This is a genomic window from Tenacibaculum sediminilitoris, assembly GCF_964513795.1.
Taxonomy (GTDB): Bacteria; Bacteroidota; Bacteroidia; order Flavobacteriales; family Flavobacteriaceae; genus Polaribacter; species Polaribacter sediminilitoris.
Genome location: NZ_CAZEQR010000003.1, coordinates 57,672 through 110,884, shown reverse-complemented (window position 1 = coordinate 110,884; position 53,213 = coordinate 57,672). Strand labels below are relative to the sequence as shown.

Here is a 53,213-nt window from a genome sequence, read left to right as displayed (position 1 = left end):
ACAGTACTCCTACCTTGAATACCATAGACTTTTTGTACCTGCTTATAGGTGTAGTTGCCTTTTTCTACCTCGGCTACTAAGGCTAATTTAAAGCCTAAATTGTAATCGCGTTGGGTGCGCTTAACCCGCTTGTTTACTCCTTTACTCATAATAAGTCGATTTTGTGTCAACTTATTTCAGGACGGGACACAGAATAGAAAAAAGACCCTTAAAAAAGCCTACTTGGGAATCTGTGAATGCTTCTGTAAAAATAGTTGGAGAAGATATTCCTCTTTTACAACATAGCACCAATAGAAATATGATTGCTTTAAATTCTTACAGTACACCTAAAGAGGGAGTTAATGCAGAGGTTGTTTACGTTAAAAACTTAAAAAAGTTGAAAGAGTTAGATGTTAAAGGGAAAATTGTTTTTGCTGAAACAAGCCCTCATAGAATATTTAATCAAGCTATTGTAAAAAGTGGTGCTTTGGGTCTTATAACCTATAGCAACCCAAAATACTTACAACCTCAGAAAAATACTACTTCTATTCAATTTAGAACTATCCCATTAAATAAAGAGGTTAAATCTTGGGCAATTGCCATGTCTTACAAGGCTAAAGAAGAATTAAAGGCAGCATTGTTAAAAGGAAAAGTTTTTCTAGATGTACATATTGAAACTAATATTTATCCATCAGAAGAGTTAACAATTGTTGCCGATATAAAAGGGGATAAGTATCCTAAAGAGCGTTTGGTTTTTAGTGCTCATATACAAGAACCTGGAGCAAACGATAATGCTACAGGTGTTGGAGTTGCTTTAGAGATGGCCACACTTACTGCAGAGCTTATTAAAAACAACATATTTGTACCTAACAGAACTTTAACTTTTTTATGGGGAGATGAAATTATTTCAACAAACAGGTATGTGAAAGAAGATACGATAAGAGCAAAAAATATTAAATGGGGAATTTCTCTAGACATGGTAGGGGAAGACACCAATAAAACAGGAGGGACTTTTTTAATTGAAAAAATGCCCGATCCTAGTGCGATTTGGACAAGAGGTAACGATAAACACACTGAATGGGGAGGGCAAAAAATGAAGCTTGAAGAAATGACTCCGCATTATTTAAATGATTTTTTAATTGATAAATTTAAAGAACAAGGAAAAAGAACAAATTGGGTAGTGAATACAAATCCGTTTGAAGGAGGAAGTGATCATGTACCTTTTTTAAAGAGAAACATTCCTAGTGTTTTGTTTTGGCACTTTACTGACCAATTTTATCATACAGATAACGATCGAATAGATAAAGTGTCTCAAAAAACGCTAAAAAACGTAGAAGTATCTTCGTTAGCTTCTGCTTATACTTTACTAAATGCGAACGATACCACGGCTAAATCAATATTACTAAATATTGAAAAAGTAGCTATATCAAGGCTTCAAGAAGAAAAGAAACAAAGTGAAATAGCATTAAAAAAAGGCGATTCATTATCAACACAACTATCAATTATTTCAGCATGGAAAGATTGGTATATCAACTCAACCAAAACAACGTTAGATATAGTAAAAGATTCAACAAATCATCAAGAGTATATAAAAGAGACATCTAAAAAAATAGATTCTTTATCTTCTAAAATTACAGAAGAGCTAAAGCTTATTAAAAAGAATTAGTCTTTAACTTCTGAAAATACTTTGTAGCTTCTTTTTTTACTTTTGGTGCTAAGATTAAGGTTGAAATTACTGTTGGAATTGCCATCAAAGCATAGGCACTATCAATTAAGTTAATTACAAAGTCTAATTTGATGATAGAAGCGACTGCAATCGTAAAAATATAAATGTAGTTGTAATTTTTTCCAATTTTTGTATTGGTTAAAAAGCTCAAACAACTCAATCCGTAAAAAGAGTAGGTAAACAGTGTTGAAAAAGCGAAAATTAATACACATATGGTTAAAATAACGCTTCCTATATTGTGAGGAAGTACAGCATCAAACGCAGCTAATGTCATTGAAATTCCGTTGCCTTCAAAACCTTTCCAAACTCCCGAAGCCAAAATAGCTAGTGCAGTCAAAGAACAAACTAACAAGGTGTCAATAGCTGGTCCTAACATGGCTACCAATCCTTCACGAATAGGCTCTTTTGTTTTCGCTGTTCCGTGCATCATTGGGGCAGTACCCAAACCAGCTTCGTTAGAAAAAGCAGCTCGTTTTACTCCTGTAATAATCAGAGCTCCTAAAGCACCTCCTAAAACGGATTTTCCTGTAAAGGCATCTTCAAAAATTAAGGAAAAAATCGCAGGAACCTGTTCTAGCCTTAAAAGCAAAATAGTTAAAACAGTAAGAAGATACACTACAACCATTACAGGAACTAATTTTCCAGCAACATTACCAATTCGTTTAATTCCTCCAAAAATCACCATAGATACAATAATGGCAGTGGTGATACCTAATAATAATTTAGCTGTAAAATGGTTGGTTTCATGTACTTGAAAAACATCAATTATAGTTTGTGTTAATTGGTTCGCTTGAAAAGCAGGTAACGTTCCTATCAATCCTGCAGCAGAGAAGAATAAGGCTAATGGTTTCCATTTCTTTCCCAATCCTTCTGTAATTACATACATCGGGCCACCTTTTACATTTCCATTTTCATCTGTTCCACGATACATTATGGATAAGCTACAGGTAAAAAATTTAGTCGCCATACCTACAAAAGCACTCACCCACATCCAAAAAATAGCCCCAGGACCTCCCGTTGCAATAGCAATGGCAACTCCACTAATGTTTCCCATTCCTACTGTAGCGGCAATAGCAGATGATAAAGCTTCATAGTGAGATAAATCTCCTGGAGAATCAGCTTTGTCATATTTTCCTCTTAAAATAGCAACGGCATGTCCGATATACCTAAAAGGAATTAGCCCTGAATATATAAATAGGTACAGACCTCCACCAATAAGTAGTATTAATAAAGGAATTCCCCATACCCAAGAAGAAAATTGAGTAACTAAGTCTTGAATGCTTGCAAACATAAAGTGATATTTTAAGCGAAAGTACTAAAAGTGAAAGCAAAAGAAAGAACGATAGCTGTGAATTAACAACTATCGTTCTTTTGTGAATTTTATATGTAATTTATTTACTTACAAACGATTCCTCTTTTTCCTAAGAATTCGATATCCCTCAAAAAACCTTCTTGAATTGTTTCTGCTTGAAAAATAAAGGTTTTATCGTGTAGTCTGTTATTTTCAAAAAAAGTTACCTGAAAACGATTATCTAAATCAAATAATTCAGGTTGCATTAACTCAAATTTTTGATAACTATTTGCAGGAAGCTTGTCTATTTTTCTTCGGAAAACAGAAGTAGTTTTAGTATCTGAGAATCCTTGAGAAACAATTACCACCATTTCTAGGTCAACATCCTTCTTGTTTAGAATATATACATTCCAATCCTCTTTACCGTCAATTTCATTGGTTTCTATAACTACAGCGATTTCTACACCTGTTACTTCAGGAATTGTAATATCTTTTTTCATTTTTAAAGAGAATAATTTAAACTAAGTAGTATGTTGTTTTTGTTAAACGTACCACTTAAAAAAATGGCATTATTTTTTTTATAAGGCTTTGTAAACAAGTACGATGCTATTATACCAATAGCAGCACCCGCGGCTACATCATATATATCATGTCTGTCAGCATAAACCCTCGAGTATCCTACATAACTAGCTAATAAATAAGCAGGAACACCATATTTCCATCCATACCTTTTTTGAATAAAAGCAGCTCCAGTAAATGCTGCTGAAGTATGCCCGGAAGGAAAACTGTGAAGCCCACCGTCAGGACGCTTTTTATTTATAATTCTTTTAAGAGCATGTGTAACCACAAATGAGGTACCAAAGGCTTTTACAAATTGCCAATGAGGTTTGTCGTCTGCCTTAATTAAAAGCGTAGAACCAAAAGCAATTGCCGGAATTCCTATTTGTAGTATATCTCCAGAACTCTCAATAAAAGTTTTTTGAGAAAAAGAGGCTTTGCTGTTTAAAATTCCTAATAAAATAATTAGAATTAAACGTTTCATGGAGGTTAAATAATAGATTTAAACTGCTCTAAAAAGCGCTTATCATTTTCATAGAACATACGGATATCAGGAATTTGGTATAACAACATTGCAATACGCTCAATACCCATTCCAAAAGCATAACCGCTATATTTTGTAGGATCGATATTACAATTCTTTAATACATTTGGGTCTACCATACCACACCCCATAATTTCTAACCAACCAGTTCCTTTGGTAATTCTGTAGTCAGTTTCAGTTTCTAATCCCCAATAAATATCTACTTCAGCACTTGGTTCAGTGAAAGGGAAATAAGACGGACGTAAACGTATTTTAGATTTACCAAACATTTCTTTGGTAAAGTATAATAAGGTTTGTTTTAAATCAGCAAAAGACACATCAGTATCAATGTATAATCCTTCTACTTGATGAAAAATACAATGTGCACGAGCAGAAATATCTTCGTTTCTAAAAACACGACCTGGAGATATTGTACGAATTGGAGGTTCGTTGTTTTCCATATAACGTACTTGCACTGATGAGGTATGTGTTCTTAATAAAGTGTCAGGATTCTTGTCAATAAAGAAAGTATCCTGCATATCACGTGCTGGATGATATTCTGGTAAGTTTAAAGCAGTAAAGTTATGCCAATCATCTTCTATTTCAGGCCCTTCAGAAACGGTAAAACCAATACGATTAAAAACTTCAATAATTTTATTTTTTACTAAAGAAATTGGGTGACGTGAACCTAAGTTAATAGGCTCAGAAGGACGAGTTAAATCTCCATAAATACCTTTTTCTTCAACCGCATTTTCTATGGCTTCTTTTAAGATACTTACTTTTTCTTCAGCAGAACTTTTAAGTAAATTAATAGTTTGACCAAATTCTTTCTTTTGGTTGTTAGGTATATTTTTAAATTCAGCAAATAAATCTTTTAAAATTCCTTTGCTTCCTAAATACTTAATTCTAAATATTTCTATTTCTTCTTTCGAAGTAGTGCTAAAAGCATTTACTTCTCCAATCAATTCTTTTACTTTATCTAACATAATCTTTCCAAAAGTTAAGGTGCAAATTTACGCTTTTTTACGAAAAAATAAGTGCTTTTTAAACGGTTTGCTAAAACCTTAGTGAAATAGATAAAATAAAGGTATAAATAGAAATTAACGAATTGTAAATTAATTATATTTGCATGGTAAAATTGTTAATATTATAAAATAACAGAACAACAACTAAGTTTATGGAATCTAAGATACAAGCATTTATGGATTACGTAAAAGAACGTAATACATATGAACCAGAGTTTTTGCAAGCTGTACATGAAGTAGCAGAAACTGTAATTCCGTTTATAGAAAACAATCCAAAATATCAAGGTAAAAAATTACTAGAACGCATGGTAGAACCAGAGCGTACATTAATGTTTAGAGTACCTTGGGTTGATGATAACGGAGAAACACAAGTAAATCGTGGTTATAGAGTTGAGTTTAACTCAGCTATTGGGCCATATAAAGGAGGTTTACGTTTTCACCCATCAGTAAACTTATCAATCTTAAAATTCTTAGGGTTTGAGCAAGTTTTTAAAAACTCATTAACAACTTTACCAATGGGTGGAGGAAAAGGTGGGTCTGACTTTAACCCTAAAGGAAAATCTGATCGTGAAGTAATGGCTTTTTGTCAATCATTTATGACTGAGTTAGCACGTCATATAGGTCCTGATACTGATGTGCCTGCTGGTGATATTGGTGTAGGGGGTCGTGAGATTGGTTATATGTTTGGTCAATACAAACGTTTACGCAATGAATTTACAGGTGTTTTAACTGGTAAAGGAAGAACTTGGGGAGGGTCGTTAATACGTCCTGAAGCTACAGGTTATGGCGATGTGTATTTTGCAGAGAATATGCTTAAAACTAAAGGAGATACTTTTGAAGGAAAAACTGTAGTTGTTTCTGGTTCTGGAAATGTAGCACAATACGCAACAGAAAAAGCAACTCAATTAGGAGCTAAAGTAGTTACTATGTCTGATTCATCAGGATATATTTATGATGAAGCTGGTATTGATGCTGAAAAATTAGCTTTTGTAATGGAGCTAAAGAATGTAAAGCGTGGTCGTATAAGTGAGTATGTTAAACAATACCCATCTGCTAAATTTTTTAAAGGAGAGCGTCCATGGGGAACTAAATGTGATGTAGCTTTACCATGTGCTACTCAAAATGAGTTGAACGGTGAAGAAGCAAAAATATTAGTAGATAATGGATGTATATGTGTTGCTGAAGGAGCAAATATGCCATCTACTCCAGAAGCTATAGAGGTATTCCAAAAAGCAAAAATTTTATTTGCACCAGGTAAAGCGTCAAACGCAGGAGGTGTTGCAACATCTGGTTTAGAAATGTCTCAAAACTCGTTACGTTTATCTTGGAGTCGTGAAGAAGTAGATAGTAAATTACACGGAATAATGAATAATATCCATGAAGCTTGTGTGAAATATGGAACACAAGAAGACAGATATGTTGACTATGTTAAGGGAGCAAATGTAGCTGGTTTTGTAAAAGTAGCAGATGCAATGTTAGACCAAGGAGTAGTATAATACTATTCATAGAAATTATAAAATAGAAGCCTCATAGAAACTCTATGAGGCTTTTTAGTTTAATAAGGGAAGATCAATTTGATAAATAATTACTAATTGTTGCTCTTTTGTATAGTTAAAGGCATTTTATAGATATTGTTCTTTATCTTTAATTCGTTATTTATAAATTTATAATTTAATCTGCTTTTTACATAATGACAAATTTGTTCAGTATCGCAGTTAACATTTAAAATAACGATTTCTCCGTCTTTGTTTATTAAAAACTCTATGGTAGTTTTTACTTCATTGTCAAGAATAAAATTAGGCTTACCTAATAGCTCAACAATTTTTGTTCTAATTTGTTCTTTAGTAGGGTTTTCGTTTGTTGAAAATACTAATGAAGTACTCATTAAAGTAACGAATACAAGTACAAATAATTTTTTCATTTTTTAAGATTTTGGGTTTATTATAAGTTATAATTTCTTGTTGTAAAAGTATTGTAAATGAAGAATCTACTTGTTTTTTGTTGATTAATAAAATATTGTTTTAAGGTAAATCAAATACTAGTTTTATAGCTGATTTACATCTAGTTAATATTGACCATTTCTTTGTTTTTTAACTCTTTTTATTAATGAGTTTTTAAGTGTTAACCCTTTTTTATTAAAATTAATAAAGCTAATTATAGTTTTTCGTTCAATCTGTTAATTTGTAATGTTAGCCTTATGTTATATGCTCTATATATTTTCGTATTTTCGAGAGATAAATATGTTTACGAATGTCAACAAGTAAAAGAAGAAATAGGTATACAGTAGCTTTTTATAATGTTGAAAACCTATTTGATATAACAGATAACCCCAAAACGAATGATGATGATTTTACACCGAGCAGTAGATTGAGATGGAACAAAAAAAAATATCATCGAAAGCTAAGTAAGATTGCCTCGGTTATAAGTCAATTAGGAAGCAATCAATCTGCATATCCTCCTGCTGTTATAGGGCTTGTTGAAGTTGAAAACGCCAAAGTTGTCAAAGACTTAACTAGAAATAAAAATTTATTAAACTTTAATTATAAGTATGTACATTATGATTCACCAGATGAACGAGGAATAGATGTTGCACTTATGTATAATAACGATTTTTTTGATGTTATTTCTTCTAAAACACATAGTTTATTGCTAACAGATGATAAAGGGGAGGTAGACTATACACGTGACTTATTGGTTGTAAAAGGAGTTTTAAATAATGAAATAGTTTATGTCTTAGTTAACCATTGGCCTTCAAGAAGAGAAGGTGAGAAACAAACTGAAGATAATAGAATTAAGGCTGCAGAATTAACACGTGGTGTTATTGATGATATTAAGAAAGAAGATGATACTTCTAAGTTTATTGTTATGGGAGATTTTAATGATAATCCACATGATAAGAGTGTTGAGAAGTATTTAATGTCAAATGATTTGTATAACCCTATGAAAGAGTTGCATGAAAGAGGGTTTGGTACAACTACACATTATAAAAAATGGCATTTATTTGACCAAATTATGTTTTCAAAGGTGTTTTTCGATACAGAAAAAAGCGATCATACTTTTTTAGGAGCTAAAATATTTAAAAAAGATTGGTTAAGAATATATAAGGGAAAATATAAAGGAAGTCCATTTAGAAGCTATATAGGTCCTTTTTATAAAGGAGGTTTTTCAGACCATTTTCCTGTATATATTACTTTTGAAAAAGAGGTATAAAAATCCTGAGAAAGTTCTCAGGATTTGTATTTTGGTTTAAGTTAGGTTATTCAACAGTAACCGATTTTGCTAAATTTCTAGGTTGGTCAACATTTTTACCTAACATAACAGCTATGTGATAAGACAGTAACTGAAATGGTATTGTTGTTAATAAAGGAGAAAAAGCTTCTTCAGTATCTGGAACTTCAATAACATAATCGGCTATTTCTTTAACTGTTTCATCGCCTTCTGTAACAATCGCTACTATTTTTCCGCTCCTAGATTTAATTTCTTGAATGTTGCTCACTACCTTTTCATAATGACCTCTACTTGTTGCAATAACAAAAACAGGCATGTTTTCATCAATAAGGGCAATAGGTCCGTGTTTCATTTCTGCAGCCGGATATCCTTCAGCATGAATATATGAAATCTCCTTTAACTTTAAAGCTCCTTCTAAAGCTACAGGGAAATTAAATCCTCTACCTAAATATAAACAGTTTTTAGCGTCTTTGTAAATATTTGCTATTTCTTTTACTTGATCATCAATTTGCAACAACTTTTCAACCTGAGCAGGAATTTGTTGCATCGTTTGTAAATAAGTATTTACTACAGATGTTGATAAAGTTCCTTTAGCTTGGGCTAGTTTTAAAGCAATTAAAGAAAGTACCGTAATTTGTGTTGTAAATGCTTTGGTTGAAGCAACTCCAATTTCTGGACCAGCGTGGGTATAAGCGCCAGCATGAGTTTCTCTAGCGATAGAAGAACCAACTACATTACAAATTCCAAATACAAATGCTCCTTTAGATTTGGCTAATTTTATTGCAGCCAACGTATCTGCAGTTTCTCCAGACTGAGAAATAGCAATCACTACATCTTTAGAAGTAATAATAGGGTTACGGTATCTAAATTCTGAAGCATATTCCACTTCAACAGGAATACGAGCCATATCTTCAAAAAGATATTCTCCAACTAAACCAGCATGCCATGAAGTACCACAAGCTACAACAATAATCCTGTCTGCATTTATGAATTTAGACATATTATCATCAACACCTGCCATTTTGATAATCCCTTCGTTGGCTAACATTCTGCCTCTGTAAGTGTCTATAATAGCTTTGGGCTGTTCATAAATTTCTTTTAACATAAAGTGCTCATAACCTCCCTTTTCAATTTGATCAAGGCTTAATTGCAGCTTTTGGATGTTCGCATCAATTTCTTTATCATTATCAATTTTACGAACTTTAATTCCTTTACCTTTTTTAATAATAGCTAATTCACCATCTTCAAGATAAATAGCATTTTTTGTATATTCAATAAAAGGAGAAGCATCAGAAGCTACAAAAAACTCTTCATTATTATCTCCAATACCTATAGCAATAGGACTTCCTAGTCTAGCTACTACTAATTCATTAGGTTTAGTTTTGTCAAAAACAGCAATTGCATATGCACCAATTACGTTAGTTAAAGCTAACTGAACAGCTTTACCTAGTTTACATCCTTCAGTTTTCTTTACTTCTTCAATAAGATTGACTAAAACCTCAGTATCGGTATCACTTATAAATTCATAACCTCTTGAAATTAATTCCTTTCTAATAGTATCGTAGTTTTCAATAATACCATTATGAACGATTACGAGATCTCTAGATTGAGAAAAATGAGGGTGTGAGTTTACATCATTAGGTACACCATGAGTGGCCCAGCGTGTATGTCCAATTCCTATTTTACCTTTTTTTCTTTTCTCCTCTTTATTTGTAATTAATTCTAAGTCGGAAACCTTTCCTTTGGTTTTTGATAAATGAATAACATCTCCATCATACATCATAATTCCAGCACTATCATAACCTCTATATTCTAAACGCTTAAGCCCATTAATTACAATAGGGTAAGCATCTCTGTGTCCAATGTATCCAGTAATTCCACACATAACAATTCTTATTTTTCTTTTGAATATGATATTTTTAAAACAGCTCTTTTTGTTCCATTAGCTGTATCGTCTCCATTTAATAGAGTAACAAACCTAGGATTCCAATTATATGTACTTATAGAAGTACTAGTTACGGGTGTGTCCGTAGGGTTATACACTTTAAGTATTAAAGGGTCAACAGTAGCGTCTTCTTTACCAGATAACAAGTTAGAAATATAATCGGTAATTCTAAAAGTATATTTTTCAGGAGTGTCCTCATCTGTTTTTTCTAGAACACCTCCAAAAGTAGCAGATTCAATATATGCATCTGTTAGTTGTGTGGGTGAAAAACCTCCTGTTTTATTTTCTTTATTTTGATATAAAAATAATCTTTGAGGAATTATATCAGCATCACTATTAATAGTTTGATTTACATAAAACGTGAGTGAAGCATCGTTAATTAACCAGTTATTACTTCGTAGTTCTTGAAGCTTAGCTTCATCAAAAATGGTGATTTTAGCCATTTTTCCTGCTGTTCCTTGAACAATAAAACTGTTAGAAGGAATAGAGTTAGTTGGAGAACTCATTTTGTAACCACTATTTTTTATACCTGATAAAGGAAAGCGATATTTTTTATTTATTGTATCTGTTACCACATTAGAAGCATTGACTACAGACTTAGTGTAATGAAATTCTAAAGATGGACTAGGTGATGAAGCTAGGTTAAAAGGTACTAGGGCACCATCATTACCATAAGCTTCAATAATAAGTCCTCTAAAATAGTTATCAAAATTTTCTTTAGAAGCAAACTCAGCTCCTTCCAGCTTATCCCAAAAAAGAGTCTTCATCTTAGATACATCTAATGGAATAGCTAAGAAAGGGATAGGAATGGTGTCTCCACTAATTACGGCTTTTGTTTTTACAATTTCCTCATAGGTTTTTGAAGGATTGAATCGATCAATTCTTTGATATGAAAATAGAGTGTCTGTTTTAGACGGTTTAAATGTAAAATTAGCATCTTCGTTTAAACTCTGTATACTTTCATAACTGAAATCAGAAAAAAAAGTATTTTTTTTAGAAGGGTCATCTGGGTTTAATGTGTTAAGATACGTGTTGTTTTGTTTAACAATAACGGATGTACCTACATTAACATTTCCTAAAATAGAATCTAATCTAAATGTAGTAATTCTATTTGAATTTTTTCCTTCAGAAGTAGATATGTAAGGTAATTTTAAAATTACCTTATCTAAATTAACAATAGTATCAGTTCCAGCAGTGTTTTTTAAACCAGAAATATATCCTACCTGTGAAATAATAGAAGCCTCAATTTTTTCAGCATTTGGATTATTATAAACACCCAGCCAATATTCATTTATGCTAGTGTTTATATTGTCTGATTGAACATTATCAATATCAATAGGAGTTATTTCAATATCTAATAAAAATTCTCCTGTTTCAAATTTGTCGTTGTTAATAACGTTTGTTCCAACTTCACTAAAGTCTTTTTCACAAGACGTAACAGCTGCTAAACATAGCAAGCTAATACCAAGTACACCAATTTTTCTAATCATTATTCGCTTAATTCTAAAACGTTTTCTTTATAAAATTCTAAATATGATTCAGTTAAAGTTTCCTCTGACTGGAAATCTAGAACTTTTACATTGCTTTGATCAATAAAAGTTTCAATTTCTTCGGGTAAAATTTCGCTACCTTTTATAACAGCATCTGAATTTTCAATAGCGCTTTTTAAAATATTCATATGACTTGGTGTTTCAATTGTAGCCACTTTAGAGTCCTCAATCTTATCAAAACGAACTTTGTTAGCTAACTCTTTACTCAAATCCTCAATATCACTATTGTAAAGCGAAGTTACAATCTTGCTTTCAGCAAACAAAGGTTCTTCTTTATAAAATTCTCTTAAATATAGAGGTAACAGAGAAGCCATCCATCCATGAACATGGATAATATCTGGTGCCCAGTTTAGTTTTTTTACGGTTTCTACAACACCTTTGGCAAAGAAAATCATCCGCTCATCATTGTCATCAAACAATTTGTCATCTTCGTCAGAATATACAGCTTTACGCTTAAAGTATTCATCGTTATCAATAAAATAGACTTGCATTCTTTCTTTAGGAATTGAGGCAACTTTAATTATTAGTGGCATATCCATGTCATTAATAATTAAGTTCATTCCCGAGAGACGAATAACTTCGTGTAGTTGATGCCTACGCTCATTAATTACCCCAAATCGAGGCATGAATATACGGGTTTGAATTCCTTTAGAATGTGCATTTTTAGCAACGTTAAATGCGGTAGACGATAATTCCGTTTCAGGTAAATATGGTATTACCTCTGATGAAACATATAATATTCTCTTATCCTTCATTAAATCGATCTCTTTTATTGAGGTGCAAAAGTACGAAATTTAATGCAAAAATCGTGTTAAATTACTAATTTTGCATACATTTCAATAAATAAACAATGAAAATTTTCACGAGAAAATCTGAAGTAAAAGAGTTTTTATCAATTCAAAAAAAGAGTAAAAACTCTATCGGATTTGTTCCAACAATGGGCGCATTACACCAAGGACATTTATCATTAATAAAAAGAGCAAATAAGAAGAATGATATTACTGTAGTTAGCATTTTTGTAAATCCTACACAGTTTGATAATAAAGAAGACTTAGATAAATACCCTAAGACTTATAGGAACGATGTTGCCTTATTAGAGTCTGTTAATTGCGATGTATTGTTTTTCCCTTCTGTAGAAGAAATTTATGCTGAGAATATAACTTCAGAGAAATTTGATTTTGATGGGCTAGAGCACCAAATGGAAGGGAAATTTAGAGATGGTCATTTTAATGGCGTTGGAACCATTGTTAAAACGTTATTTGAAATTATTGAACCCGACACGGCTTATTTTGGAAAAAAAGATTTTCAGCAATTACAAATTGTCAAAAAACTAGTTGAAAAATATAAGCTACTAGTAAAAATAAAAGGAAGACCAATTTTTAGAGAAGAAGATGGGCTAGCAATGAGTTCTAGAAATGCGAGGTTAACGAAAGAACATCGAGAAGCAGCTCCATTCATTTATAAAACGCTAAAAAAGGCGAGAAAGAAATTTGGCATAAAAAATGCTAAAGAGCTAACCGAATGGGTAGAAAAACAATTCGAAGAACATCCGTTTTTGGAGTTGGAGTATTTTACCATTGCAGATGAAAAAACATTGCAAACAATAACAGAGGTTGGAGCAAATAAAAAATACCGTGCTTTCATTGCTGTTTTTGCTGGAGACATTCGCTTAATTGATAACATTCGTTTGAAAAACAATTAATTTACTTGTTATTTAGACTTAAGTTTGAGGTTAATTGTAATGTTAAAATCATCAAAAAACAATCTAGTATTCATTAAAAAACAACTATTTTTGCAGCATGTTAGTACAAGTAGTAAAATCTAAAATACACCGTGTTAAAGTAACTAATGCGGATTTAAACTATATAGGAAGCATAACCATTGATGAAGATTTAATGGATGCCGCTGGAATTATAGAAGGAGAACGTGTTCAAATTGTGAATAACAATAACGGAGAGCGTTTAGAAACTTATGCAATTCCAGGGCCAAGAAAAAGTGGTGAAATTACATTGAATGGAGCAGCAGCACGTAGAGTTCAAAAGGGTGATGTGCTTATTTTAATTGTGTATGCTTTTATGGAGTTAGAAGAAGCCAAAAAATTTAAACCACAATTAGTATTTCCTAACGAAGAAAACAACTTGCTAGAATAGTTTGAGTATATCAGTAAAGAAAATCACAAAAATACTATTACCTCTCATTTTGGGAGGTTTTTTAGTTTGGTATTCCTTATCAAAAATTTCAATTGAAACCTTAGTACAATACTTTAAAGATGCTAATTACGGATGGATAGCTTTAGGGCTGTTCTTTGGAATATTAAGTCATTTATCTCGTGCTTATCGTTGGAAATTTTTACTAGAGCCCATGGGGTATAAGCCAGATTTTGGCAATAGTACCATGGCAGTTTTAGTAGCGTATTTAGTAAATTATGCAGTGCCAAGAGCAGGGGAGGTATCTCGAGCAGCAGTAATGACAAATTATGAAAACATTCCGTTTGAAAAAGGTTTTGGAACCATTGTTGCCGAACGAATGGCAGATTTGATTATGATGCTTAGTATTATCGTAATTACCCTTTTTGTGCAGTTTGATTTTATTTATGAATTACTAACCAAAAACTTCAATCCGATAAAAAGTGGAATTTTTTTAGGAGGATTGGTGTTAGTATTTGTGGTTTTTACACGGTTTGTGAAAAAAGCACAATCAGGAATTGGATTAAAAATCAAGAATTTTGTAGTTGGGTTAATTGAAGGTATTACTAGTATTTTTAAAATGAAACACAAATGGGTTTTTATTTTTCATACGGTTTTTATTTGGTTGATGTACGTGTTGATGTTTTGGGTTACCATTCCAGCAATTAACGGATTATCAGTTCCGCTAGGAGGTGTTTTAATTGGATTTATAGCAGGAGGTTTTAGTATTGCGGCAACTAACGGTGGAATAGGTTTGTATCCTGTGGCTGTAGCTGGAGCCTTAGCTCTATTCGGAATAGCAGAAGAACCCGCAACCGCTTTTGGGTGGATTATGTGGACTACTCAAACAGCCATGATTATTGTGTTTGGTGGATTGGCGTTTTTGTTCTTACCCATCTACAATAAAAACAAATAGTTTTCTTTTCTTTGTAAGTAAATCTTACAACTCGAATGGCAAAAACCAAAACAACTTTTTTCTGTCAAAACTGTGGAGCACAACATGCGCAATGGGTAGGGCAATGTGGCTCGTGTAAACAATGGAATACTATTGTTGAAGAGGTCGTTCAAAAGGAAGAAAAAAGAAAATGGAAATCGCCTGAGAATACTCAAAAGAGAGTATCAAAACCATTACGAGTAGAAGAAATTCAACTCAACCCAGAAGAACGATTTGGTACTAAAAATCAAGAATTAGACTCCGTTTTAGGTGGCGGATTGGTTAAAGGAGCAGTAGTATTGTTAGGAGGGGAACCAGGAATTGGTAAATCTACTTTACTACTACAAATAGCTTTGCAAATACCGCAAAAAGTGCTCTATGTTTCTGGAGAAGAAAGTCAGTCGCAAATAAAAATGCGTGCTGAGCGTGTAGAAGGAAAAAATCCTAACTGTTTAATTCTTACCGAAACCAATACACAACAAATTTTTAAAAGCATAGAAGAGGTGCAGCCAGATGTACTGGTAATTGATTCTATTCAAACCTTACACACCAATTCTATTGAAGCTTCACCAGGAAGTATTTCGCAAATACGAGAAACTTCCGCAGAACTTATCAAATTTGCTAAGGAAACTGCGACTCCTGTACTGCTAATAGGACATATTAATAAAGAGGGACATATTGCAGGGCCTAAGATTTTAGAGCATATGGTGGATGTAGTATTGCAGTTCGAAGGAGATAGAAATCATACCTACCGAATTTTACGTTCACAAAAAAATCGTTTTGGTTCTACAGCTGAATTAGGAATTTATGAAATGTTATCGGACGGATTGAGAGAAGTATCCAATCCTTCAGAAATCTTAATTTCGAAAAAAGATGCCGATTTAAGTGGAACAGCCATTGCGTCAACGTTGGAAGGAATTCGCCCGTTAATGATCGAAATTCAAGCCTTGGTTTCAACGGCGGTTTATGGAACACCACAACGAACTACTACGGGGTACAACCTAAAACGTTTGCACATGATTTTAGCGGTGTTAGAAAAGCGTGCAGGTTTCAAATTAGGGGCAAAAGATGTATTTTTAAATGTTACAGGTGGAATTCATGTAGATGATCCTGCGATAGATTTAGCAGTAGTAGCAGCGATTTTATCGTCAAACCAAGATTTGGCTATCAATCCCGATGTATGTTTTGCAGCTGAAGTTGGTTTAGCAGGTGAAATTCGTCCTGTTTCTAAAATAGACCAACGTATTACAGAAGCTGAAAAGTTAGGTTATAAAACCTTTGTAACCTCAAAATACAATAAGATTACGAGCAAAAATCATTCGATAAAACTAATTTTAGTTAGTAAGATTGAAGAGGCTTTTGCTACGTTGTTTGCATAGATTAATTTTCTTCCTTTTTCTTTCCAAAAAGTCTGTTGAAAAAGCCTTTAATTCCTTTTTCTCTATAAGGAGGACAATCGATTGACGAAGAAATCTCTTCAGAAATTTTAAAAGAGGTTAGGTATTTTTTCTTGAGTTCAGGGTTGTTTTCTATTTCTTTAAGAATGTTTGCTACAATAGGCAGCGCTAAAGAAGAACCAGAACCATTCCCGCTGTTAAAGTGTATGTCATTTTTAGAAGTTCCTACCCAAGTTCCAAGAACAATATTTGGTGTATACGCCATAAACCAAGCGTTGGTGTAGTTTTGAGCAGTACCTGTTTTACTGGCTAACGGACTTTTGATTTTATACCTATTTCTTATGCTAGCTCCTGTTCCTTGTTCTACAGCTTCTTGTAAAATGGAAGTTAGGGTTTTTGTGCTTTCTTCTGTGAATACTCTTTCGAGTTTTTGTGCTTCGCTTTCATAAATGATATTTCCTTTCTTATCGGTAACCTTGCTAATCATATACAAGTCGTTCATTTCACCATTATTGGCAAAAGTACCGTAAGCTCTTGTGGCTTCAAAAAGTGATAAATCTAGTGTTCCTAAAGCAATAGAAGGAGCATCGTCAGTAATTTCTGGGAATAGTAACTTTTCACAAGTGTCAATCAACCACTCTTTTTTTAGTTTAAAGTATAGGTTTACACTAGGAATGTTCATGGATTGAATTAACGCATACCATAGAGCAACTTTTTTATCGGGAGTTGAGCTATAGTCAGCATTTTGAGGTTTCCAGTTATCGTATTTTGGATATGTTTTTTCTTCATTTTCAAAATAATCACACGGAGAAATTCCATTTTCCAGCGCTGTAGCATACAAAAACGGTTTGAATGCAGAGGCTATTTGGCGGTGCGACAGCACCATATCAAAAGGAAGTGTGTTAAAATTATTGCCTCCAATCCAACTAATCACTGCTCCGTTTTTCGGATTTGTAACCAAAACAGAAGCATTCAGCATTTTATCATAATACCAAAGACTATCAATCTTGTTTCCTGTGATGGTTTTGGTGCTATCCCAATCGAAGAGTTGAATAGTTCTTTTTTGCTTATCCTTTTCTGTGAATTGTTGTTTTTGTAACCACCTGTTTTTTAGCCTATTTGAAGCTAGCTCTTTGTCTAGTTGTTTTTGTTTATTAATAAGTTGCTCTTTTGCAGCTTTCTCTGCAATTTTTTGAATATCGTAATTCAGCGTGGTATGAATTTTTAATCCGTCTGTTTCTAAGTTATAATCGCTTTTTGAAGTTTCATTAATAGTCTTTATGAGTTCCTCAGCTTTTTTCTTTACCTGATAGGTAAAATAACGAGCAGTAGCATTTATATCGAGATTATGGTAGCTAAGCGCAATAGGTAATTTTTGTAAGCTATCCGTAACATCATTGCTTACATACGCTTCATTATTCATTAATTGAAGAACCGTATTACGACGTTTTTTAGCGTTTTCTGGATGTAATCTAGGATTGTAGTAGGTGTTGGCTTTTAACATACCTACAAGTACTGCCGATTCTTCGATTTTTAATTCCTTAACAGATTTATTAAAAAATCGGTTGGCGGCGGATTCTACGCCGAAAACATTTTCTCCAAAAGGCACCGAATTCAAATACAACAACAATATTTCATCTTTACTGTACACCTTTTCTATGCGACTCGCAATGATGAGTTCTTTAATTTTATTGATAGGCATGCTCAAAAAACCATGATACTGTCTACCGTAGAGGTTTTTAATTAATTGTTGGGTAAGGGTGCTTCCACCACCACCAGACGCATCTCGTAGTAACAAACTTCTAAAAAATACCCGTGCATAGCTTTGACCATCGTAACCGTTGTGTGAATAGAATCGTTTATCTTCTGTAGCAATGAGTGCTTCTTTTAAATGATTAGGAATTTGGGCTAGCTTTATATTGGTTCGGTTTTTAGCAAATATTTTTCCAATAATCACCTCATCTGATGAATAAATTAAAGAAGCTTCTTCATTAATAACTGACGTCAACTCTTCTTTGTTGGGTAACTTACCAAACACTTCAAAATATACTAAGGAGAATAGCAATACTACCGAAAGAAGTCCAAAAAGAATGAATCCTGTTATGGATTTCAATAAAAGGATTAATTTCTTACTTTCTTTAAGTTGAAGTTGTATTTCTTTCAATGTTTTCATGATACTACAAAACGAAGGTTGGTTGGTAAAATTGTGAGAATGTTTTAAGAAAAAGGTAGTAAAAACTAAACAAAGATTAAATAAAATCCTAGAAAATGAGTAGTTTTGCAGCTAAATTTTAAAAAAAAATCTTATGAAAAAATCACTTTTTTTATTGCTTTGTTTATCCTTTTGCTTTCAAATTAAGGCGCAATCTGTATCAAACACTTCTTTTACAACTTCTGGCGCTGGATGGTTTCAAGTTGGTAAATGGACTTCTACAGAAAGAGGATCGGCTAGGGTAGTTGTTTCTTTAAATGGAGGTAACCATGCACCCCAATCTGTGATTATTGATGCTTTTAAAAATTGGTCTACGGGACTTCAAGTTGACATAAAAGGAATTTTAAACACTTACATTCAGAAGGTACGAATAACCAACGATGCTAATTACTATTATCTTGAAGCCTATTTTAACAGAGGCATTACAGATAATGCTACCATTTATTTACATGAAATCGAAGGAAGGTCAAGTGGTTTTACGTTGAATTCAGGATTATTACCACCAAGTTCAGGGAGTGTACTTTATGAAACTGGAGATATTATAAAAAAGACGCAATTAGGAAACTCATTAGATGTAAGAAAAGATCTTTTTGTTAAAGGGAAAGTAGAAATCGTATCTTCTGGTGGAAGTTGGATATCAGGTAAAACAGGTTCAGGAGGGATTACTTCTTCAACACAATTGACTAGTAATGCATATTATTCATTAATTCGTCAAAAAACTTCAAGTGGGCATACCATTAGCATGGGAGGATTAGGAGATTCTTTTGGGTTCTTTGGGTATGATAAAGACCGAGTAGAAAACGGATATGATCACAGTATGGTGATGAACTTAAATACAGGTAATGTAGGAATAGGTATAACAAGTCCATCGACTAAATTAGAAATCCGAAATGGAACTTTGAAAGTTTCTGGAGGTTCTACATTAGGGCAAGAATCATCAAGATTTGTTGTTGATTCAGGTAATTCATATGGTCACTCATTAATGGAGCTGAGAAATATAAATGGTGTTATGTTTAAAGTTTTGGGAAATGGAAACGCTGCATTAAATGGAAAGTTTGAATCAAAAGAAATTAAGGTAACAACTACCCCGACTGCTGATTTTGTTTTTGAAGAAAGTTATAGTTTACCAACTTTAAAATCCATAGAAAAACACATAAAAGAAAAAAGACACCTACCTGAAATAGCATCCGCTAAAGAAATGAAGCAAAATGGTGTGAATATAGGTAACTTTCAAATTCAGCTATTGCAAAAAATCGAGGAATTGACACTTTATACTATTCAGCAAGAGAAGAAGATTAACAGCCAAAAAAGTAGGTTAGAACAACAAAATAGTAAATTAGTAAAACTAGAAAGTTATAAAGAGCAACTGGAACAGCAGGCAAATGAAATTGCGAAGTTAAAAAAGTTGGTAAGAAAAATAATAAAGAAGAGTAAGTTATAATCATTTTTAAATGAAAACGAAAATTAAAATTACTGTTATTGCTATAACAGGGTTTGTGCTTACGATAAAAGCACAGACAGGAGAGGTAGACAATTATTTTAACGGGAATAATTTTTATAAAGGAATTAGCTGGCAAGCTATTAAGTCTAGATTCTATAGTTACGGAGGAAATGGTTCTGAAGCCAAATGGTTATTACATAATATTCCAGAACAAGGAGGACGCTTTGTTGTTGTGGCTGGTCCAGTGGGGCAAACAGGGAATAATAATGTTGCTTTTTCCATAGAGGGTAATAAAAGTGCATTATTTACTGGTAATGTTGGAATTGGAATTACAAGCCCTGATAAACAATTAACAGTGAACAGCCAGATTAAAATTCTAAAGTCAGGGGATGCAAGAACATCTGGAGATAAAGCAGAATTAATTTTTGGAGAAAAAGATTCTGACTCCTATTCAGGAAATATTCGAATTGAAAATACAAATTCTAATCCTGGATATGTAAATCCAAAGATGGTTTTTTCTCTCCAAGATTATAATAGTAGTACTTTAGATAAAGTAATTGATAGGATGACAATTCTTCCAAATGGTAATGTAGGAATAGGTACTGCAAGCCCATCAGCTAAATTACATATTCAAAACGGAAAGCAAGCTTTAACTTTCTTGAATGGAAGTAACACTAGCGGTTACACTTTGAATATTGGAGTAAATGATGATGGAATTAACTTTACAAATAATTCGAGTATTAGAGGTTTTAATTTTCGTAATAGTAACGGGAATCTTTTAAAAATTTCACATAATGGAAACGCTGCATTAAATGGAAAGTTTGAATCAAAAGAAATTAAGGTAACAACTACCCCGACTGCTGATTTTGTTTTTGAAGAAAATTATAGTTTACCAACTTTAAAATCTATAGAAAAACACATAAAAGAAAAAAGACACCTACCTGAAATAGCATCCGCTAAAGAAATGAAGCAAAATGGTGTGAATATAGGTAACTTTCAAATTCAGCTATTGCAGAAAATTGAGGAGCTAACCTTGTATACTATTCAGCAAGAGAAGAAATTACAATCTCAAGATGAGGAAATTGAATTGTTAAAGGGGCAACAAGCAAGAATTCAAAAGCTTGAAAAAGAGAATAAAGTTTTAAAGGCTTTATTAGAAAAGGTGAATCGATTAGAGAAGTTGATTGAAGAAAAATAAAAATTATAGTACTAATAAAAACCTACTATTTTATCGTTGTTACTAATGATAAGAACAGGTTATTTGAAATTAATAATCACATGAAAAATAAACTGTTAATTTATTTATTGTTATTCCCTTTAGTGGTATTATCCCAGAGTTTTCCGAGGCCACCCAGTACTGCTCAAATCAATAATATTATGTCACAGCAACATCAGATGATGATGCAACAACAACAAATGATGCGAATGTTGCAAAGAAACTATGAAACAGATCAACAAAAGTTAGTGAAAGCTAAAGGGAAGAAAGTAAGAATTGATGATAAGATTCGTAATCTTAAAAGCGAATTGTTAACCACAAGAGAAGATCTCAGTTTATTACAAGGTTCTGACATGAAGTTGAATAAACAACAACAAAAGAGGAAGAAAAAACTGCTTAAAACTTTAGCAAAAATGAATGGTAAAATTGCTAGAAATACTGAGAGGCTGCGAAGTATTAATAGTGATATTGCCAAATTAGAAACACAAACAGAAGAAACTTCTCATGAAATCGAAAAAGAAAATAAGAAAACAAAAAACTCAAAATAATACTGGAAAAAGTAAACGTATTTGAGAAACGTAAAGCTAAAAAGCCTCACAAGTTTTGAAACCTGTGAGGCTTTTTAGTTGTTTAACAACACCCACCACCATCGTAATGATAGGTAGATTCTGAGAAAAATATATCGTCTCTTTCTAAAGCTTTTAAAGTTGCTGCTGTTTTATCACAAATAGCCAACGGTTGGTTTTTTAATAAGGTGTGTCCTGCGCCATCATCAAAATAGTCTTCATCACCAAAGTAAATGGCAGCTTTTCCTGTAAATACACATGGACCATCAGCAGGCATTGGATCTTTAATAGCTGCTACTTCAATCGATTCGATATAAATCAATTCATCCGTAGGATAATTCTTAGGGTCTAAAATTCGATAGGGTTTACGTGCTCTAATTTCAATGGTTCCAAAACCGGCATCCGTCAACATTTTAACATATTCAGCAATAGGTAAACTTCCACTTAAGCATAAGGCACGCAAACGCTCATCGTTACGTAAGGTTTCGTTCATGGGTTGCTCACACGTAGGGTCACTCATAACCAAACGTCCGTGGGGTTTTAACACGCGGTACATTTCAGCAATGGCTTTTTTCAGTTCTTCAGCTTTAAAAATGTTGAATAAACAGTTTTGAGCAGCTACATCAATAGAATTATCTTCTACAGGTAAGTGTAAAGCATCTCCTTTTCGTAAATCTACAAACTCACTTTTAAACCAAGGGTTTTGAGCTTCTGCTTCAACGAAATTTTTTTCAGAAGCTTCTAACATTTCATCTACCACATCAATTCCAATTACGCCATTTTTCTGACGTGAGAAATAAGAGAATTGCAGCAATTCCATTCCGCCACCAACACCTACATATAATATTTTAGGGTTGTTAGTTAAATCGCGTGCATGCACTGTAGAACCACATCCGTAGTTCATTTCTTGCATGATTTTCGGGATTTTTAACTCTGGTAACTCCCAAATTGGGTTTGTTGTACAGCATAAACCAACATCAGGGGTTAAGGCTGCTTCTTTATATACTTTTTTGGTGGTTTCTAAGTAACTCATTTTTTTAAGATTAAAGACTGCTAGGCTGTTAGATAAATGAATAAAGACTTGTATTGTTTGTCTTGGTTCTTGAGTCTAAGAGTCTTGCTTATCATTTGTTTTTGTCATTTCGAGCGATAGCGAGAAATCTCAAGGTTGGATGTTACTCCCATTCATAAGATTCTTTCACTATGTTTGGAATGACGTTATAATTCATTAATCAATTCTTTAAACAGCGTAATCATTTTAGGTTCAGCTTTTCCAGCAACTTCAATGATTTCGGTAATATCTACAGGTTGTAAATTTTTAGGATCGCACTCATCGGTTAATACCGAAACGGCTGCACACGGAATGTTGAGTTGTTTTGCTACGATAACTTCAGGCACCGTACTCATTCCAACCGCATCTACTTCTAAAATTTGTAACATTCTGTATTCAGCTCTGGTTTCCAATTGCGGACCTATAACACTTGCATATATTCCTTCTTTCAGGTCTATGTCGTTCGCTTTAGCAATAGCTTTCATTTGAGTGTTCAATTTTTTTGAATATGGTTCTAACATATCGGCAAAAATATTTCCAAACTCGTTTGCTCCTTTAAAGGCTAGAGGAGAGCCTCCTTGTAAATTCAAGTGATCTTCAAGCAACATCAAATCTCCTTTTTTATAAGAAAGGTTGATAGCGCCTGCAGCATTAGAAACTAACAAAGTTCTAATACCTAACGCATGCATGGTCCTAATACCGTAGGTTACTTCCCATAGGTTGTACCCTTCGTACATATGAAAACGCCCAGACATAACGACAACTTTTTTACCTGATAGGGTTCCGTAAATTAACTTTCCGGAGTGAAATTCTACCGTTGCTTGTGGGAAATGCGGAATGTCAGCATATGGTACTTCTTGTTCAATGGTTATTTCATCAACTAATTTTCCTAATCCTGTTCCTAACACAATTCCTATTTCTGGGTTGGTAATTCCTTTGTGTTGAAGAAATTCTTGTGTTTCTTGTAGTTGTTGTTTTTTCATGATTTATACTGAAAAGACCCTTCGACTGCGCTCAGGGTGACATGATGTTTATTTTAAAAATTGATTGAATGTTGGGTTGTTTTTGATGTCGTCAAAAACATCTACATCGTTTAAGGTTTCTAACAAATGTACTGATTCGTTTTGTAAATCATTTAAGGTGTCTTTTCTAACAGTTGAGGTTCCCCAGTCTTTATGTTGAAAAATGTTAGCATGTAGTTTTTTTATGCCTAATAAGTAATAACCACCATCTTCCGCAGGACCCATAACTACATCATTAGAGTTTAATTTTTGAAAAGCGTCATTGATGTGTTCGGAAGTTACATCGGGTAAATCGCTACCAATAATTACAACTTTTTCATATCCAGTAGAAAAAGCTTGTTGAAAAGCGTTGTGCATTCGTTCTCCCAAATCACTTCCTTCTTGTTGATGCTTTTGATATGTGGTAGCATCCCAAATATCATTTTCACGAATTTTCGCGGAATAATAAACGGCTTTATCACACGATAAATTTTGGGTGACTTGTTTTGTGTGTTCTAATAAGAATCTATAAATATTTAAAGCAGCTTCCTTTCCGATGGTTTTAGCTAAACGTGTTTTTACTTTACCTAATTCAGGGTTTCGAGTAAATATTAGGAGAAGGTTTCTCGACTGCTTTCGAAATGATATTTCATTGTGATTATTCATATATTTTTTCTCCTTTGTGTAGCCACTTGCTCCATTCTTTATTAAAAGCATGGATTTTTTCTGTAGGGTTGTTTTGTAGATTAACTATTGTGTTTCCTTGGTTTTTCCACTCAAAGATTCCGCCATACAGGTTAAAAATGTTGGTAAAACCTTCTTTCTGTAGCTTTTCGGCAATGTCTTCTGACCGAATTCCTAAAGAGCAATACACTACAATTTTAGTATTTTTATCTTTTGGAAGTTTTTTTAAGGTGTTTTCTAAATTGAAAAAATCATAGCCAACACAAATAGCATTTTTAAGATGACTAACTTCAAATTCTTTGGGTTCTCTAGCATCTAATAAAATAACTTCCTTTTCTTTTTGTAGTTCACTAATAGAAATATATGGAATACTTTCAGTGTTATATTTTTTTAATAACTGTTGTAAGTTCTTTTGAGAAAAAGAATTTACGGATACTAAAAATATAAGAAAGATGAGGTTTTTCATAAGAAAGATATCTCGACTGCGCTCGATATGACATTTTTATTTTCACATTAATTCACTGTTACATTAAATTACTGTACCCTGACAACTACTTCCTGCACCTGCGGTACAACCATAACAGTGTTGATTGATAATGATATTCCTGTTTTGTAACAGTTCTTCATTGTATTCAGAAATGTGTTGGGACTTACTGGCTACTTTCAAATTTAGCATTTGATTGAAATCGCAATCATATAAATATCCGTCCCAACTTACCGATAATGTATTGGTACACATTACATTTTCTACTGCCATAGGATTGTAGGCCTCTACTAACGAATACATATAGTCTTCGTAATTTTCAGAAGCAATTAAATAATCTAAAAAACGACTGATAGGTAAATTGGTAATGGCAAAAAGACTGTTGAATGTTATGTCGAAATCTTCTTGTAGAGCTTTTTTAAAATCTCTTTCAAGTCCAGTTTGATCTCCTGGTAAAAATGCTCCTGACGGGTTGTATACTAAATCTAGCTGTAAACCAGTTCCTTCAATTCCATAACCCACAGCATTTAGCATTTTTAAAGCTTCAATAGATTTATCGAAAACACCATCACCGCGTTGTTTATCGGTTTTTCCACGCGTCCAATGTGGCATGGAAGAAACTACATGTATATTGTGTTTCTTGAAGAATTCAGGTAAGTCATAATATTTTTTATTCGCTTTAATAATGGTTAAGTTAGAGCGTACAATAAAATCTTTAATCCCTGCTTTGGATGCTTCTTCAACAAACCATCGAAAATTCGGATTCATTTCAGGAGCTCCACCTGTTAAATCCAGAGTATGTGCTCCAGTTTTCCGAATCATTTCTAAACATTGTTCCATGGTTTCTATGGTCATGATTTCTTTTCGGTCAGGACCAGCATCTACATGGCAATGTGCGCAAACTTGATTACACATGTATCCTAAATTAATTTGAAGAATTTCTAATTTTTTAGGACGTAATGGAAACTGATTGGTTTCTTTGAGGTTTTTTGCAAACGTAGGCAATTCACCATTAACAAAAATTCCGTTTGATAAGATTTCAAGCTGACGTTGTGTGTTTGCTAAATCGTTATTTCTAGATTTTAAAGATTTTTTCATTATCTCCTAAAGCTGAACTTGTTTCAGCTTCTCATCATTTTTAGTATTTAATATCCTTCGACTAGTTCCTAGTGTACTTTCAATCAAAATGCATTTTGATTTCAACCAATGCTCAGGATAAGCGACCTCTAAAATTTTGCTAGAAGCAAAATAAGAGCCTGCTTACATTTCTAATTTGTTTACCTTGTTCATCATTTGAACTCCGTGTACTAAGGTTGCTCCACTTTTAATGGCAGCTCCAACATGGATTGCTTCCATCATTTCTTCTTTGGTAATTCCACGTTGTAATCCGTCTTTAGTATACGCATCGATACAGTAAGGGCATTGCTCAGTATGTGCAACAGCCAAGGCGATTAAACTTTTTTCACGAGCGGTTAAAGCGCCTTCTTCAAAAACTTTTCCGTAATAATCAAAGAACTTGTTCCCCAATTCCTCACTCCATTCAGTTATTCTACTAAACTTACGTAAGTCGGCAGGATCGTAATATGTTTTTGACATGTTTTCTTTTTTCTGTTAAAAGGTAAAAATACCAAATTGTTTTTATAAAAAGCGACAATACTATTTTCCGTTTAAGCTCCAGTCGTATTTCAAATAACTAACTTTAGCCTTAGGGTTAATTTTAGTTTTTGAGTATTTGTTTAAGAAATCAATTAAGTTTCCTTCTTTTGTAAAATCTTCTTGAAACCACTCAAATATTTTAGATAGTTGAACTTTGTTTTCTGAAATTTTATTTCTTGAAGAATCATTAATAAACCTCTTCATTAAAAGAGTAGTTTTTGATTCATAATTTTTTTCTGTAAAAGCACAATTTGGTAGTTGAGGACAAGAACCCGACGCACAATTTACAGCGACATGAATTTTAGGGTCACTATATTTTTTACGTAAAATTTCATGTTCAATTTGATTTAATGTATAGGTTTTACCACCAACTTTAGCAAATGGAATTTCCCAAGCATTTTTACCGTTCTTTTTAATATTCATAATACTTTTTAAAGGATAATTGTCTAAAATCAATTGAATAGTATACGCATTGTACGCATTTACCCAAAAGGCTTTCGTTTTTGCTACAGACCAAGATTTTTGAGGTTTGGTGCTTGTTAAGTGATTTAAATAGACTTGAAGTTGGGCTTCATCTGTTTTAAAACCTTGATAGTTTACATTCCCTTTAGTGTCTACATGTTTTTTTAGTAATGTATTATAGGTGCTAGTTTGAGCATTTGTATGTAAGAAAAAAGTTACACTAATTAATAAAAATATCTTTTGCATGATTCCGATTTTGAAGTTTAGACGTGTGTTTGAAAGATACATTACAAAGAATGTGTCAAAAAGTTTATAAACAAAAAAGCCTTAACAAATAAATGTTAAGGCTTTTGTACTGAAGGCGGGACTTGAACCCGCACGGGCATTACGGCCCATTGGATTTTAAGTCCAACGTGTCTACCAATTCCACCACTTCAGCATATGTGGTTTGTTAATGACTACTTTTAAAATGAAACCTCACTCATGCAAGTGAGGTTTCTTGGTACTGAAGGCGGGACTTGAACCCGCACGAGCATTACGGCTCATTGGATTTTAAGTCCAACGTGTCTACCAATTCCACCACTTCAGCATACTCTTTTTTAAAAAGGCTTGAGCGAAAGACGGGATTTGAACCCGCGACCCTCACCTTGGCAAGGTGATGCTCTACCCCTGAGCTACTTTCGCGTAGTCATTTTTATTTTAATGAACGTGCATTACTGCGAATGCGGGTGCAAATATAACACCATTTTTTTAATTACAAAGTAGTTTTTAATTTTTTTCAATTTTAATTCCAATAAAATTTATGGTGGTTCAATAAGAATGAAATATCTTTGCAAAAATTTTTAAAATTAGAAGTGGATTCTGTTTCATCTGTACATACTAAAACTTCCATAAAATCAATAGTTAAAGACTTTAAACAGTTAACTAAAGTTGGTTTGTCTATTAGTGTAGTTTTTACTTCTATTACAGGATATTTGTTAGGAGCAGAATCAATTAATTATACTACCATAATTTTATTAGCTTTAGGAGGGTATTTAATGGTCGGAGCATCTAATGCTTTTAATCAGGTAATAGAAAAGGATATAGATGCAGTAATGCAACGCACTAAAAATCGTCCATTACCTTCAGGAAGAATGTCAGTTACTACGGCATTGATTATTGCTGCCATTTTTACAATTGCTGGTATTGCTATTTTATATGCCATTAACCCGAAATGTGCTTTGTTTGGCGCAATTTCTATCTTTTTATATACGAGTGCATATACCCCGTTAAAAGCAGTAACACCTTTAGCTGTTTTTGTAGGAGCCATTCCTGGCGCTATTCCTTTTATGTTAGGTTGGGTGGCTGCAACAGGAAAATTTGGTATAGAAGCAGGGTTCTTGTTTATGATTCAGTTTTTTTGGCAGTTCCCACACTTCTGGGCAATAGGATGGTTACAGTTTGAAGAGTATAACAAAGCTGGGTTACATATGCTTCCTATGGATAAGAAAGATAAAGGAGCAGTTGTTCAGATTATCTTTTATACCTGTATAATGATATTAATGTCTATTGCACCCGTATTAAAAGTAACAGGAGATTTATATATATATCCATTAACAGCAGTTGTTATTTTGTTGTTAGGGTTATTAATGTTGTATTACGCAATCCAATTATATAAAACTGAAAAGAACACTGATGCAAGAAAGTTAATGTTAGCAAGTGTTTTTTATATTACAATAGTACCCATTATATATGTGGTAGATAAATTTTTACACTAATGAGTGAACAAACGTTACAAGAAGAATTAAAAGCAGCCAAGCGAAAATCAGCAAAACCAATGTTATGGGTATCCATGATTAGTATGGTGATGTTTTTTGCCGGATTAACAAGTGCTTATGTAGTTAGTATGAATCGTGAAGATTGGGTTACGTTCGATTTACCACAAGCGTTTTACATTAGTACTGTACTCATAGTATTGAGTAGTGTTACATTATTTTTCTCTCAGAAATTACTAAAAAAAGATAATATACAAGTTTCATTTATCTTATTGCTAGCTACTTTAGGATTAGGCTTAGGCTTTGTATGGTATCAATATGTAGGGTTTAACGAGTTGAAAGCAGTAGGGCTTTATTTTACAGGACCAGAAAGCACGGTATCAACATCGTTTATTATAGGAATAACATTTATGCACGTTTTGCACCTGTTAGCAGGAATAATAGTGCTTTTAGTTGTTATTTATAATCATTTTAAAAAGAAGTATTCATCAACCGATATGCTTGGGTTTGAACTCGGTGCGATCTTTTGGCATTTCGTTGATGTACTATGGATTTATCTATTTTTCTTTTTCTATTTTATTAGATGATGAAAAATGCGTAATTTTGGCGCACTGATTTAACAAAAATTAACAATATAGAGATTTATGGGAGCAAATATTGCTGTAAATTCTGACAACAAAGAGACCTGGAGCGGAGGTGGTGCTAAACCATTTGGAGCTAGTTATGGTAAAATGATGATGTGGTTTTTCATCGTATCTGATGCATTAACTTTTTCTGGCTTTTTAGCTGCATATGGTTTAACACGTTTTAAGTTTATTGACTCTTGGCCTATTGCTGATGAGGTATTTACACACTTTCCTGGTTTACACGGTGTACACGCACCAATGTACTATGTAGCATTAATGACATTTATTTTAATTGTGTCATCGGTAACTATGGTGTTAGCGGTAGATGCGGGTCATAAAATGCAACAAAAAAAGGTAGCTTGGTATATGTTTGCTACAATAGTTTTTGGTATTATTTTCGTTGGGTCACAAGCTTGGGAATGGAAAAACTTTATCAACGGTTCTTATGGTGCAGTGAAAACGACTGATAATCACATTTTACAATTTGTAAAAGACGGTCATCAAATAGCTTTAGCTGATTTTGTGCATAATGGTAGAAAAGATGAAAGAGTTCAGCATGCAAGAACCAATGGGTTATGGTTTGAAGGAGAGTCTACAATTTCTGCATATTCTGTAGTACAAGTACAGGAAGCTTTTAAAGCTGACCCTTCTTTGCTAATTAGAACGGAACAATTAAATCCTGAAACAAAGCAAAAAATAGTTTTATCAAGAGAAGAAAGTTTAGCTCAGTTAGCGAAAGCAAAAATGGTAGTAGAAGGAGCGAACTTACATGTAAATGAATATGGTAATCCTATATTTGCTGACTTCTTCTTCTTTATTACAGGTTTCCACGGTTTCCACGTATTTTCAGGAATCGTAATTAATATCATTATTTTCTTTAACGTTGTGTTAGGTACGTATGAGCGTAGAGGACATTACGAAATGGTTGAAAAAGTAGGTTTATATTGGCACTTTGTAGATTTAGTATGGGTATTTGTATTTACCTTCTTCTACTTAGTATAATTAAAAAAACAATAGAAAAAAATGGGTCACGCACACGAATCAAATACAAAAAGAATTTGGATTGTTTTAGCAATCTTAACAATAGTAACAACAGTTGAAGTAGCGTTAGGTATTATAAAACCAGCAGGGTTACATTTACACGGATGGGGAACTAGTTGGTTAAACTGGATATTCATTATCTTAACTATTGTAAAAGCATATTATATTGCTTGGGCTTTCATGCACTTAGAAGGAGAAAAACCTTGGTTTAGACGAGCAATCGTTTGGACAGCAGTTTTCTTAATATGTTATTTAGTGACATTAGTTCTTATAGAAGGTGGTTACTTATTCGATACATTAGCGCCATTAGTAAAATGGTAATCATATAAAAAACGAAAAAAAAAGGTGGTGTTATAACCACCTTTTTTTATATTTAATTTATAATAAAATGAGTAAAACAAAAAGAAATATTGTATTATTTGCATTGTTCATTGTGCCGTTATTGTTTTATATATTTTTATCATTAGGTATCAATAATTTTGCAAAATTACCTGTGCTTACAGAAAATGTTATTGATATTTCTTCAATAAACAGAAAGTATCAGTTTGATAAGAAAATTTCAATTGTAGTTTTTGTAGGAAGTAATACAAATGAGGCTAAAGGAGAGTTGTTTAATCTTAATGAAAAAATATATAAACCATTTTATGGGTTTAAAGATTATCAATTAATTGTGGTAGCTTCTAATAAGGCAAAAGAAAACGTAGAGAAACTTCGAAAAGAAATAGGGACCTATACCAATATGGTAAAATGGAATTTTATTTTTGCTAGCAATGAAGAAATAGAAGTATTGTATGATAGCTTTAAAATAAACGAATCATTAGATACTGATATGCATTCTTCAAAAGCATTTATTATTGATAAGGAAGGTGGCTTAAGAGGAAGAACAGACGATGAAGATAGCACTGACGGAAAATTATTTGGTTATAATATGAAATCGGTAGCAGAGCTCAATAATAAAATGAAAGACGATGTTAAGGTGGTCTTAGCAGAATACCGATTAGCATTAAAAAAGAACAACGCAGATAGAGAGATTTAAGGTTAGCTGAATTATGAAAAAACAGAATTATTCATACATAGGTATTTCACTAATAGTATTGCTTTTTGGTATTTACGCAGTACCTAAAATTGTGGCACACTTCCAAACTGCTAATTTACACAAGTTTAATAAAGTGCCAGACTTCGAGTTTATTAATCAAGATAGAGAAACGATTACGAATAAGAATTATGAAGGGAAAGTGTACGTAGTAGAGTTTTTTTTTGCTACTTGTCCTACAATTTGCCCTTTAATGAATGCACAAATGGTAGAAATTCAAAATGAGTTTATGGGAAACCCTAACTTTGGAATAGCTTCATTTTCTATTACTCCAGAGATTGATACACCACATCAATTGAAAGAATATGCCAAGAATAATGGAATAAATCATAAAAACTGGCATTTGTTAACAGGGAAACCTGACGATGTCGTATACGATTTATCAAATGAAGGTTTTAAGCTGTATGCAGGAAAAGGAGAGGCAAGTCATGGTGGATTTGAGCATTCAGGATTATTTGCACTAGTAGATAAAGATGGGTATATCCGTTCAAGATATGATGAACATGGAAACCCTATTATGTATTACCGAGCATTAGATGAGCATAATTTTGGGAATCAAGTTCAAGAGTTAAAAGAAGATATTAAGTTATTATTGAAAGAGTAACATGAGTATGGAAGAACAAAAGTATAAGAAATTTATAACTGCAGTATCTATTATTATTCCTGTAGCAGTAGCGGCCTTATTTGGAATTAAAATACCAAATGTTGAACCATTATCGTTCTTACCACCTATTTATGCTAGCATAAATGGGGTAACAGCTATATTGCTAGTGGCTTCAGTAATAGTGATAAAAAGAGGGAATAGAAAGCTACATGAACAACTGAATACTATAGCAATTATATGTTCTGCGTTGTTTTTGGTGATGTATGTGGCTTACCATATGACTTCTAACTCTACACCTTTTGGAGGAGAAGGGATAATAAAATATGTTTATTTATTCATCCTAATTACTCATATACTATTATCGATTGTAATTATACCGTTGGTATTAATTACATTTATGAGAGCCCGATTAGGTAATTTCCCTGAACATAAAAAAATAGCTAAAATCACATTTCCGTTATGGTTATATGTTGCTGTAACTGGAGTAGTTGTTTATTTAATGATATCACCTTATTATGTTTAAAAAAAATATTTTTTTTATTTTTTTATTGTTTTCCATAAAGGCATCTTCACAATGCGCCATGTGTAAAGCCGTAGTAGAAGGAGGGAATGAAACCATAGCTGAGGGAGTGAATAATGGAATTACTTATTTAATGGTGTTCCCTTATGTATTAGTTGGATTGCTATTTTATTTTATTTACAGACATAAAAAAAAGGAGAAAAGTTAGTATTTATAATTAATAATGTTTTTTTGTAACATATCTTAGTTTTAATCGTCATATAGTCGCAATCAAAAATATTGTAGCGTATTTATACGTCGATTTATATAATTGTTTGCTAGTTTTTCAGATTATTAGAAAAGCTATATATTTTTACATTTTAGAAATGTCAACTAACTAAGTTTAAATAAAAAATATTGATCTTTTGAAAACTAAAATTGCATTATTTACGGCTATATTTACTTCTATAGCTGTTTTTTCTCAAAAACAATGGACACTTAAAGAGTGTGTAGATTACGCTTTAAAAAATAATATTACAGTTAAGCAAAACCGCTTAAACGTAGAACTAGCAAATAAAGATGTTGAAATATCTAAAGGAAATTTCCTGCCAGATTTAAACGGATCTTCTAGTGCTGGTTTTAGTTCTGGTTTATCACCAGACCAAACAGGGGTTTTAAAGAATACACAAAACTTCAATTCTTCATTTAGCTTATCAAGTAGAGGAACTATTTTTAATGGATTTAGAAACTTGAACCAAAAAAAACAAGCACAGTTAAGTGTAAAAGGTAGTGAGCTAGATTTAGCTAAAATAGAAAATGATATTTCTTTAAATGTAGTAAACGAATACTTAAATGTGTTGTTTGCAAAAGAAAATTTAGCAGTTGCAACAGTTCAAGCAGAGATTAGTAAAAAGCAAATTGAAAGAGCTAGAGCTCAGTTTGAAGGAGGAGCAATACCTAAAGGAGATTTATTAAATGTAGAATCAACAGCTGCAGGTGATGTTCAAAATGTGGTATTACAAGAAAACACATTGAGTATAGCTTTGCTAAGGTTAAGTCAGTTGTTACAAATTTCTTCAAAAGATTTTAATATAGCTGATATCGAAGTAGGTTCTCCTTCAGTAGCATTATTGTATAATAATTCTAATGTAGTATATGAAAAAGCATTATCTGCATGGCCAGATATAGAAAGAGCACAATTGAATGTGGAAAACTCAGACCTGAACATAAAATTAGAAAAAAGTGCATATTTACCTAGTTTGTCGTATTCAATAGGTGCAAGTAGTTCTTACTTTCATCAGTTTAATAACTTGTTTCCAGGTCAAACGAATGATTACTTTTTCAAACAAACAAAGGATAGAATTAGATATAATTTAGGTTTGTCGCTTAATGTTCCTTTATTTAACCGTTTTCAAACAAAAAATAGAGTAGCCAAATCTATAATAAATAAAGAAGTTTCTGAGCTTGCTCTAGAAAATCAAAAATTACAACTACAACAACAAATTGAAAGTGCCTTTTTAGATGCAAAAGCAGCAGCTAAAACATACGAAGCTGCACAAGTATCCTTAAAAGCTCAAAAAGAAGCATTTAAAAATGCACAGGTAAGTTATGATTATGGGTCAATGACTCAATTTGATTTCGATCAAGTACGTAATCGATTAGTGAACGCTGAGGGAGCTATGATTAGAGCTAAATACGATTACGTGTTTAAAACGAAAGTATTGAAATTTTACTACGGAGAATCAATCGTTGATTAACTAAGAAAAATATATTTATTGTTGGAAAAGCCTTGTTAGAATTTTACTAATGAGGTTTTTCTTTATGATGTATCTTTGTTAAAAATAAATTTTTCAGATTTGGCAACAATCTTACATATAGAAACTGCAACCAAAAACTGTTCAGTTAGCATAGCAGAAAAAGGGGAGCTTTTAGCAATACAAGAGTTAAATGATGGAAACTATTCTCATGCCGAAAAGTTACACCCATTTATTCAGCAGGTAATACAAGAGGCAAAACTTTCTTTTAACGATATTGATGCAGTAGCTGTAAGCAAAGGCCCTGGTTCTTACACAGGCTTGCGTATTGGTGTTTCAGCAGCAAAAGGACTGTGTTTCGCATTTGATAAGCCTTTAATATCTATTGAAACATTACAATCTTTAGCTCATAAAATAAATATTAAAGAAGGAGTTATCGTACCAATGCTTGATGCGCGTCGTATGGAAGTATATGCGGCGGTATATAATGCCAATTACGAACAAATAAGAGAGATAAAGGCTGAAATTATTGATAAAAATTCTTTTCAAGAATTTTTATCAAAAGAAAAAGTGTATTTCTTAGGAGATGGAGCAGAAAAGTGTAAGGGAATAATTACACACGAAAATGCAGTTTTTATTGATGGAGAATTTCCTTCGGCAAAAGAAATGGGACAATTAAGTTTTAATAAGTACAAAAAAAACGACATCGAAGATGTCGCTTATTTTGAGCCTTTTTATTTAAAAAACTTTGTGGTTACGCCTGAAAAAAAACGTTAACTCTCTTTATGAATTTCCACTGAGTGAGGATAAGGAATTTCGATTCCAGCTTTATCTAAGGCAATTTTAGTGTTTTCAGTTATATCGAAGTAAACACCCCAATAGTCTTCTGTTTTACACCAAGGTCTTACAGCAAAATTAACAGAGCTATCAGCCAACTCAGATACATTAACTGTTGGTATAGGGTCTTTCAATACTTTTGGGTGTGATATGATAACATCCATTAATATTTCTTTAGTTTGTTTAATATCAGCATCGTAAGAAACACCAAAAGTTAAATCTACTCTACGAGTTCCTTCAGAAGAGTAATTAACAATATTTCCATTAGATAAAGATCCGTTAGGAATAATTATTTCTTTATTAGATAAACCAGTAAGTTTAGTTGTAAAAATTTCTATTTCTTTTACAACCCCTATTTCACCTTGAGCTTCAATTAAATCACCAACTTTAAATGGTTTGAAAAGCATGATTAAAACACCGCCTGCAAAATTACCTAAAGAACCTTGTAGAGCTAAACCAATAGCCAAACCAGCTGAAGCTAAAATAGCAGCAAATGAAGTAGTTTCAACACCTAGTTTTGCTATAACTGTAATTATTAAAAGAATTTTTAAAGACCAATTTAATAAGTTTACTAAGAATTTTTGTAGAGTAACATCTACTTCTCTTTTAGTCATTATTTTTTTGGCCGCTCTGAGAATTAAATTGATAATGTAAGAACCTACAACGTAAATAATAATTGCAACAATTGCCTTAGGAGCATAAGCAACTATAAGTTCTTGAAATTTTTCTAAATACTTTTCCATTTCTTATGGTAAATTTTAGTTATTAATAAATAGTTTTAGTAAGTGGTAGTTGGTTTTATAGTATTAAGCTAGCTAACCCTAATAAAGCAGGTATAGACTGAACGACAAAAATACGAGGTTTTTTTGTAGAAAAAGAGCCATAAGCACCAGCAATAAAAACACAAATTAAAAAAAACAGAGCAACATCTATTTTTTCTGATAGCATCGACCAAATTAAACCACCTGCAAGGAAACCATTATATAAACCTTGATTGGCAGCCATAACTTTTGTTTCTTCAGCAAAAGCCTTAGATTTTAGACCAAAAGTTTTTATTCCTTTAGGCTTTGTCCATAGTAACATTTCCAATATTACAATGTATAAGTGAATTAAAGCAACTACAGCTAATAAAACATATTGTATGACATTCATAAAATTTGAATTTATAGGTAAAAAATATGCGGTTTTGAATTTGATCAAAACCGCAGATAGTAGTTAGTTATATATAAAGTTATTTTACTTCAAAAGTTACTTTTAGATTTACTCTAAATTCAGTTACTTCATCATTGTTAACAACTACACTTTGTGATTGTACAAATGCAGATTTAATTCCTTTTACAGACTTTGAAGCTTGTTTAATAGCTTTTTTTGTAGCGTCTTCCCAACTTTTTTCAGAGTTAGCTAAAATTTCAATAACTTTCATTACTGCCATAATATTTTTTTTAAGATTAATACCTGTAAATATATGTTTTTAAAGTGCTTGTTAAGGTAGAAATTAATTTTATTTAATCGCAATGTTAAATTAATGTTACCAAAATGTTTTGTATATGTAAATTTTTTATATATTTGTGTTAACAGGTATTAACTTTAAAAGATTTAGATTATGAAAAAACTAGTAATAGCTGCTTGTATGTTGTCAATATCATTTTTACAAGCCCAAGATATACAGCCAAAATATGAAGTTGAAGGTGATTTAGTAAAAGCCACTTACTTTTATAAAGATGGTACGATTAAAGAACAAGGTTTTTTCAAAGATAAAAAGTTAACAGGTACTTGGACCTCTTTTGATAAAAAAGGAAATAAAACAACCATTGGGCATTATGAAGCAGGTAAAAAGACAGGAAAATGGTTTATGTGGAAAGAAGATGGCTTAAAAGAGATTGATTTTAGAGACAATGCCATTGCAAGTGTTCAAACTTGGAAAGAAGAAACAAAAATGGCAGTAAAGTAAGGTAGATATCTTACTCTAGAATAAAAAAATGAGAACCGAGTATGTTAGTTACTCGGTTTTTTATTTTCTTCCAAAATCAGCAGGAATTTCACCCCATGCCTTAGTTTCCCACTTTAATAAAGGGTTTTTAACTGAGTTTTGTTGTAACCAGTTTTCGGCACGTTTAATTAAATCTAAAATTTCTTTATTAGAGTTGTCAAATACAATATTGGTTCTACATTCTTTCTTTTTAACCCAGCTCATAGCAATTTTAGAGTCAGAATAAATAGGGTAAGAGTCCATCTTCTTACTTTTTAGTAAGGCAATCCCATGCACAAGTGCTAAGAACTCACCAATATTATTAGTACCATTTTTAAACGGCCCCATTTTAAAAATTTCTTTCTTATTATGAGTCAATACTCCTCTATATTCCATTAATCCTGGGTTGCCAGCACAAGCAGCATCAACAGATATGCTTTCTAAAACAGGGAAACCATATTTAGCTTTTTCTTCTAGAGACAAAGTTGTTTTTTTAGTGTCTTTGCCTTTGTAGTCGTTGTAGCTCTTTTTTAAAGCTAGTTCAGCTTCTCTTTTATCAGTAAAAGCCTTGTATTGTGCACCAGTAAAGCCATCAATTTGTTTTTTGCAAGCATCCCACGATGAAAAAACACCTGTTTTTTTACCTTTCCAAACTACATAATATTTTTTCTTTTTACTCATTCTTTAAAATTATCTCTTCAATAATTTTTGGAAAATAATTATATTCTAATTCATGAACTTTCTGAGCGATGCTTTCAGGAGTATCTTCAGAAGATACTGAGGTTTTAGCTTGGAAAATAATAGCTCCCTCATCGTAATTTTCATTCACATAATGAATGGTAATACCTGTTTCAGTTTCGTTATTCTCTCTAACAGCATTATGGATATTCATTCCATACATTCCTTTTCCCCCATATTTTGGCAATAAAGCAGGGTGAATATTTATAATTTTATTAGGAAAGCTTGCCACAATTTTAGCAGGAACACGCCATAAAAATCCTGCTAGTACAATAATGTCAGCTTCAACTTGCAAAAAGTTTAATACAGTGTCATCTTTAGTAAAGCTCTCTTTATCAAATAACGAAGCATTAATACCTAGTTTTTCACAGCGGTCAAAAACTTTGGCACGTTGGTTGTTAGAAAGCACATGAGTAACAATCGCAGTTTTAGTTGAATGGAAGTACTTAATGATGTTTTCGGCATTAGAACCCGAGCCAGAAGCGAAAATTACAATACGTTTCATGTTAAAGTTTAGTTGTTTTGTTACTACAAAAAAAAGAATAATTATTAACAATGGTGGTGTTTGTAGCAAAATATTCAGGTATTTTTTTTATTTTAGACATCACATTTTTGAGCAAAAGTTAGAATTAATAACTAAGATTTGTATTTTTGCTTCGATTTTAAATTTTAAAACAAACAAATTATGTCAGACATTGCATCAAGAGTAAAAGCAATTATCGTAGACAAATTAGGAGTAGACGATAACGAAGTAACTAACGAAGCAAGCTTCACAAACGATTTAGGAGCAGATTCTTTAGATACGGTTGAGTTAATCATGGAATTCGAAAAAGAATTTGATATTCAAATTCCAGACGATCAAGCAGAAAACATCGGTACTGTAGGTCAAGCGATTAGCTATATTGAAGACGCAAAAAAATAAGATTATATGCAATTAAAACGAGTTGTAGTAACTGGACTTGGCGCATTAACGCCGATAGGAAACAATAAAGAAGAATATTGGAATAGCTTGGTTAACGGAGTTAGCGGAGCAGCACCTATAACGTATTTTGATGCTGCCAAGTTCAAAACTCGTTTCGCATGTGAGCTTAAAAATTTTAACGCGACTGATTTTATGCATAGAAAAGACGCGCGTAAAATGGATAGATTTACACAATACGCAATGGTTGCTTCTGATGAAGCAATTGCTGACGCTGATTTAAATCTAGATAACGTTGATAAATTAAGAGTTGGCGTTATTTGGGGAGCAGGTATTGGAGGCTTAGAAACATTTCAAGATGAAGTGTTGAACTATGCTAAAGGAGATGGTACTCCAAAATTCAACCCGTTCTTTATTCCAAAAATGATTGCAGATATTGCGCCTGGTAATATTTCTATAAAAAATGGATTTATGGGGCCAAACTATACTACAGTATCTGCTTGTGCATCATCAGCAAATGCAATGATTGATGCTTTAAATTATATTCGGCTAGGACATTGTGATGTAGTGGTAACTGGTGGTAGTGAAGCCGCTGTTACAATTGCTGGTATGGGTGGTTTTAATGCGATGCATGCCTTATCTACTAGAAATGAAAGTCCAGAAACAGCTTCAAGACCTTTTGATGCTGAGCGTGATGGCTTTGTTTTAGGAGAAGGAGCTGGTGCAATTATATTAGAAGAATATGAACATGCTAAAGCTCGTGGAGCTAAAATTTATGCAGAAGTTATTGGTGGAGGATTATCTTCAGATGCTTACCATATGACAGCACCTCACCCTGACGGAATTGGTGTGGTTGCAGTAATGAAGAACTGTCTTGAAAATGCTGGAATAAAACCAGAAGACGTAGATCATATCAACACTCATGGTACTTCAACTCCTTTAGGAGATGTCGCAGAATTAAAAGCAATCTCTGAAGTTTTTGGAGGTCATGCTAAAAACATTAATATCAACTCAACAAAGTCTATGACAGGACATTTGTTAGGTGCTGCTGGTGCTATCGAAGCAATTGCTTCGTTGTTAGCCATGGAGCACGGTGTTGTTCCTCCAACAATTAATCATACTAACGTTGACGAAAACATTAACCCAGAGTTAAATTTAACGTTAAACAAAGCTCAAAAGAGAGAGATTAAAGTTGCAATGAGCAATACATTTGGTTTTGGTGGTCATAACGCTTGTGTAGCCTTTAGAAAACTAGATTAATTTTTCATGAATTTTCTTCGTAGAATTGTTAAACCCCAAAACAAAGAGGATGAAAATTTCTACTACGAATTAAAAGAGCTGCTTAATTTTAAACCAATTAAGTTATCACTTTATAAAAAAGCATTTACGCACAGGTCTCTAAAATTAGTTGATGGTAAAGGCAACCCTGTAAACTATGAACGATTAGAGTTTCTTGGAGATGCTATTTTAAGTACGGTAATAGCTTCTTACTTATTTAAAAAAGTACCAGAAGGAGACGAAGGATACTTAACACAAATGCGATCTAAAGTTGTAAGTAGAGAACATTTGAATAGCTTAGGGAAAGACCTCGATTTAATTAGATTTGTAAAAAGTAATATTTCTAAAGAACATGTTAGCATCAACATTTATGGAAATATTTTTGAAGCTCTAATAGGCGCAATTTATTTAGATAGGGGGTATAACTATTGTCATCAGTTTATTTACGACCAAGTAATAATGCCTTATGTAGATATTGAACGATTAGAAGGGAAAATATCAAGTTACAAAGGTTTTGTTATAGAATGGTGCCAAAAAAAGAAGAAAAAGTACAAGTTTGAATCTTATGAAGATTCAGGTAATCAAAGTAAGAAACACTTTAGTGTTCGCGTTAGTATAGATGGTAGTATCATAGCTAAAGGAAGAGCAACCTCGAAGAAAAAAGCAGAAGAAATTGCAGCAAAAAGAGTTTACTATGCAATGCAAAACCAAATGCTAAATTCTTAACACGCAAATAAAAACGTTTTCAAAAAATTTACACAGTATTTTGTATACATTCATTAATTTAGCAAAAACAAATAATTGTTTTTATGCCAATTTATGAGGTGAATATAAATGAATTTTCTACTGATGATTATACATTGATAGGTATTCATACTGCTTTGAATGAGTATAAATTAGCATATCTATTAAACAAGCATTTACAAGTTAAGTTTAATAGAGCGAGTTATGATTTAGATTTTATTCAAAAAGGTAGTCAATCCTCTTACACGGTATACGAATATACTAACGTAAAATTATGTCAAGGTTGGTTTTTAATAGCAAATGTATATAAATCAACTCTTGAAGTAGAATCAATAAGTCTCTTTAAAGAAAGTGAATCAATTTCACATTTAATACCCGAAAAGAGAAAAGTTGATTTTTTTTTGAAATTAGAAGGAGATTTTGATTACGAGTCAATTGTAAAAAAGATAGAAACGATAAATCAAATACCTCAAATAATAACCTCGTACAAAATAGAGGTAAACTCATTAAAGTCGAAAGATTTTTTAATTTTTTAATTATATGCCACACAATAAGAAAACAAAAATTGTAGCAACATTAGGACCAGCAATCAATACTAAAGAAGTTTTAGCCGATATGGCTGCAGCTGGTGTAAATGTTTTTAGAATTAATTTTTCACATGCTGATTATGAAGTAGTAAGAGAGCGCATACGTCAAATACGTGAGATAAATGAAGAAAGAGGGTATAATGTAGCCATATTAGCAGATTTACAAGGTCCAAAACTAAGAGTAGGTGTAATGCAAGACGGAGTAGAGGTAAAGGCAGGTGATACATTCGTTTTTACTACTGAAAAATGTGAAGGAACACAAGATAAAGCATATATGACCTACCAACGTTTTCCAAAAGATGTAAAAATAGGAGAGAAGATTTTAGTTGATGATGGTAAATTAATGTTTGAAGTAACTGCAACTGATAAAGAAAATGAAGTAGTTACTAAAGTAATAGTAGGAGGAGCATTAAAATCTAAAAAAGGAGTTAACCTACCAAACACTAAAATTTCATTACCAGCATTAACAGAAAAAGATAAAAAAGATGTAGTTTTTGCCTTAGAGCAAGAAGTAGACTGGATTGCGCTTTCGTTTGTACGAACACCGGAAGACTTACGTATTTTACGTGATATAATTAAACAAAAATCACGCTATAGAGTTCCTGTAATAGCAAAAATAGAAAAACCAGAAGCTGTTGAAAATATTGATGCTTTAATTCCATATTGCGATGGGTTAATGGTTGCCCGTGGTGATTTAGGAGTAGAAGTACCAATGCAAGATGTACCTTTAATTCAAAAGATGTTGGTACGTAGAGCAAAACAAGCAAGAATTCCTGTAATTATTGCTACTCAAATGATGGAAACTATGATAGAGAACTCTGTTCCAACTAGAGCAGAGGTGAATGATGTAGCAAACTCTATTATGGATGGTGCAGATGCAGTAATGCTTTCTGGAGAAACTTCTGTAGGAAAACACCCAATAAAGGTTATTGAAAAAATGACAGAAATTATAGGAAGTGTTGAGTATTCAGAGTTAATTGAAGTTCCACAAGAACCACCCCATATTCGTACTAATAGATTTATTACGAAGTCAGTGTGTCATCATGCAGCATTGATGGCGGATGATATCAATGCAGCAGCAATATCGACCTTAACTAATAGTGGGTATACAGCTTTTCAAATTTCAGCTTGGAGGCCAAAATCACACGTATTGGCGTTTTCATCTGAGAAAAGAATCTTAGGAAAGTTAAATCTTTTATGGGGTGTTAGAGCTTATTTTTACGACAGGGAGTTAAGTACCGATGATACTATTGAAGATATTAACGAAATAGCTAAAGAAAAAGGCTATGTGAAAACAGGAGACTTTATGATAAACTTATCTTCAATGCCTGTAAAAGCAAAAGGTATGGTAAACACCTTACGTGTTTCTCATATTGACTAAATAAACGTATAATAAACATAAAAAGCTCAACTTTAAAAGTTGAGCTTTTTATGTTTATTATAATTTAAGTTTTCGAGTACAAATAATAGCATCGTTAACCACAAAAGGCATCGGCATCATTATTTCACTTCTAGGACGTATGGTAAACTTAGGATGCGATAATAAATCGTTTGATATCTCATTAATCACAATATCAGGTTGGGTGTTTTTATCAATTGTAAAAAAAATGGTCAAATCTTTATCAGTATTAGCCATTTGATAAATTAACAACGTTCCTTTTTTAGAGGTAAAAGCCTGCCCTTTATCATATAAAATTCCGTTAACAGTAAAATTAGTTAACTTTATTTGAGTGTTTGTATATAACTCGTACTTGTCAATATTACGAGTAGGAGTGATTGTTAACGAAACACTTCGTTGGTTATTAATAATTGTGTCCTGATTGATTTTGATATTAGAAGTACGAATATTTTTATTTTCAGCTTTTTGGTAATAGTTAAAAGAAGTATCGTATTTACTTTTCCCTGCAATTAAATTAGCACTATTTTGTTTAGACTCATCATTAAAATATTGTTTCGTAAACCCATCTAATGTTTTATTATGACTTGCCCAGTACGAAGTGTTTGTATCAGAATTTTGAATAAAAACTAAGCTGTTAGGCTTTTTCTTTTCAATTGAAAAACCGCTATTAAACGTTGCATACCCAAAGAATAATAATGCAAGAAAACCAGTTAATGCTTGCCATCCGTTTTTAGTTTTTTCTTGATAAAAAACAGGAAGCATTAATCCGAAAAGAAATACGAGAAGTACGGCAGAAATAAATAATGCTTTTAAACCTAGTGCTACAGGAAATAATTGAACCATAGGGGCAATCATATACACTGTTGGAATAGATATAATAGCAAAAAACGTAGCTCTAGATGTTTTATTAAGGTTCATGAACAGCAAGATTGCTAAAATCAATAAAGAAGCAAAAACAGGAATAATAAAGAAACTAGCTTCTGGTAACTTCATGTAAATGATAACATTTATAATCAATCCAAAAGTTATAGGAGCACCTAATAAATTTATAGCTTTGGCATCTTTTAGTTTATTATATATCTTGAAAAGAATCCAAAGATTTAAAAGAACAAAAGCAATGATATATTGATATCCGTTATAGGTAAAGCCATGAAGCATATCAGTATATTGTGGGTGGATGATTAATAGTAATTGCCACAACCCGTATGAAATTCCTATACATGATACTAAAGACAGTATGTAAGGAATAAAACCTTTTAATACACCTATTACTGTCATCTTATTCTTATATATGCCTACTACAATCAGCGCTATAAATAACAAAAAGGCAATGATAATCATTGGTAGTACCCAAGAAAATGGATACGTTAACAACTTAGTAAAAGGAAAATTAACGTAAATGTAATCAGTATCACTGTTTAAGTTAGTTAAATCAGCATTGGCAAAATAGTTTAACGAAGTGGTAAAATAATCTGCTTGATGTAATAGTGTTTCTCTATTCAACCTTTCATATGAATCTTGTTCTGTGTGATAATCAAAGTGATCATCAATAAAGGCAAAATTAAATCCGTTAATATTTCCTTTTTCCCTAAAAATAGTTAAATCGGTATCATTAGGTAGTTTTTTATACACACCATACATTAAAGAGTTGGCAGCTGGGTAATTTGGGTTCGCGTTTAAAAACTCAGTTAATAACGTTTTGTTTTTCCCATTAGTCTCCATTAACATATAGCTAGAGCCACCGCTACCCCGGGCTTCGAAGTTCAGTACTAGACCAACATCTTTTGCCCAAGGATGATTTTCAACAAAAGCTTGTGCACCTAAAAGACCTAATTCTTCAGCATCCGAAAAAAGTATGATAATATCGTTTTTAGGAGTTTTATTTGTTGCTAAATAAGCTCTTATACCTTCTAAAATAGTTACAACACCAGAGCCAGCGTCACTTGCTCCTAACGATGAATGTGGATTAGAGTCGTAGTGGGTTAAAAGCAATAAAGCCTTGCTGTTTTTAGTTCCTTTAATCCTAGCGATGATATTTTCTGTAGTGGTTGCTGCTCTCCATTTCTTATTAATAGCAGTTTGATATTGAATTTCAGGTTCTAAATTCAATTTCTTCAACTCTTGGACCAAATAATCTTGTACTTTTTTGTGTTCTTCAGATCCAGTATAATGTGGTTTTTGAGAAATATTTTTTAAATGATATAGCGCATTATCAATAGAAAATGCTATAGCGCTAATTTCTTTTTTAGAAGATGTTACACTTGGTATGATATCTTTAAAGCTCCAATAAACAGTTAAAATAATGATGATAATTGCAAGGTAATTTCTAGATGATTTCATGGATGAATTTTAATACTCCTAAAAGTAAGTAATTTATTTTTTAAGTGATTAAAGTGTAATTAGTTAAAAATCAGCTTATTTAACTCTTTAATTTTATTCCAAAAACTTGCATTATGGGAATTATAAACTTTCAAGGTAAATGAAACAATCCGCCAGAAAAGAACACAAGTTTATTTTAGTATCGTATTATATGACCAAAAGCTAATTACGTTTAAAGAAGAGTAATCGATTGAAGATGTTATTGATACATTAATTAAAAAAATTTTCGGAGAACCAATGGTGAATGATAAAAATGAATTGATAGGAATTATTTGAGAGTAGATATTACAATTTACCTATTGATAAGAACAATACAAGTAGGTAAAGTAATGATTAGAGAAGTTGAGATAATTAATGGAAGTATGAATATTTTAGATACTGCGAATAAGTTTCTAGAATCTTGAAGAAGACGTTTTCCTAGTTGTTAAAAAATGGCAAGCTTGTGAGGCAATAAGTTATAAAAATGCGCTTATAGCTGCTATGAAGTTAAAAAGAAATACTTATAAATAATTAATCCTGCTTAACTAATAAATACAGTTCATTTTCTAACTCTAAATATCCTTGATCATATACATAAAAATAAGTACTACCCTTTTTTGTGGTATAAACAGAGGTAATAAATTTAAAGTCGAAACCTTTATCAAATAATTTACGGCGTGTTACTTTTGTTTTTCCAGAAGTATTTAGTTCAGAAAGAATCTTGTAGTTCTTTCGTAAACGATTGTTGGTGTTTCTAATTAAATTTTTACTCTCCTTGTTTACTTTGTTGTTATATGCATTTCTACAATAATCTGAACAGAATTTTTTATCAATTCTACCTATAACTTTATCTTCACACTCCAAACATTTTTTATCGTTCATAATCCGTTTTTTTAAGAGCATACCAGTTAACATCCACACCCTCATAATCAAATTTATTTACAAGAAGCAAACCTATTTTTTGTAGAATTTTATTAGAACCAACATTTTCTAAATCGGCAGCACCATAAATAATATCATATTTCATTTCTTTAAAACCAAAACCTAAACAAGCAAAAGCAGATTCTGAAGCATAACCTTTACCCCAAAAACGCGGTATAAAACGATAACCTATATCAATAAAATTAGTAAAACCATTTAAAGATTCTTTTTCTCCTTGATTAAGTTTTAATCCGGACCACCCCATAAAATCACCAGAAGATTTTTCTATACAAGCAAATCTACCAATACCCCTTTCTTTATACTGTTCTTGTATAAAAGTTATGTTTTCTTCAGCCTGTTTAAATGTGGTAATAGGATTTTTACCTAAGTATTTATGTACTTCAGGGTTGGAATCTAATTCGAAAATACCTTCTATATCACTCTCATGTATCTCTCTTAAAATTAAGCGGTCGGTTTCTAAATGAAAAGTCATGTTATGCTAATTGTTTGAAATCAAATATATTAAAAATTAAACGATTACATTCAATTACAAACGAAATTAAACGATTACTAACCGGTTTTAATTTGTATACTGTTTCATCTTTGCAGTGTCAATTCGTTTGAATGACAAAATCTTAACTGTTTAACATTAAAAATAAAAATTATGAACGCACTAAAAAACAGAGTACAGTTAATTGGAAACTTAGGAAACACTCCAGACATTATCACTTTAGAAAGTGGAAAAAAACTTGCGAAATTTACTATTGCTACCAATGAAACGTATAAAAATAGTCAGGGAGAAAAGATAACCGACACACAATGGCATAATATAGTTGCTTGGAATAATACAGCTGAAATTATAGAAAAATATATAGAAAAAGGAAAAGAAGTAATGATAGAAGGGAAGCTTACTTCTCGTTCTTTTGAAGACAAAGAAGGAAACAAACGTTATATAACAGAGGTTGTTTGTAATGAATTATTGATGCTAGGAAACAAATAAGTGGGTAAGTTGCTGAAAAAGAGTGAAAAAATAATCTTAATTTACTTTGAGATTATTTTTTTTAACAAAAAAAAACACCTACATTTGCAGTTCAATCCCCCCGGCCAAATTTAATTCGTAGAATACTATACTATAGTTTATTAATTTATAATTATTATATGAAAAAGTATTTTTTAGTAGTTTTTTTGTTGTCGTTTTTTAATTTTTATGCCCAACAAGAAGTGTGTGAGACCCCTGATGATTCTTTAATGGATGTTAATAGTATAACTAAATGTACTGTTGAACCTGTTGAAAACTCAAAGAAGAAAAAAGATAGGCAGATTAAAGTTAAAATTTCTGCAAGTAAAAAAAGATATCTTAAAAAGAGAATAGCCAAAAAACAAATGGCTCAAGCAGTAAGTTCAGTTAATACTTTAAGTGTTAATGATGTTTCGGCTTCTGAAAATGTAAAATTAGAAGAAGTACAAGAAATTAAAGAGATAGAAGAAGTAAAAGAAATTGAAGAGACATCAGACTATAAGAATAGCTTAGCAAGGCTTACAGAAAAACTATCAAAAGAAGAGTTATCTATAGCAGAGAAACTTTATTATGTAGAGAGAGTTCCGTCTTTTGATAAATGTAAAAAAGCAAAGAAAAATGAGAGGCTTGATTGTTTTAACGAAGAAATGGTTAAGCATATTAATAAACATTTCCATTATCCAGGAGAGGCAGTAAGAAATCAAATTCAAGGAGAAGTTTGGGTTCGATTTATTATTGATAGAGATGGTTATGTAACAAATATTAAAACGTTAGGTCCTGACGGAGGAGAAATCCTTAATGAAGAAGCAAAAAGAGTAGTATCCAAACTACCTCGCTTCGAGCCAGGGAAAAATGATGGTAAACGTGTGCCTGTAAAATATGGTTTTCCCATAAACTTTTCATTAGAAGAATAAAAATCAATTAAATTTAAAATGTTAAAAAAACAGTTAGTAATGATTGTTTTTGCCTTAGTTGCTGTAACAAATTATGCACAGGTGAAAATATCAGGTTCTGTATACGATGAATACTTAGAACCGTTTTACAATGCAAGAATTTCGAGCGGTGGAAATTTTGCTATATCGGATGAAGAGGGTAACTTTTCAATCGTTTTACAAAGCAGTACTTTACCTCAAACATTAACAATTTCTGCTTTTGGATTTAGAACAGAAGAAGTAATTGTTACGTCTCTTGAAAAAGGAATAAATGTGGTGTTAAAGGAAAATTTCTTATTAGATCAAGTAATTATTTCTGCTTCTAGAGTTCCTGAAAGAATTATAGAATCACCAGTAACGGTAGAAAGGTTGGGTCTTGCTGATATAAGAAGGAATACATCTAATTCTTTTTATGATGGTTTAACCAATTTAAAAGGAATTAACTCTAGAGAAGGTAGCTATGGGTTTAAATCAATAAATACAAGAGGTTTTGCTGATTTTGCCAACACACGTTTTGTTCAAATGATTGATGGAATGGACACAGCTGCTCAGGCATTGAGTTATAGTACAGGGAATTTTTCAGGAGTTTCTGAATTAGATATTCAAAGTGTTGAACTTTTACCAGGAGCATCTTCTGCGTTATATGGAGCAAATGCTTACAATGGTATCATGCTAATGAATACTAAAAACCCTTTTGATTATACAGGAATAGCTACTATGTTTAAAAGTGGGTATACAAGTCAAGAAGCAGGAGGAAACAATCCTTTTTATGATGTAGCTGTAAGAATGGGGTATAGGTTTAACGATGCTTTTGCTGCTAAAGTTAACTTCTCATACTACGAAGCAGAAGAATGGCACGCAAATGACCTAAGAAATAAAGAGATAGATAGCAATGAGTTAATTGATGGAACTATTAACTCTACGGTAAACTATAATGGTGTAAATACCTACGGTGACGAGAACTTTTATGATTTAAATATTAAAGATTCGAATATTCCTTGGGGTACTCTTTTAAGAAGGACGGGGTACACAGAAGGAGAACTTATTAAAAATAATTTTAAATCAAAAAATGCAAGATTTTCAGGATCTTTATATTTTAGACCATTAAGAAATGAGTCGTTAGAGATTCAATTTACATCAAGATTATCGTTAAGAGATAACCTTTTCCAAGGTACAAGTAGATTAGTCCAACGTAATTACCTTATAGAACAACACAAATTAGAAGTAAAAGGAGATAACTTTTACATTAGAGGATATTATACTGGAAATGATTCAGGTAATTCTTACGATTTAACAAGAACAGGGAATTCCTTAAATGAGGCGGTTAAATCAATGGGAGTTTATAAAGATGATTTCTATGATCAAAGATATGTACAAGGAAGTACATTAGAAGAAGCAAGAGCATATGCAGATAGAGATAGGTTATTACCAAATACTAGCGCATTTAATCAAGAGTTTGAAAGAATAACAAGTACTTTGATTTCAGATGGAGGAAGTAGGCTTTATGAAAGAAGTTCATATACACATGCAGATGGTAATTATAACTTTAAGAGTTTATTAAATGATTGGGCAGATGTTCAAATAGGAGCTTCTTATCGTCAGTACAATCCAAAATCGAAAGGAACTTTATTCAATGATAAAGAAGGAGCTATTAGTGTAGAAGAATATGGAATGTACACACAAATTCAAAAGAAATTTTTTGAAGAAAGGTTAAAGTTAACAGGGTCTATCCGTTATGATAAATCTGATAACTTTGAAGGTAATTACTCTCCAAGAGTAGCAATAAATTATGCTTTAGGAGAAGAAAAGAAACATGTTTTAAGAGCATCTTACCAAACAGGTTTCCGTAACCCAAGTATACAAGAACAATATATGTTTTTTGATTCTCAAGTTAAAACAAACGTAGGTACTGTGGCAGATAATTTAAGACGAATTTCTTATCCTGATAGTTATTATATAAGATGGGATGACCAATCAAACAGTTATGTATGGGACACTAGGGATGTAAGAGGAGAAGAAATTTTGAACAACTCGTTGTTAACTAGAAGTGTTTATTATGATGCAGACACGTATGAAGGAGAGACTGATATTGAATCGAAGTATAAGGAATTGGTGCCAGAAGTTGTAAAAACATTTGAGTTAGGATATAGAAGTATGTTCCGTTTAAATAATGAAACGAATATAGATATAGATGTAAATGGTTTCTACAGTATCCATGATAATTTTGTGTTTAATCAAGATGTAACTGTACCCAATGGAGGTAAAGTGTATCCTTATGGAAATAGAAAAGCTACAGATGAAGAACTTGCTTTGCCTGAGAATAGATTTTCTTATGTAAAAGATGGAGTAATTGTTTTGAATACAGCTGCAAATTATCTTTTTTCAGAAGGTTTCGTTCGTGATTTTACAATAACCACGAATGCAAATTCACAGGTTGAATCATATGGATTTGCCTTTGGAATGCATACTAAATTATTTAGTAGTTTTGATTTTGGTCTTAACTATAACTTTATTGATTTTAAATATGAAGATAAAGATTATGGTTTATTTGAACCTAACTTTAATACACCAAAACATACAGTAAAAGCACAATTTGGGAATGAAAACTTATTTAATAATTTAGGTTTTGGAGTAAGTGCTAGATGGCAAGACAAGTATAGATGGGTTTCGAACTTTGTAAAAGGAGACGTTACTGAAAGAACGGTAATAGATGCTCAATTAAACTATAGAATTCCATCAATTAAATCTAGAATTAAAGTAGGAGGAACTAACTTGTTCGGAAAAGAATATTATGTAGCTCCTGGATCTGGAAGAATAGGTCAGCTATATTATATATCTTGGACAATTAATAACTAAGACACCTACTTGTTAAAAGTAATAAAGATAAAAGCAGTATAAGGTTTAAACCTTATACTGCTTTTTGAATTAAGAGATAATCTACTTTGAGAGTGTTAAAAATTTAACTTTAACAAGAAATTAGGAGTAGTACCTAATGAATAACGAGCATATTTATTAGCATTGTTATCTTCTATCTTATAATAATTATTAATAGTATTTTGGGTATTAAATAAGTTCCATACAGAAACTCCAATATCTACATTTGTTTTATCAGTTACTTGTTTTTTGTAAACCGCAGAAAAATCTGCTCTTAAATAATTATCAATTTTATTGCTGTTAGCAATGCCAAAATTAATTTCATCGTTGACAATCTCATTTCCATAAATAGGTTGAGTTGTGGGTTTTCCAGAAGTATAATTTAATCCTAAAGAAATATTGAATAATTCGTTAGAATATGTACTTCCTAATGTAACAGAATGAGTAATGTCAAAATTGCTTGGGAATTCTTTTTCTATTAAACCTTCAAAGGAATACGTGTTTTGAATAAAAGAATAACTTAACCAAGTATTCATATTTTTAAAGTTTTTTTTCAATAAAAAATCCACCCCGAGAGCATTATAGCTCCCTTTATTTTTACTAAATTCGTATTTAGTAGTGAAGCTTTGACTTTGAGTAGTAATGCCGTCAATAACCTTATAATAGCCTGTAGCGTCGAGAAGCCATTGGTTCTTTTTATAAGTAAAACCTAAAGAAGCTTGTTTGCTTTTTATTATAGGAATACTATCATTATCAGATAACTGCCATCTACGTTTTTCAATCCCCAAAAAGTCATTTTGAAAGTTAATAATTTGCGAAACGTTTTGGTGTTTAAATTCTCCTAGGACTTCTATAGAAAAAGTATTGTTTATTTTCTTGTGAATATTTAACCGAGGTTCAATAAGAATTTTTTTAAACTTTTCAATATAATTAACACGTACTCCTGGTTTTATTGTAATATTCGTATTAGAGTTTTGATATTGGGCTTGTCCAAATATAGCATGTTCTCTTATAACATTAGAATAGAGCCTTATAAATCTTGGATTATCAACATCATTAAGGTTGGTAATTTGTGTTTCTACAAAGTTATAACCACTATTGTATTTCCAAGAATTATTACTGTAGTTACTCTCAAGTTTTATACTAGTTTCAGAAACGATATTCTCTTGTAAAAAACGTTGATCATTTAAAATATTTACATTAATAGCTTGCAGCATATAATCGGTCTCATAAATATTTAAGGTTGTACTAAATTTTGGATTCCACTTTCGACGATAATAAATACCGCCAGCAATACTTTTTTGTGATAAACTACTTTGTTTGGTTTCTATAGAACTATCTATAAGAGCCGTTTCATCAAAGGTTAAGTTATTATCAATTAAAATAAAATTTACTCGAATAAAGTCTTTATCGCTAGGGGTATATAACCATCGTAAGGAGGTGTCGTAAAAATTAAACTCTTGGTTTGAGTTGGTAACATTTTTATCGTTGTTTTCTATTTCGGTACTTTGAGTAACACGTTTAAAGTAATTATGATAGGTTGGGGTTTTTATCCAATCGTCAATAGATCTTCTAGCTGCAAGTTGAAGTGAAGACTTTTTACCTAAAGGAACGTCAGTAAAAAGATTTGCATTTATAAAATTAATACTAAAACTACCTGTAAACTCCGTTTGCAATGTATTTTCAGTTTTCATGTGTATGGTACCTGAAACACCATCAGAATAAGAAGCATTAGTACCATTAGTAGTTACATTAGCAATTTGTGTTATTCTTGGGTTGAAACTAGAAATTAACCCAAAAAAATGTCCAGTTTGGTACATTTTTATATCGTCCCATAAAATAAGGTTTTGATCATGAGATCCGCCTCTTATAGTAATGTTTGAAACTGTTTCATCAATACTTTGAATACCAGGTAAGGCTTGAATAGTTTGTAGTACATCAGTTTCAATTAACCCAGGAAGTAAGGTGAATTTTGAAAAGTCTATTACTGTGTTTCCATTAATAGTTTTATCAATACCTCTTACTAAATACCCGTTTATAGTTACATCAGGAATGAATTCTTGACGCTCTCTTAAATACAATATTTTACAGTTTTTAGAAGATAATTCGTTGGTTGATAAGTTAATTGTTTGATATCCAATAAATCGAATGTT

54 protein-coding genes, 3 tRNA genes and 1 pseudogene (1 of these 58 only partly in view) are annotated in these 53,213 nt (G+C 32.1%); 29 read left to right on the top strand and 29 right to left on the bottom strand.

The window, feature by feature from the left end:
* Positions 1–149: pseudogene (locus tag ACKTSW_RS01600) on the bottom strand (IS3 family transposase); the annotation flags it as partial.
* A 14-nt stretch (positions 150–163) separates the two neighbouring features.
* On the opposite strand from ACKTSW_RS01600, the gene ACKTSW_RS01595 reads away from it, so the two are divergent.
* Entirely contained in the window at positions 164–1,645 is a 1,482-nt protein-coding gene (locus ACKTSW_RS01595) for a M28 family peptidase (RefSeq protein WP_408023521.1), read from the top strand.
* Here ACKTSW_RS01595 and ACKTSW_RS01590 read toward each other — a convergent pair.
* The 4 genes from ACKTSW_RS01590 to ACKTSW_RS01575 form a co-directional block, all read right to left on the bottom strand.
* A complete protein-coding gene (locus ACKTSW_RS01590; protein WP_408023520.1) occupies positions 1,632–2,996 on the bottom strand; it encodes an alanine/glycine:cation symporter family protein in 1,365 nt (454 codons plus the stop codon). The genes ACKTSW_RS01595 and ACKTSW_RS01590 overlap by 14 nt on opposite strands.
* 104 nt (positions 2,997–3,100) lie before the next feature.
* On the bottom strand, positions 3,101–3,496 hold the full coding sequence (locus ACKTSW_RS01585; RefSeq protein WP_408023519.1) for a hypothetical protein: 396 nt from the start codon (positions 3,494–3,496) through the stop codon (positions 3,101–3,103).
* Positions 3,497–3,498: 2 nt separating this feature from the next.
* Positions 3,499–4,038 carry a phosphatase PAP2 family protein gene (locus ACKTSW_RS01580; protein WP_408023518.1) on the bottom strand — a complete coding sequence of 180 codons (540 nt, stop codon included), beginning with the start codon at positions 4,036–4,038 and terminating at the stop codon, positions 3,499–3,501.
* 5 nt (positions 4,039–4,043) lie between these two features.
* Positions 4,044–5,063 carry a phenylalanine--tRNA ligase subunit alpha gene (locus tag ACKTSW_RS01575; protein ID WP_408023517.1) on the bottom strand — a complete coding sequence of 340 codons (1,020 nt, stop codon included), beginning with the start codon at positions 5,061–5,063 and terminating at the stop codon, positions 4,044–4,046.
* A 191-nt stretch (positions 5,064–5,254) separates the two neighbouring features.
* On the opposite strand from ACKTSW_RS01575, the gene gdhA reads away from it, so the two are divergent.
* On the top strand, positions 5,255–6,598 hold the full coding sequence (gene gdhA / locus ACKTSW_RS01570) for an NADP-specific glutamate dehydrogenase (RefSeq protein WP_408023516.1): 1,344 nt from the start codon (positions 5,255–5,257) through the stop codon (positions 6,596–6,598).
* 92 nt (positions 6,599–6,690) lie between these two features.
* Here gdhA and ACKTSW_RS01565 read toward each other — a convergent pair whose 3' ends face one another.
* The gene (locus ACKTSW_RS01565; protein WP_408023515.1) at positions 6,691–7,023 is read right to left on the bottom strand and encodes a hypothetical protein; all 333 of its coding nucleotides are present in this window, start codon (positions 7,021–7,023) and stop codon (positions 6,691–6,693) included.
* Positions 7,024–7,352: 329 nt separating this feature from the next.
* On the opposite strand from ACKTSW_RS01565, the gene ACKTSW_RS01560 reads away from it, so the two are divergent.
* Positions 7,353–8,312 carry an endonuclease/exonuclease/phosphatase family protein gene (locus ACKTSW_RS01560; RefSeq protein ID WP_408023514.1) on the top strand — a complete coding sequence of 320 codons (960 nt, stop codon included), beginning with the start codon at positions 7,353–7,355 and terminating at the stop codon, positions 8,310–8,312.
* A 46-nt stretch (positions 8,313–8,358) separates the two neighbouring features.
* Here ACKTSW_RS01560 and glmS read toward each other — a convergent pair whose 3' ends face one another.
* From glmS to ACKTSW_RS01545, 3 genes are read right to left on the bottom strand one after another with little or no spacing between them, the layout of a single operon-like run.
* Positions 8,359–10,215, bottom strand: a complete 1,857-nt coding sequence (gene glmS, locus ACKTSW_RS01555; RefSeq protein WP_408023513.1) for a glutamine--fructose-6-phosphate transaminase (isomerizing) — start codon at positions 10,213–10,215, stop codon at positions 8,359–8,361.
* Between the two features lie 8 nt (positions 10,216–10,223).
* A complete protein-coding gene (locus tag ACKTSW_RS01550; RefSeq protein WP_408023512.1) occupies positions 10,224–11,765 on the bottom strand; it encodes a DUF4270 family protein in 1,542 nt (513 codons plus the stop codon).
* Positions 11,765–12,580, bottom strand: a complete 816-nt coding sequence (locus tag ACKTSW_RS01545) for a glycogen/starch synthase (RefSeq protein WP_408023511.1) — start codon at positions 12,578–12,580, stop codon at positions 11,765–11,767. The genes ACKTSW_RS01550 and ACKTSW_RS01545 overlap by 1 nt, the downstream gene beginning before the upstream one ends.
* A 95-nt stretch (positions 12,581–12,675) precedes the next feature.
* Here ACKTSW_RS01545 and panC point away from each other — a divergent pair, with 95 nt between their 5' ends.
* The 4 genes from panC (at position 12,676) to radA (ending at position 16,324) form a co-directional block, all read left to right on the top strand.
* Positions 12,676–13,527 carry a pantoate--beta-alanine ligase gene (gene panC, locus ACKTSW_RS01540; RefSeq protein ID WP_408023510.1) on the top strand — a complete coding sequence of 284 codons (852 nt, stop codon included), beginning with the start codon at positions 12,676–12,678 and terminating at the stop codon, positions 13,525–13,527.
* Between the two features lie 97 nt (positions 13,528–13,624).
* Positions 13,625–13,975: an aspartate 1-decarboxylase gene (gene panD, locus ACKTSW_RS01535; protein ID WP_028891458.1), complete on the top strand. Its 351-nt coding sequence runs from the start codon at positions 13,625–13,627 to the stop codon at positions 13,973–13,975.
* A gap of 7 nt (positions 13,976–13,982) precedes the next feature.
* Positions 13,983–14,927 carry a lysylphosphatidylglycerol synthase transmembrane domain-containing protein gene (locus ACKTSW_RS01530; protein ID WP_408023525.1) on the top strand — a complete coding sequence of 315 codons (945 nt, stop codon included), beginning with the start codon at positions 13,983–13,985 and terminating at the stop codon, positions 14,925–14,927.
* A 35-nt stretch (positions 14,928–14,962) separates the two neighbouring features.
* Complete coding sequence (gene radA / locus ACKTSW_RS01525) at positions 14,963–16,324, top strand: DNA repair protein RadA (protein ID WP_408023509.1); 1,362 nt, start codon at positions 14,963–14,965, stop codon at positions 16,322–16,324.
* 1 nt (position 16,325) lies between these two features.
* Here radA and ACKTSW_RS01520 read toward each other — a convergent pair whose 3' ends face one another.
* Positions 16,326–18,506, bottom strand: coding sequence for a transglycosylase domain-containing protein (locus ACKTSW_RS01520; protein ID WP_408023508.1), 2,181 nt, complete (start codon positions 18,504–18,506; stop codon positions 16,326–16,328).
* A 142-nt stretch (positions 18,507–18,648) separates the two neighbouring features.
* On the opposite strand from ACKTSW_RS01520, the gene ACKTSW_RS01515 reads away from it, so the two are divergent.
* From ACKTSW_RS01515 to ACKTSW_RS01505, 3 genes are all read left to right on the top strand, one after another.
* Complete coding sequence (locus ACKTSW_RS01515) at positions 18,649–19,995, top strand: flagellar export protein FliJ (RefSeq protein WP_408023507.1); 1,347 nt, start codon at positions 18,649–18,651, stop codon at positions 19,993–19,995.
* A 10-nt stretch (positions 19,996–20,005) separates the two neighbouring features.
* Complete coding sequence (locus ACKTSW_RS01510; RefSeq protein ID WP_408023506.1) at positions 20,006–21,193, top strand: hypothetical protein; 1,188 nt, start codon at positions 20,006–20,008, stop codon at positions 21,191–21,193.
* A 179-nt stretch (positions 21,194–21,372) separates the two neighbouring features.
* Positions 21,373–21,759, top strand: coding sequence for a hypothetical protein (locus tag ACKTSW_RS01505; RefSeq protein ID WP_408023505.1), 387 nt, complete (start codon positions 21,373–21,375; stop codon positions 21,757–21,759).
* Between the two features lie 82 nt (positions 21,760–21,841).
* On the opposite strand, the gene arsM is transcribed toward ACKTSW_RS01505, so the two are convergent.
* From arsM to ACKTSW_RS01455, 10 genes are all read right to left on the bottom strand, one after another.
* Complete coding sequence (gene arsM, locus ACKTSW_RS01500) at positions 21,842–22,810, bottom strand: arsenosugar biosynthesis arsenite methyltransferase ArsM (RefSeq protein WP_408023504.1); 969 nt, start codon at positions 22,808–22,810, stop codon at positions 21,842–21,844.
* 185 nt (positions 22,811–22,995) lie between these two features.
* A complete protein-coding gene (locus tag ACKTSW_RS01495; protein ID WP_408023503.1) occupies positions 22,996–23,811 on the bottom strand; it encodes a purine-nucleoside phosphorylase in 816 nt (271 codons plus the stop codon).
* A 48-nt stretch (positions 23,812–23,859) separates the two neighbouring features.
* Entirely contained in the window at positions 23,860–24,495 is a 636-nt protein-coding gene (locus ACKTSW_RS01490; protein WP_408023502.1) for a TIGR04282 family arsenosugar biosynthesis glycosyltransferase, read from the bottom strand.
* Positions 24,488–24,979 (bottom strand): rhodanese-like domain-containing protein, encoded by a 492-nt coding sequence (locus tag ACKTSW_RS01485; RefSeq protein ID WP_408023501.1) that lies wholly within the window; start codon positions 24,977–24,979, stop codon positions 24,488–24,490. Before ACKTSW_RS01485 ends, ACKTSW_RS01490 begins: the two co-directional genes overlap by 8 nt.
* A 63-nt stretch (positions 24,980–25,042) precedes the next feature.
* The gene (arsS, locus tag ACKTSW_RS01480) at positions 25,043–26,098 is read right to left on the bottom strand and encodes an arsenosugar biosynthesis radical SAM (seleno)protein ArsS (RefSeq protein ID WP_408023524.1); all 1,056 of its coding nucleotides are present in this window, start codon (positions 26,096–26,098) and stop codon (positions 25,043–25,045) included.
* Between the two features lie 159 nt (positions 26,099–26,257).
* Complete coding sequence (locus tag ACKTSW_RS01475; RefSeq protein WP_408023500.1) at positions 26,258–26,593, bottom strand: arsenosugar biosynthesis-associated peroxidase-like protein; 336 nt, start codon at positions 26,591–26,593, stop codon at positions 26,258–26,260.
* A 60-nt stretch (positions 26,594–26,653) separates the two neighbouring features.
* Entirely contained in the window at positions 26,654–27,361 is a 708-nt protein-coding gene (locus tag ACKTSW_RS01470) for a DUF547 domain-containing protein (protein ID WP_408023499.1), read from the bottom strand.
* A 107-nt stretch (positions 27,362–27,468) separates the two neighbouring features.
* A tRNA-Leu gene (locus ACKTSW_RS01465) sits at positions 27,469–27,554 on the bottom strand.
* A gap of 61 nt (positions 27,555–27,615) precedes the next feature.
* A tRNA-Leu gene (locus ACKTSW_RS01460) sits at positions 27,616–27,704 on the bottom strand.
* A 23-nt stretch (positions 27,705–27,727) separates the two neighbouring features.
* Positions 27,728–27,799: transfer RNA gene (locus ACKTSW_RS01455), tRNA-Gly, on the bottom strand.
* Between the two features lie 170 nt (positions 27,800–27,969).
* On the opposite strand from ACKTSW_RS01455, the gene cyoE reads away from it, so the two are divergent.
* From cyoE to tsaB, 10 genes are all read left to right on the top strand, one after another.
* Positions 27,970–28,872 (top strand): heme o synthase, encoded by a 903-nt coding sequence (gene cyoE / locus ACKTSW_RS01450; RefSeq protein ID WP_408023523.1) that lies wholly within the window; start codon positions 27,970–27,972, stop codon positions 28,870–28,872.
* Complete coding sequence (locus ACKTSW_RS01445) at positions 28,872–29,456, top strand: cytochrome c oxidase subunit 3 (protein ID WP_408023498.1); 585 nt, start codon at positions 28,872–28,874, stop codon at positions 29,454–29,456. The genes cyoE and ACKTSW_RS01445 overlap by 1 nt, the downstream gene beginning before the upstream one ends.
* Positions 29,457–29,513: 57 nt before the next feature.
* A complete protein-coding gene (locus tag ACKTSW_RS01440) occupies positions 29,514–30,497 on the top strand; it encodes a cytochrome c oxidase subunit 3 (RefSeq protein ID WP_408023497.1) in 984 nt (327 codons plus the stop codon).
* Positions 30,498–30,518: 21 nt separating this feature from the next.
* Positions 30,519–30,857: a cytochrome C oxidase subunit IV family protein gene (locus tag ACKTSW_RS01435; RefSeq protein WP_408023496.1), complete on the top strand. Its 339-nt coding sequence runs from the start codon at positions 30,519–30,521 to the stop codon at positions 30,855–30,857.
* 67 nt (positions 30,858–30,924) lie between these two features.
* Positions 30,925–31,572, top strand: coding sequence for a hypothetical protein (locus tag ACKTSW_RS01430; RefSeq protein ID WP_408023495.1), 648 nt, complete (start codon positions 30,925–30,927; stop codon positions 31,570–31,572).
* A 13-nt stretch (positions 31,573–31,585) separates the two neighbouring features.
* On the top strand, positions 31,586–32,233 hold the full coding sequence (locus ACKTSW_RS01425; RefSeq protein ID WP_408023494.1) for an SCO family protein: 648 nt from the start codon (positions 31,586–31,588) through the stop codon (positions 32,231–32,233).
* A 7-nt stretch (positions 32,234–32,240) separates the two neighbouring features.
* Complete coding sequence (locus ACKTSW_RS01420) at positions 32,241–32,756, top strand: DUF420 domain-containing protein (protein WP_408023493.1); 516 nt, start codon at positions 32,241–32,243, stop codon at positions 32,754–32,756.
* Between the two features lie 58 nt (positions 32,757–32,814).
* The gene (locus ACKTSW_RS01415; RefSeq protein ID WP_408023492.1) at positions 32,815–32,961 is read left to right on the top strand and encodes a hypothetical protein; all 147 of its coding nucleotides are present in this window, start codon (positions 32,815–32,817) and stop codon (positions 32,959–32,961) included.
* A gap of 196 nt (positions 32,962–33,157) precedes the next feature.
* On the top strand, positions 33,158–34,489 hold the full coding sequence (locus ACKTSW_RS01410) for a TolC family protein (RefSeq protein WP_408023491.1): 1,332 nt from the start codon (positions 33,158–33,160) through the stop codon (positions 34,487–34,489).
* A gap of 99 nt (positions 34,490–34,588) precedes the next feature.
* Complete coding sequence (tsaB, locus tag ACKTSW_RS01405) at positions 34,589–35,263, top strand: tRNA (adenosine(37)-N6)-threonylcarbamoyltransferase complex dimerization subunit type 1 TsaB (RefSeq protein ID WP_408023490.1); 675 nt, start codon at positions 34,589–34,591, stop codon at positions 35,261–35,263.
* Here the strand turns inward: tsaB and ACKTSW_RS01400 are convergent.
* The 3 genes from ACKTSW_RS01400 to ACKTSW_RS01390 all read right to left on the bottom strand — a co-directional run bounded on the left by ACKTSW_RS01400 (position 35,260) and on the right by ACKTSW_RS01390 (position 36,755).
* Positions 35,260–36,066 (bottom strand): mechanosensitive ion channel family protein, encoded by an 807-nt coding sequence (locus ACKTSW_RS01400; protein ID WP_408023489.1) that lies wholly within the window; start codon positions 36,064–36,066, stop codon positions 35,260–35,262. The genes tsaB and ACKTSW_RS01400 overlap by 4 nt on opposite strands.
* Before the next feature lie 55 nt (positions 36,067–36,121).
* On the bottom strand, positions 36,122–36,475 hold the full coding sequence (locus ACKTSW_RS01395; protein ID WP_408023488.1) for a DUF1304 domain-containing protein: 354 nt from the start codon (positions 36,473–36,475) through the stop codon (positions 36,122–36,124).
* 79 nt (positions 36,476–36,554) lie between these two features.
* A complete protein-coding gene (locus ACKTSW_RS01390) occupies positions 36,555–36,755 on the bottom strand; it encodes a dodecin family protein (RefSeq protein WP_274634773.1) in 201 nt (66 codons plus the stop codon).
* A gap of 171 nt (positions 36,756–36,926) precedes the next feature.
* On the opposite strand from ACKTSW_RS01390, the gene ACKTSW_RS01385 reads away from it, so the two are divergent.
* On the top strand, positions 36,927–37,274 hold the full coding sequence (locus ACKTSW_RS01385) for a toxin-antitoxin system YwqK family antitoxin (RefSeq protein ID WP_408023487.1): 348 nt from the start codon (positions 36,927–36,929) through the stop codon (positions 37,272–37,274).
* Between the two features lie 60 nt (positions 37,275–37,334).
* Here the strand turns inward: ACKTSW_RS01385 and ACKTSW_RS01380 are convergent, their stop codons facing one another.
* Both ACKTSW_RS01380 and purN read right to left on the bottom strand, forming a co-directional pair.
* Complete coding sequence (locus ACKTSW_RS01380) at positions 37,335–37,973, bottom strand: ribonuclease H1 domain-containing protein (protein ID WP_408023486.1); 639 nt, start codon at positions 37,971–37,973, stop codon at positions 37,335–37,337.
* Positions 37,966–38,535, bottom strand: coding sequence for a phosphoribosylglycinamide formyltransferase (purN, locus tag ACKTSW_RS01375; protein WP_408023485.1), 570 nt, complete (start codon positions 38,533–38,535; stop codon positions 37,966–37,968). The genes ACKTSW_RS01380 and purN overlap by 8 nt, the downstream gene beginning before the upstream one ends.
* A gap of 180 nt (positions 38,536–38,715) precedes the next feature.
* On the opposite strand from purN, the gene ACKTSW_RS01370 reads away from it, so the two are divergent.
* The 5 genes from ACKTSW_RS01370 (at position 38,716) to pyk (ending at position 42,939) form a co-directional block, all read left to right on the top strand.
* A complete protein-coding gene (locus tag ACKTSW_RS01370; RefSeq protein WP_028891431.1) occupies positions 38,716–38,952 on the top strand; it encodes an acyl carrier protein in 237 nt (78 codons plus the stop codon).
* 6 nt (positions 38,953–38,958) lie between these two features.
* The gene (gene fabF, locus ACKTSW_RS01365; protein WP_408023484.1) at positions 38,959–40,209 is read left to right on the top strand and encodes a beta-ketoacyl-ACP synthase II; all 1,251 of its coding nucleotides are present in this window, start codon (positions 38,959–38,961) and stop codon (positions 40,207–40,209) included.
* Between the two features lie 6 nt (positions 40,210–40,215).
* A complete protein-coding gene (gene rnc, locus ACKTSW_RS01360; RefSeq protein WP_408023483.1) occupies positions 40,216–40,953 on the top strand; it encodes a ribonuclease III in 738 nt (245 codons plus the stop codon).
* Positions 40,954–41,036: 83 nt separating this feature from the next.
* Positions 41,037–41,507 carry an IPExxxVDY family protein gene (locus ACKTSW_RS01355; RefSeq protein ID WP_408023482.1) on the top strand — a complete coding sequence of 157 codons (471 nt, stop codon included), beginning with the start codon at positions 41,037–41,039 and terminating at the stop codon, positions 41,505–41,507.
* Between the two features lie 4 nt (positions 41,508–41,511).
* Complete coding sequence (gene pyk / locus ACKTSW_RS01350) at positions 41,512–42,939, top strand: pyruvate kinase (RefSeq protein WP_408023481.1); 1,428 nt, start codon at positions 41,512–41,514, stop codon at positions 42,937–42,939.
* Between the two features lie 57 nt (positions 42,940–42,996).
* Here the strand turns inward: pyk and ACKTSW_RS01345 are convergent, their stop codons facing one another.
* The 3 genes from ACKTSW_RS01345 to ACKTSW_RS01335 form a co-directional block, all read right to left on the bottom strand.
* On the bottom strand, positions 42,997–45,297 hold the full coding sequence (locus ACKTSW_RS01345; protein ID WP_408023480.1) for a M20/M25/M40 family metallo-hydrolase: 2,301 nt from the start codon (positions 45,295–45,297) through the stop codon (positions 42,997–42,999).
* A 549-nt stretch (positions 45,298–45,846) separates the two neighbouring features.
* Positions 45,847–46,197, bottom strand: a complete 351-nt coding sequence (locus ACKTSW_RS01340) for a hypothetical protein (RefSeq protein ID WP_408023479.1) — start codon at positions 46,195–46,197, stop codon at positions 45,847–45,849.
* Positions 46,187–46,729 (bottom strand): GNAT family N-acetyltransferase, encoded by a 543-nt coding sequence (locus ACKTSW_RS01335; protein WP_408023478.1) that lies wholly within the window; start codon positions 46,727–46,729, stop codon positions 46,187–46,189. The genes ACKTSW_RS01340 and ACKTSW_RS01335 overlap by 11 nt, the downstream gene beginning before the upstream one ends.
* A 171-nt stretch (positions 46,730–46,900) precedes the next feature.
* Between ACKTSW_RS01335 and ACKTSW_RS01330 the strand changes: the two genes are divergently transcribed.
* The 3 genes from ACKTSW_RS01330 (at position 46,901) to ACKTSW_RS01320 (ending at position 51,042) form a co-directional block, all read left to right on the top strand.
* The gene (locus tag ACKTSW_RS01330; protein WP_408023477.1) at positions 46,901–47,236 is read left to right on the top strand and encodes a single-stranded DNA-binding protein; all 336 of its coding nucleotides are present in this window, start codon (positions 46,901–46,903) and stop codon (positions 47,234–47,236) included.
* 158 nt (positions 47,237–47,394) lie between these two features.
* Positions 47,395–48,168, top strand: a complete 774-nt coding sequence (locus tag ACKTSW_RS01325) for an energy transducer TonB (protein WP_408023476.1) — start codon at positions 47,395–47,397, stop codon at positions 48,166–48,168.
* An 18-nt stretch (positions 48,169–48,186) separates the two neighbouring features.
* Positions 48,187–51,042, top strand: a complete 2,856-nt coding sequence (locus ACKTSW_RS01320; RefSeq protein WP_408023475.1) for a TonB-dependent receptor plug domain-containing protein — start codon at positions 48,187–48,189, stop codon at positions 51,040–51,042.
* Positions 51,043–51,137: 95 nt separating this feature from the next.
* On the opposite strand, the gene ACKTSW_RS01315 is transcribed toward ACKTSW_RS01320, so the two are convergent.
* Positions 51,138–53,213, bottom strand: partial view of a TonB-dependent receptor gene (locus tag ACKTSW_RS01315; protein WP_408023474.1) — the 3' portion only. 426 nt of this gene lie beyond the right edge of the window; the window shows 2,076 of its 2,502 coding nt (coding positions 427–2,502); its start codon lies beyond the right edge, outside the window — the gene reads right to left on this strand; its stop codon occupies positions 51,138–51,140.

Excerpts from the sequence above, each read along its gene's own strand:
- ACKTSW_RS01590 (WP_408023520.1), bottom strand. The coding sequence starts at position 2,996 with ATGTTTGCAAGCATTCAAGACTTAGTTACTCAATTTTCTTCTTGGGTA.
- ACKTSW_RS01585 (WP_408023519.1), bottom strand. The coding sequence starts at position 3,496 with ATGAAAAAAGATATTACAATTCCTGAAGTAACAGGTGTAGAAATCGCT.
- ACKTSW_RS01580 (WP_408023518.1), bottom strand. The coding sequence starts at position 4,038 with ATGAAACGTTTAATTCTAATTATTTTATTAGGAATTTTAAACAGCAAA.
- ACKTSW_RS01575 (WP_408023517.1), bottom strand. The coding sequence starts at position 5,063 with ATGTTAGATAAAGTAAAAGAATTGATTGGAGAAGTAAATGCTTTTAGC.
- gdhA (WP_408023516.1), top strand. The coding sequence starts at position 5,255 with ATGGAATCTAAGATACAAGCATTTATGGATTACGTAAAAGAACGTAAT.
- ACKTSW_RS01565 (WP_408023515.1), bottom strand. The coding sequence starts at position 7,023 with ATGAAAAAATTATTTGTACTTGTATTCGTTACTTTAATGAGTACTTCA.
- ACKTSW_RS01560 (WP_408023514.1), top strand. The coding sequence starts at position 7,353 with ATGTCAACAAGTAAAAGAAGAAATAGGTATACAGTAGCTTTTTATAAT.
- glmS (WP_408023513.1), bottom strand. The coding sequence starts at position 10,215 with ATGTGTGGAATTACTGGATACATTGGACACAGAGATGCTTACCCTATT.
- ACKTSW_RS01550 (WP_408023512.1), bottom strand. The coding sequence starts at position 11,765 with ATGATTAGAAAAATTGGTGTACTTGGTATTAGCTTGCTATGTTTAGCA.
- ACKTSW_RS01545 (WP_408023511.1), bottom strand. The coding sequence starts at position 12,580 with ATGAAGGATAAGAGAATATTATATGTTTCATCAGAGGTAATACCATAT.
- panC (WP_408023510.1), top strand. The coding sequence starts at position 12,676 with ATGAAAATTTTCACGAGAAAATCTGAAGTAAAAGAGTTTTTATCAATT.
- panD (WP_028891458.1), top strand. The coding sequence starts at position 13,625 with ATGTTAGTACAAGTAGTAAAATCTAAAATACACCGTGTTAAAGTAACT.
- radA (WP_408023509.1), top strand. The coding sequence starts at position 14,963 with ATGGCAAAAACCAAAACAACTTTTTTCTGTCAAAACTGTGGAGCACAA.
- ACKTSW_RS01515 (WP_408023507.1), top strand. The coding sequence starts at position 18,649 with ATGAAAAAATCACTTTTTTTATTGCTTTGTTTATCCTTTTGCTTTCAA.
- ACKTSW_RS01510 (WP_408023506.1), top strand. The coding sequence starts at position 20,006 with ATGAAAACGAAAATTAAAATTACTGTTATTGCTATAACAGGGTTTGTG.
- ACKTSW_RS01505 (WP_408023505.1), top strand. The coding sequence starts at position 21,373 with ATGTCACAGCAACATCAGATGATGATGCAACAACAACAAATGATGCGA.
- arsM (WP_408023504.1), bottom strand. The coding sequence starts at position 22,810 with ATGAGTTACTTAGAAACCACCAAAAAAGTATATAAAGAAGCAGCCTTA.
- ACKTSW_RS01495 (WP_408023503.1), bottom strand. The coding sequence starts at position 23,811 with ATGAAAAAACAACAACTACAAGAAACACAAGAATTTCTTCAACACAAA.
- ACKTSW_RS01490 (WP_408023502.1), bottom strand. The coding sequence starts at position 24,495 with ATGAATAATCACAATGAAATATCATTTCGAAAGCAGTCGAGAAACCTT.
- ACKTSW_RS01485 (WP_408023501.1), bottom strand. The coding sequence starts at position 24,979 with ATGAAAAACCTCATCTTTCTTATATTTTTAGTATCCGTAAATTCTTTT.
- ACKTSW_RS01475 (WP_408023500.1), bottom strand. The coding sequence starts at position 26,593 with ATGTCAAAAACATATTACGATCCTGCCGACTTACGTAAGTTTAGTAGA.
- ACKTSW_RS01470 (WP_408023499.1), bottom strand. The coding sequence starts at position 27,361 with ATGCAAAAGATATTTTTATTAATTAGTGTAACTTTTTTCTTACATACA.
- ACKTSW_RS01445 (WP_408023498.1), top strand. The coding sequence starts at position 28,872 with ATGAGTGAACAAACGTTACAAGAAGAATTAAAAGCAGCCAAGCGAAAA.
- ACKTSW_RS01440 (WP_408023497.1), top strand. The coding sequence starts at position 29,514 with ATGGGAGCAAATATTGCTGTAAATTCTGACAACAAAGAGACCTGGAGC.
- ACKTSW_RS01435 (WP_408023496.1), top strand. The coding sequence starts at position 30,519 with ATGGGTCACGCACACGAATCAAATACAAAAAGAATTTGGATTGTTTTA.
- ACKTSW_RS01430 (WP_408023495.1), top strand. The coding sequence starts at position 30,925 with ATGAGTAAAACAAAAAGAAATATTGTATTATTTGCATTGTTCATTGTG.
- ACKTSW_RS01425 (WP_408023494.1), top strand. The coding sequence starts at position 31,586 with ATGAAAAAACAGAATTATTCATACATAGGTATTTCACTAATAGTATTG.
- ACKTSW_RS01420 (WP_408023493.1), top strand. The coding sequence starts at position 32,241 with ATGGAAGAACAAAAGTATAAGAAATTTATAACTGCAGTATCTATTATT.
- ACKTSW_RS01415 (WP_408023492.1), top strand. The coding sequence starts at position 32,815 with ATGTGTAAAGCCGTAGTAGAAGGAGGGAATGAAACCATAGCTGAGGGA.
- ACKTSW_RS01400 (WP_408023489.1), bottom strand. The coding sequence starts at position 36,066 with ATGGAAAAGTATTTAGAAAAATTTCAAGAACTTATAGTTGCTTATGCT.
- ACKTSW_RS01395 (WP_408023488.1), bottom strand. The coding sequence starts at position 36,475 with ATGAATGTCATACAATATGTTTTATTAGCTGTAGTTGCTTTAATTCAC.
- ACKTSW_RS01390 (WP_274634773.1), bottom strand. The coding sequence starts at position 36,755 with ATGGCAGTAATGAAAGTTATTGAAATTTTAGCTAACTCTGAAAAAAGT.
- ACKTSW_RS01385 (WP_408023487.1), top strand. The coding sequence starts at position 36,927 with ATGAAAAAACTAGTAATAGCTGCTTGTATGTTGTCAATATCATTTTTA.
- ACKTSW_RS01380 (WP_408023486.1), bottom strand. The coding sequence starts at position 37,973 with ATGAGTAAAAAGAAAAAATATTATGTAGTTTGGAAAGGTAAAAAAACA.
- purN (WP_408023485.1), bottom strand. The coding sequence starts at position 38,535 with ATGAAACGTATTGTAATTTTCGCTTCTGGCTCGGGTTCTAATGCCGAA.
- ACKTSW_RS01370 (WP_028891431.1), top strand. The coding sequence starts at position 38,716 with ATGTCAGACATTGCATCAAGAGTAAAAGCAATTATCGTAGACAAATTA.
- fabF (WP_408023484.1), top strand. The coding sequence starts at position 38,959 with ATGCAATTAAAACGAGTTGTAGTAACTGGACTTGGCGCATTAACGCCG.
- rnc (WP_408023483.1), top strand. The coding sequence starts at position 40,216 with ATGAATTTTCTTCGTAGAATTGTTAAACCCCAAAACAAAGAGGATGAA.
- ACKTSW_RS01355 (WP_408023482.1), top strand. The coding sequence starts at position 41,037 with ATGCCAATTTATGAGGTGAATATAAATGAATTTTCTACTGATGATTAT.
- pyk (WP_408023481.1), top strand. The coding sequence starts at position 41,512 with ATGCCACACAATAAGAAAACAAAAATTGTAGCAACATTAGGACCAGCA.
- ACKTSW_RS01345 (WP_408023480.1), bottom strand. The coding sequence starts at position 45,297 with ATGAAATCATCTAGAAATTACCTTGCAATTATCATCATTATTTTAACT.
- ACKTSW_RS01340 (WP_408023479.1), bottom strand. The coding sequence starts at position 46,197 with ATGAACGATAAAAAATGTTTGGAGTGTGAAGATAAAGTTATAGGTAGA.
- ACKTSW_RS01335 (WP_408023478.1), bottom strand. The coding sequence starts at position 46,729 with ATGACTTTTCATTTAGAAACCGACCGCTTAATTTTAAGAGAGATACAT.
- ACKTSW_RS01330 (WP_408023477.1), top strand. The coding sequence starts at position 46,901 with ATGAACGCACTAAAAAACAGAGTACAGTTAATTGGAAACTTAGGAAAC.
- ACKTSW_RS01325 (WP_408023476.1), top strand. The coding sequence starts at position 47,395 with ATGAAAAAGTATTTTTTAGTAGTTTTTTTGTTGTCGTTTTTTAATTTT.
- ACKTSW_RS01320 (WP_408023475.1), top strand. The coding sequence starts at position 48,187 with ATGTTAAAAAAACAGTTAGTAATGATTGTTTTTGCCTTAGTTGCTGTA.